Below are 56,268 nucleotides of genomic sequence, written 5' to 3'. Positions count from 1 at the left end.
GACGGTGTCGTCGGTCGATCCTGTGTCGAGCACGATCATCGCGTCGACATAGGGCCGCGCGCTCTCCAGGCATCGCGCGATGCAGCGCGCTTCGTTGCGGGCAATCACGACGAGCGCGAGGCGCGGCATGGGCAATCCTTGACTGAACTTCGGTACGTCCTGACCATTATAGGACGCTTGGTGACTGTGCCGCGCCGCCGGATCGGCTACAGCCGCGCAGCACCTTTCGTCGGAGAGTAGATATCATGGCCTATCCCCAGCCCTGGCACGCCGATGCCGACCGCTATGACGGTCGCATGCCCTATCGCCGCTGCGGCCGCTCGGGGCTCGACCTGCCGGCGATCAGCCTCGGCCTCTGGCAGAATTTCGGCGGCACCGACGTGTTCGAGACCGGCCGTGCGATGCTCCGCCGCGCGTTCGACCGCGGCGTCACCCATTTCGACCTCGCCAACAATTACGGCCCGCCCTACGGCTCGGCCGAGGAGAATTTCGGCCGCGTGATGGCGGCGGACTTCGCGAGCCACCGCGACGAATTGGTGATCTCGACCAAGGCGGGCTGGGACATGTGGCCGGGGCCTTACGGCGACGTCGGCGGCAGCCGGAAATACCTCATCGCCTCGTGCGACCAGAGCCTCAAGCGGATGGGGCTCGATTATGTCGACATCTTCTATTCGCACCGCGTCGACCCCAAGACCCCGCTCGAGGAGACGATGGGCGCGCTCGCGCAGCTCCACCGCCAGGGCAAGGCGCTCTATGTCGGCATCTCGTCCTACTCGCCCGACCTGACCCGCCAGGCCGCGGCGATCCTCGCCGAACACAAGGTGCCGCTGCTCATTCACCAGCCGAGCTATTCGATGCTCAATCGCTGGATCGAAGGCGACCTGCTCGACACGCTCGACGATCTCGGCACCGGCTGCATCGCCTTTTCACCGCTCGCGCAGGGGATGCTGTCGTCCAAATATCTGAACGGCGTGCCCGCCGACGCGCGCGCCGCCAAGGGCGGGTCGCTCGGCGAAGGGCTGTTGTCCGACGAGAATATCGCCCGCATCCGCGCGCTCAATGCGATTGCCGAGAAGCGCGGTCAGACGCTCGCCCAGATGGCGATCGCCTGGGTGCTGCGCGATCCGCGGGTGACCTCGGCACTGGTCGGCGCGCGTACCGTCGAGCAGCTCGACAACTCGCTGGATGCCGTGAAGCGGCTCGATTTCTCGGCGGAGGAACTCGCCGAGATCGATCAGCATGCAACCGAAGGCGCGATCGACCTTTGGAAGGTGTCGTCCACCTTAGAGGATCTGCCGCAACGATGAGCGTCGCCTTCCGCCGCGACAGCGACGAGGAACACAAGGAACCCAAGTTCGAGATCCCGCTCCCCGCCGGTCCCAATCTGGTGACCGCGCGCGGGCGGGCGCTGATCGAGGCGAAAGTCGCCGCGCTCGAAGCGGCGGTCGCCGCCGCGACCGAGGACGAGCCGCGCGAAGTGCTGAAGCGCGAGCTGCGCTATTGGAACACGCGGCGGACTACCGCCGAGATCGCGCCGCCGCCCGAGGATGGCGTTGTCGGGATCGGCTCGCGCGTGCATATCCGCCTGGCCGGCAAGGAGCGGGTGATCGACCTGGTCGGCCATGACGAAGCCGACCCGCATGCCGACCGGCTGGCCTTCTCGGCGCCGCTCGCGCAGGCGCTGCTCGGAGCGGAAGAGGGCGAGCGCGTCGACTTCAACGGCCGCGCCGAGGCGATCGAAATCCTCGAGGTTTCCGCGATCCCCGAGTGATCCGGGCCAGGCCCGGCCCGTCCTCCCGTTCGCCCTGAGCTTGTCTAAGGGCCGTTCTTCTTTGCCCCACACGCGAGAACGGCGCTTCGACAAGCGCAGCACGAACGGAAATGGGGACCCTCGTACCCGCAAACGAAAAGGGCGCCGGTCCGAAGACCGACGCCCTTTCGTCGTTGGAGCGAAGCCCCTCCTTAGAAGGAGAAGCGGGCGCCCACGCGGATGAGGTACAGCGAGCGGCGGACTTCCAGCGTGCTGGCGTTCGGCTCGATATAGCTCGAGTAGCGATACTGTGCGCAAGGCTGGTTCGGCGCAGTGTTGACCACGCCCGCGCCCGGCGTGGCGCCGGTGGCGACTGGCGCCGACAGACACTGCACGCGGACCGCGTCTTCGACGTACGGGAACAGCGCCTGACGGAAACCACCCCAGTTCTTGTTGAGGAGGTTCGGCAGGTTCTCGATGTCACCGAACAAGGCGATGCGCGACTTGCCGATGAAGGTCGGGATTTCCTGCTCGAGGTGGATGTCCATGCGGGTGTAGGCGCGCGAACGGGCGCTGTTACGCGGGGCGATCTTGCCGCGATAATCCTTCAGGTTGGTGTTCGCGACCAAGTTCTCCAGCGCCGCCTGCGTGGTTGCGGTGTCGTAGCTGACCAGCGGATCGCTCGCGCCGGTCGGTACGTAGAGCAGGAAGCGATCGGTGCGGCCGGTGACGCCGAACACCGGGCTACGGCCGCTCGTGATCACGTCGGACATCGTGTAGCTGTACGGACGGCCCGCCTGGGTCTCGCCGAACAGCTGGATGCGAGTCTTGTAGTCGCCGTAGAAGGCATGGTCGAAGCCGACGCCGTACTTGAACGACCAGGCGACCTGATCGTTCGAGGTGCCGTAGGCAGCGCCGCGACCGTCGAGGAACGCGCCGTTGCCGTAGTTCGAACCTGCAGTCGACGAAGTCGCCGGCGCCTGATCCTTCACGTCCTGCTGCGAGTAAGCGAAGTTCAGGTTGAGACCGAAGTCGAAGTCCTTGCTCACCCGGACGACGCCGATATGGCTGCGGCCCTTCGACGAGTTGGTGAGCAGGATGTCGGTGTTGGTGTTGGTGCCGACCAGCGGACCGTAGCGGGTGCGGCCGTCCGGCAGCACACCGATCGGGACCGAGCGGAGGTCGGTGAAGAACACCGAGGCGTTGGTGCGGCTGAAATAATAGTCCGCACCGAAGCGCCAGCCGCCGCCGAGGAAGTTGCGCGGCGTCCAGTCCGCCGACAGCGTCGCCTTCCACACGTTCGGGATCTCGAAGTCGGGATCGAGCGCGTTGATGTTGGCGAGGCCGTTAGCGCCGGTGTTCGGGATCTGCGCCTGGAGGCCGGCCGGGATCGAGGTGCCGGTGACGCCGTTCAGCAGGGGCTGTGCCGCGGCCGCCGCGACATTGGCGCCGTTGATCTGATAGCCGGTGGTGCAGCTCGAGCTGATCGCGCAACGCTGCACGGTCACCGAATTGATCGCCACGCCGCCGACGCCCGCACCCGCGTTCGAATAGCTGTTCGACAGGTAGACGTCCGGCGTACCGCCGCCGAAGATGCCGACGCCGCCGCGGATCTTGAAGTCGTCGATCGGCTTCCAGTCAGCGCCGATGCGCGGCTGGAACAGGCCCTTGCCCGCGACGGTGTGGGTGTTCGAGAACCCATAGCGGCTGGTGAAGCCCGGGTTGAGCGGCACCGGCGTGTCGGCGTCGAACAGGTCGTAGCGCAGGCCGACATTGACGTTCAGGCGATCGGTGACCGCGATGTCGTCCTGGATGCCGAAGGTGTACTGGCGATACTTGAAGTCGGCCGCGGCCTGGTTCTGATCGCCGGTCGCGGTGTTCTGATAGACCACCTGGCTGGCGGTGCGGTTCTGGAAGTCGGCGAGCGAGTCGAAGTAATAATTGCCCAGCGTGTTCTGCAGGAACACGTTGAAGATGCGCGCCTCGTTCATCTCGGCGAGCAGGCGCAGGTCGTGCGAGCCCTGGCTCCAACGGGCCTGGATCGAGCCGCCATAAGTGTCGGTGTAGAACTGGTTGGCCTGGGTCGAGTTCTCGACGCCCAGTGCGTAGACCGTGTTGTTGGGACCGCACGAGGTCGCGTTGTCGGCGGCGATGCCGCCGGGCGAGTCGTTGGTCGGATCGCTGCAGACGCGGAACTGGGCAAAGCCGCCCTCGCCGCCGGGCAGACGACCGCGCTCGTAGCTCTTGTAGAGGAAGCGCGCTTCGGTCGAGAAATTCTCGCTCCACTGCGAGTTCAGCTGGAGGATGCCGGCGCGGAGCAGCTCGGTGTTGCTGTAGCTGTTCGACTGGAGACCGAAGCCCGGCGTGTTGCCGTTGGTGCTGACGTTGCCGAGAACGTCGATCGTGTCATAGGCGTTGATGTACGACACCGACAGGCGATGATCGTCGTTGATCTGCCAGCTCAGCTTGCCGACGATCTTCTCGTCCTTTTCCTGCGACGTCGTCAGGATGCCGCCCGCGTCATAGCCGTAGACGCTGTTGGCGATCGAGGCGACCTGCGCGGCGGTCGCTTCGCTGGCGCCGGGAATCGCCGAGAACGGCTGAAGCGGATTGCCCTGCTTGTTGCGTTCGGCCGAGATCATGAAGAACAATTTGTCCTTGATGATCGGACCCGACAGCGTCGCGCCATAGGTCTCGCTCTTGTAATCGAGCGGGATCGTGGTGCTGCCGATGCGGGTGCCCGAGAGCGAATCGTTGTTCTGCGAATAGAAGCCGGTGCCGTGGAACTCGTTGGTGCCCTGGAGCAGCACTGCGTCGACTGCGCCGCCGAGGAAGTTGCCCTGGCGGATGTCGACCGGCGCGAGCGAGACGGTGAACTGGCTGATCGCGTCGATCGGCACCGGACCGCGGCGGGTCGGGTTGGCATCGGGGTTGAGGCCGAAATTGTCGCTGACGATCACGCCGTCGATCGAGAAGCGGTTGAAGCGCGGGTTGACGCCTGCGAACGAGATCGAGCGGCCGCCCGACGCGGTGTCTTCCATGCGCGCGAAGGGATCGCGGCGCATCAGGTCGCGAATGTCGCGATTGACGGTGGCGACTGCGGCGATCTGCTCGCGGCGCAGCAGCGTCTGCGGGCCGGTCGAGGTCGAGCCGGCGCCGGCGAGCGACGAGGCGGTGACGACGATCTCGCTGCCGGCATCGGCGGACGCGTTCGACGCGAGGTCGATCGGCACGTCATAGGGCTGGCCGACGACGGTGAAGATGTCGGTGACGGTGACGTTGCCCGAGGCGCTCTGGACCTCGACCGTGTAAGGGCCGCCCGGACGCAGGCCGCCGGCGTTGAAGGCGCCGCTCGCGTCGGTGGTTGCCGTGGAACGCTGCCCCGTCGCGGTGTCGGTGATGGTCACGGTCGCGCCGCTGACTGCGGTGCCGCTCGAGACCACGGTGCCGCGGATGTTCGAGGTGGTTTCCTGCGCGCTCGCGGCGGCAGGAATCATCAGCGCGGCTACAGCCACGCCAGCGAAGAGCTTGGTGCGCATTGGTAGAAGTCCCTTTCGGAGTGCCCTGGGTGCACGAATACACGCGCGGTGTCGTTCACCGTCGCGCCGCCCTTGGGATTGAAATATGTCGGCTAGATGACAGTCAATCTGGCAACGCTGGACAAGCCGTTGGTAACAGTTGATTCATTTGTTGCGTTGCAAAAAAGTCACTTGGCCGCGGCGACGATTTCCGCCCATTCGCTCTCGCTGATCACGCGGATTTCGAGTTCGGCCGCCTTTTTGAGCTTCGAGCCCGCGCCCGGCCCGGCGATGACCAGATCGGTCTTGGCCGACACCGATCCCGCGACTCGCGCGCCGAGCGACTCGGCCTGGGCCTTGGCCTCGTCGCGGCTCAGCGTCTCGAGGCTGCCGGTGAAGACCAGCGTCTTGCCCGAGACTTCGGACGCGCGCGTTTCCACCACGAAAGGCGGCGGCGAGACTTCGGCGAGCAGGTCGTCCCACACCGCGCGGTTGTGCGGCTCGTGGAAGAAGTCGGCGAGCGCCTGACCGACCGCGCCGCCGACATTCTCGACGCCGATATGCTCGGCGACCGCCTTGTCGAGCCGGGCGCGGTGCTTGGCCTCGCTCTCGCCGAGGACCGCCGGCAGGGCCTCGCGCAACGCGATCACTTCGTCGGCGAGCTTCTGCAGCGCGTCCAGCGTCGTGTAGCGTTTGAGCAGGTCGCGCGCAGTGATCGCGCCGATGTGGCGGATGCCGAGTCCGAACAGCAGCCGCGCCGCATCGGGCGCGCGCTTGGCCTCGATCGCGGCGAGCAGCGCGTCCACCGACTTGGCCTGCCAGCCCTCGCGGCCGAGCAATTCGTCGCGGTGCGCGGCGAGACGGAAGATGTCGGCGGGTTCCGCGATCCAGCCGAGATCGAGCAGTTCGACCAGGGTCTTCTCGCCCAGCCCCTCGATGTCGAGCGCGGCGCGGCTGACGAAATGCTTCAGCCGCTCGAGCCGTTGTGCCGGACAGATCAGACCGCCGGTGCAGCGGACATCGACTTCGCCTTCCTCGGCGACTGCCTCGGAGTCGCAGATCGGGCAATGGTCGGGGAAGGCGTAGGGCGGGCGGTCCTCGTCGCGGCTGAGATTCTCGACGATCTGCGGAATCACGTCGCCGGCGCGCTGGAGCATCACCCGGTCGCCGGGGCGAACGCCCAGCCGCGCGATCTCGTCGGCATTGTGCAGGGTCGCATTGGTCACCACCACGCCGCCGACGGTGACCGGCTCGAGCCGCGCGACCGGGGTGAGCTTGCCGGTGCGGCCGACCTGGATGTCGATCGCGCGGAGGGTGGTCTGCGCCCGCTCGGCCGGGAATTTGTGCGCGAGCCCCCAGCGCGGCGCCCGCCCGACAAAGCCCAATCGCGCCTGCCAGTCGAGCCGGTCGACCTTGTAGACCACGCCGTCGATGTCGAACGGCAGGTCGGCGCGCTGCGCCTCGATCACGCGATAGTGTGCCAGCGCAGCGTCGATCTCGAACGGCCCGGCGAACAGGTCGGATACCGGAAAGCCCATCGCGCGGATCGCGGCGATTGCTTCCGCCTGGGTCTCGCCGGGCAGCGCGCTGGTCTCGCCCCAGCCCCAGGCGAGGAAGCGCAGCGGCCGCGATGCGGTCACTTCGGCATCCTTCTGCCGCAGCGATCCCGCCGCGGCGTTGCGCGGATTGGCGAACTGCCGCGCTTCCTTGTCGGTCCCCTCGGCTTCGGCGAGCAGGCGGGCGTTGAGCGCCGCGAAATCGTCCTTCGCCATATAGACCTCGCCGCGCACCTCGAAGATCGCGGGCGCGTCGGCGATCGTCTGGGGCACATCCGCGATGGTGCGGACATTGGCGGTGACGTCCTCGCCGATCTGCCCGTCGCCGCGCGTGAGCGCCTGGACCAGCCTGCCCTCCTCGTAGCGCAGCGAGCACGATAGCCCGTCGATCTTCGGCTCGGCGGTGAGCGCGATCGCCGCATCCTCGGCGAGGTTGAGATAGCGCCGCACGCGGCCGAGGAAATCGGCCACGTCGGCATCGCCGAAGCCATTGTCGAGGCTGAACATCGGCCGCGCATGCGCCACCTTGGCGAGCCGCCCAGACGGCGCCGCGCCGACCTTGCGCGACGGCGAGTCGGCGCGGACGAGATCGGGAAACGCCGCCTCGATCGCGCCGTTGCGCCGCATCAGCGCGTCGAATTCGGCATCGCTGATCTCGGGCGCGTCCTCGCCGTGATAGCGCGCATTGTGGTGTGCGATCTCGGCGGCGAGCTTTTCGAGCTCGGCCGAGGCGGCTTCGGGGGTCTGGGGCAGCGCGGCGGTCATGTCTCCCGGGTTAGGGGAGGCGGCCGCCGCCGATCAAGCTTGATTGCGTGCCTCAGCGTGGCGATAGGGGCGAATGCGCCTGCTAAAGCTCGCCCTTGCCGGGCTGTTGTGGACCGTGGTGATCCTCTGCCTCGCGGTCACCACGCTCCCCCATTTCCTCGACCGCATCTATTATCGCGGGCCGGTGAGCGGCCATTTCGACGGCGCGCATTTCTTCAATCCCGACGGCGACGACGATTCGCTGCCCGCCGGCACCAGCCGCACCCGGCTGATCGCGCAGCGGCTGTTCGGCGATCCGACCCAGCCGGCCTGGCCCGACCGTGTCGCCGTCCGCCCGTCCAAGCCGCTCGCGCGCGTTGACGGCGCCGCGATGCGCGTCACCTGGATCGGCCATGCGACGGTGCTGATCCAGACCAGCGGGCTCAACATCCTCACCGACCCGGTATGGAGCGACAGCGCCGGCCCGTTCGGCTTCGGCCCACAGCGCGTCGCCGAGCCCGGCGTGCGCTTCGACGATCTGCCCGAGATCGACCTCGTCGTGGTCAGCCACAACCATTACGACCATATGGACCTCGCCACGCTCAAGCGGCTCTGGGATCGCGATCAGCCGGTGTTCGTCACGAGCCTCGGCAACGACGCGTTGCTGCGCGGCGCGGGCATTCCGGCGCGCAACGCGACGACCGATTGCGGCCGATGCCCGGGCGTGCAGGCGCTCGACTGGGGCGGCGGCACCGAAGTCGCGGGCAATGCGATGGCGCGCTGGTCGCAAAAGTCCGAAGGCGGCGCCCCGCTGGCGCGCGTCGTCGTCGTGCGCAACCACCATTGGGACAGCCGCTGGTTCGCCGACCGCAACCGCGCGCTGTGGTCGGCCTTCGTCATCCAGACGGTCAGCGGCGGCACTATCTTCTTCTCGGGCGACACCGGGCTCGGGGACGGCAAATGGCCCGCCGAGGCCGCCGCGCTCGGCCCGATCCGCTTCGCCGCGATTCCGATCGGCGCGTTCCGCTTCACCGAAGGCCAGATGGCGAGCGGCAGCCATATCGGGCCGCAGGGCGCGCTCAGCGTGTGGGACGGGCTCGGCCGGCCGTTCGCACTACCGATCCATTGGGGCACCTTCCGCCTGTCGCGCGAAGGCTATGCCACCCCGCCGCACATGCTCGACGCGATGCTGCGCTGTGCCGGCAGCGATCCGGCGCGCTTCCATGCCGCCGCGATCGGGGTGCCGTTCGACGTCCCCCCGCTCGGCGCCGCGCCGCCGCGTCCCGATCTGGCCAAGGTCGCGGCCTGTGCCCGCGCCGGCCGCTTCGACACACTCCGCTGACCGGCTTGAGCCCGGTTCCGTGCGCGGGTATCGTGGCCGGCGGGAGAGGGGCTCTGGAACAGGTCAACCGCCGCGCCGCGCGCGTGCCGCGCCGCTACGAGACGACGATCGACCGTACCGGGCTCGCGCTCGGCGCGGGCAGCGCGCTCGCCGGCGGGATCGTCTTCGCATTGCTGCTGCTCGGCGGCCAGCGCGACCCGCTCGCCTTGCTCGCCGGCTGGCTGATCGGCAGCCTGTTCTCGGGGATCGCGATCACCGCGGTGGGTGGCCCGATCTGGCTGGCGCTCCACGTCGCCGGGCACCGCCGCGCCTGGCATGCCGCCGCGGTCGGCGCCGCCACCGCGATGCTGCTCTTCGTCGGCGCGCAGACCTATGGCTTCGGCCTGTTCGACATGCCGGTGATGGACGAACGCACCTGGCTGTTCCGCTGGCTGAGCGCGCTGGCGTCGAGCGCGCTGCTCGCCGGGATCGCCGCGGCGATCGGCGCAGTGATGTGGCGGATCGCCTATCGCCGGGGCAGCGAGGCCTGAGCGGCGCGGCTCAGTCCTGTGCCTTCCCGGGGCACTCGCCGACGCGCGACCCGGCGGTGCGCATCCGCACCAGCGAATAGCCGGGCTGGCCGGCGACGCCGGTCTTGTTCTCGGTGACCACGTCGAAGGCCGTCGCCGCGCTGGTGCCGCTGATCGTGATCGCGGTCGCCGGCGCATTGGGCTTGGTGCACTGGATCTTGGCGTCGACCTTGCCGCCCTTCGCCACGTAGCGAATGAAGGTGCACTGGCCCGCCACCTTTTCGAGCTTGGCGATGTCGAAGGGCTTCAGCTGCTCGGCGGTGCGGCACTCGGTGGCGTCGCGCTCGAGGCTCTTGGCCATATCGAGCTGGCGGGCATTGTCCGCACCCGGCCCGACATCGACCGCCTCGATATGCAGATTCGCCTTCCACAGCCCGGGCTTGGCCGCGGTCTTGGGCGCGGCAGCCTTGATCAGCTTGGCGACCTGGTCGGAGGGGGCGTTGGTCACGTCGATCTCGCCGGTCTCGGCGGCGTGCTTCTCCTCGGCGGACTGGCAGGCGGAGAGCGCGAGGGCGGCGGCGGCTAGGACGAGAGTGGCGCGCATGTACGAGTTTCCTGACGGTTGGGCGCGGACTGAAAGCGGAAATGGAGGCGGTTGGCAATGAGGCTGTGGTGCCCGGGTATTCAGTCAATTAAATCCGGGAGTTCCTGGGCCAGCCTGAAACGATGGTTATCCATGAGGGCGCGGCATCGGCCCCTCTCGATATAAATTGCAGCAAAGCGATGGTTGTTCACCTGCAGAATGCCATTCGGCTCACGTTTGCCAATCATGTGAGAAATTTTCTCTTTGATGATTGGGACGTCGGAATCTGAGATCCCATCTGTTGTAGCAAAAACACGGCGAGCGCTCGTATCTGTCGTAGTCAACATGGCATTGTTTTGATCGAGGAAGCCGTATCCCATGAAAACAAGTGTCTCGGCTTCCCGCATCAGATTCTTGGCATCGGAAATCACGCCTTCGTCAGCGCTTTCTGTAAAGGTTTGGATGCCGTTGGAGATCGTCAGAAAGTCGCAGTCATGTCCACCAAACCGCGCGATTCCGGTTCCACCCTGCCAAGGCAGGTTTCCAACCCGCCCGTAAGGGTGGATGATGGTTAGGCGGGAGACGCAACTAATCGCTTGCTGCGGCGACGCGTCAAAATATGTCATTATAGAATTTACTAAAAAGTGTTCAAGGCATCTGTCATAATTGAACACCACAAATGCTACATTATCGAATAGACTCGCTAGGTCATTTACGGATCTGCCGGCAGTCAACAACCTCATTAGTGGCATATACCAACTTGCCTGAAGTTTGTCTCCGATCAGGTAACGATCAACTCCCGCTACAGGTAATTTCGCATAAATATTCAGAGAGGATGCGCGTTCTTTTTCGAGTATCGCAACTGATATAGCTAATTTTCCAATATCTCTAACTCTAGAATCTTCGCGATGTGCATGGAGATAGTTATCTATTGAGATCGCGAGCGGCAATCCGTATCGAATTTGATTTGCTGCATCAAAATATGCGTCTAGAGCATTCGTATATTCATTGCCCATATCTCGCTGGGCCATCTGGAAGATAGCACGATTTATTGCTGTGTTTCTTAGACCCCTTTCGCCTTCCTTCGGCGTTAGAAGTTCGGTCAAGGCTTCTCTCAATTGATCCCCGGAAGGTAGGCCGAGGTCGCAGCTGGCCCCTGCGCCAAGTACAAAAACCGTTCGTCGCGGAAACATAAATCCCCTCCCGACAGTGACGGTAGCCGACGCTAAAGATAAATGGAACGCGCGCATTGCCGATGCGTGCGGTGAGACGGACAATCTCGCACTAGCAAAATAGGAGTTGATCTGCTTTTGTTCTTGCGATGAACAAGCAGCCTAAAACCAGCGCTCAAATCAGCGACGCGCCAGCGTTGCGAAGGAGGCGCGTGCCTGCGCGTTCCCGAGGCGCCGGCGTCGCGCACCTGTCGCGCCGCTGGCGCCTTCTTGGCGCGTCGATGTGACGCGAGAGGCGCGCTGGTGTAGCGTCGCGGGTGCGAACCCGGCGCGAAGCCGTCGCGTCCTAGGTGCGTTCAGTGCAAAACCGCGCACAACGCGCAACTTTGACAACTTCGCCCCCGCCGAACGGGTTTGCGTCGCACCCTAGAGGACCCATATCCAGGCCATGGTCATCCAGATCCGCACCAATCTCGCCGAGCCCGATACCGGCGACACTTTCATCCCGCATCGCCCCAGCCGCCCCGAGAAGAGCGAGGGCGGCAAGCGCTTCAAGCTGGTCAGCGACTATCAGCCCTCGGGCGATCAGCGTTTCGCGATCCCCGAATTGGTCGAGCAGGCCAGGAACGGCGAGCGCGACCAGGTGCTGCTCGGGGTCACCGGTTCGGGCAAGACCTATACGATGGCCAAGGTCATCGAGGAGCTACAGCGCCCCGCGCTGATCCTCGCGCCGAACAAGATCCTCGCCGCGCAGCTCTATGGCGAGTTCAAGAGCTTCTTCCCCGAGAATGCGGTCGAATATTTCGTCTCTTATTACGATTACTACCAGCCCGAGGCGTACGTCCCCCGCTCGGACACCTACATCGAGAAGGAAAGCTCGGTGAACGAGGCGATCGACCGGATGCGGCATTCCGCGACGCGCTCGCTGCTCGAACGCGACGACGTGATCATCGTCGCCTCGGTGTCGTGCCTCTACGGCATCGGCTCGGTCGAGACCTACAGCGCGATGATCTTCGACCTCAAAAAGGGCCAGGTCGTCGACCAGCGCGAGATCATCCGCAAGCTCGTCGCGCTCCAGTACAAGCGCAACGACCAGGCGTTCGCGCGCGGCAATTTCCGCGTCCGCGGCGACAGCCTCGAAATCTTCCCGTCGCATTATGAGGACACCGCGTGGCGGATTTCCTTCTTCGGCGACGATATCGAATCGATCACCGAATTCGATCCGCTGACCGGCGCCAAGGTGGCGAACCTCGATTATGTCCGCGTCTTCGCCAACTCGCATTATGTGACGCCGGGACCGACGCTCAAGCAGGCGATGGGTGCGATCAAGCATGAGCTCGAGGAGCGGCTCAAGGAGCTGGAGGCCGAGGGCAAGTTGCTCGAGCACCAAAGGCTAGAGCAGCGCACCAATTTCGATCTGGAGATGATCGCCGCGACCGGCAGCTGCGCCGGCATCGAGAATTACAGCCGCTTCCTCACCGGCCGCATGCCCGGCGAGCCGCCGCCCACTCTGTTCGAATATCTGCCCGAGAATGCGTTGCTCTTCGTCGACGAGAGCCACCAGACGATCGGCCAGATCAACGGCATGTCGCGCGGCGACCACAAGCGCAAGATCACCTTGGCGGAGTACGGCTTCCGCCTGCCCTCGGCGATCGACAACCGGCCGCTGCGCTTCAACGAATGGGACGCGATGCGCCCGCAGACCACTTATGTCTCGGCGACCCCGGGCGGGTGGGAGATGGAGCAGTCGGGCGGCGTGTTCGTCGAGCAGGTCATCCGCCCGACCGGGCTGATCGACCCGCCGGTCGAGATCAAGCCGGTCGAGGAACAGGTCCAGGACCTGATCCAGGAGTGCAAGAAGACCACGGCGCTCGGCTATCGCACGCTGGTGACCACCTTGACCAAGCGCATGGCCGAGGACCTGACCGAGTACATGCACGAGGCGGGATTGAAGGTCCGCTACATGCACTCGGACACCGAGACGCTCGAGCGCATCGAGCTGATCCGCGATTTGCGGATGGGCGTGTACGACGTGCTGATCGGGATCAACCTGCTGCGCGAGGGGCTCGACATTCCCGAGTGTGGCCTCGTCGCGATCCTCGACGCCGACAAGGAGGGCTTTCTGCGCTCCGAGACCTCGCTGATCCAGACGATCGGCCGCGCCGCGCGCAACGTCGAGGGGCGCGTGATCCTCTATGCCGACCGGATGACCGGCAGCATGGAGCGCGCGCTCGCCGAGACCGGGCGGCGGCGCGAGAAGCAGCAGCAGTATAATCTCGAGCACGGCATCACGCCGGCAACGGTCAAGAAGAATATCGGCGACATCATCGCGCATGTCGCGTCGAAGGACGGCGTGCTGGTCGAGATCGACGAGGACCGGCCGCACATGGTCGGGCACAATCTCCGCGCCTATATCGAGGAGCTCGAGAAGAAGATGCGCGACGCCGCCGCCAATCTCGAATTCGAGGAGGCTGGACGGCTGCGCGACGAGATCCGCGGGCTCGAAGCAGAGGAGCTCGGGCTGCCGCCGGGCGAGCACAAGGCGCCGATCATGGGGCGCAGCAACGAAGGCAAGCCCGGCACGCGCAAGACGCGCTACGGTAAACAGACCAAGACGCGGTTCGGCGGAGGGCGCGGCCGCTGAGTCATGCAAGGCAAATCATAATATGCGAATGGTGCTCCGTAATCACACGCTATGGGAAGTCCACGGACTGACTGTCCTATGGGCGCCGTGTTTCTGGTGAGGTGCAGATCCAGGAGATGCGTTGGTGATTCGAAGTCTTTGCGCAGAACATCGCGCCCTCGAGGCCCAGGCTGCGCAATTGCTCGCGATCGTCGGCGCGGCGGTGCCCGATACCGCCTCGGTCGCGGCGATGCGCTGGCAGATGGCGCAGGCGCTGCGCGATCACTGCGCCCGCGAGGACCGGCTGATCTACGATCGGCTGCTCGCCTCGGGCGACGCGGTCGCCACCGATCTGGCCTGGCTGTACCGTAAGGAACACGGCCTGCTCGCCGCGGCCTTCGCCAATTACATGGCGGCTTGGCCGGTCGACCGGATCGGGCGGGAGTGGGAGCGTTTCGGCGCCGAGACGCGCGTCCTGCTCGCCGACCTCGCCAATCGGATCGTGCGCGAGGAAGAAGTGCTCTACGTCCATCTCGAGCGAGTCGCCGCGCTCCAGCGGGCGGCCGCCTGATCCGCGGTTGAGGCTGCGGGGGACTTACCCCATAAGGCGCGGCATGCGTCGTTTCACCCTGTTCGCCAGCACAGCTTTGGGCGTCTCGTCGCTCGCCGGCTGCGTCGCCCCCAGCGCACCCCCGCCGCGGCCCGCGCCGCCGGTCGTGGTTCCGGCGCCCACGCCGCCGCCGCCTGCCCCGCCGCCGCGCAGCGCCGATTGGCGCGACTGGCCGCTGACGCCGGGGACGTGGAGCTGGCGGTCCGAAGGGCAGGGCAGCGTCGCCGCCTTCGGCCTGCCCGGCCAGGCGCCCGAATTGTCGCTGCGCTGCGAGCGTGGCCGCGGCATCGTCCTGACCCGGCGCGGCCTCGCCTCCGCCCCCAATGTCGTCGTGCGCACCACCAGCGTGGCGCGGACGCTCGCCCTCACTCCCATGACGACGGGCCCGGCGGCGACGCTCGGCGTGCGCGACGCGCTGGTCGATGCGATGGGGTATAGCCGCGGACGGTTCTTGATCGAAGGCGGCGGCATGCCCACCCTGGTCGTACCCGCCTGGGCCGAGATTCTGCGCGTGGCGGAAGATTGCCGCGGTTGAGTCGCGGCGCGGTGCGCGTGCGGCGAACCACAGAACTCTAAGAATCGCACCATCTTTGCTGCAAAACAAGACTTGTTCTGCGATTCCGAATGATTCAAGATTCGGTCGTGGCGATAAGCCACGCTCGTTTCTTCAACTAGCGAAAGGAGGTGATCCGATGTCTCATGGTTCAGCAATGGGGTCGGTTCAGTTCGTTCGGGAGACGCGCCGCTGAGTTGAAGGCGCGGACGGAAGCCCTCCGTCCGTAGATGCGCGGGAGGTATCCTCCTCCAGTCAACGCGCATCGACCTTCACGCAGCGGCCCGCATGGTCTCCCGGGCTGGAACTCTCCGGCCGCTGACCATGTCGGAGGTCGCCGGGACCCCTGATGGGGCCCGGCGGCCTCTTTCATTTTGAGGGCAGCCCGTTCCGCTCTGATCGCTGGCGGCCCGCTAACGGGCGAAGATGTCGGGCCTAGCCGGATTGCCCCGCAAGCACGGCGGCGGCGGCGCGTTCGGTGAACCGCGGATCGGCGAGCGCGGCCAGGGCTTGTTGACGGGCTTCGGCCTGGTGGCCGAGATCGGCATAGGCTTGCGCGAGGTGCCAGCGCAGCCCGGCGTGGCGGGGCGCGAGCACGACGGCCTTCTGGAGCAATTCGATCGCCGCCTGCGCGTCGCCGCTGCGATACAGCGCCCAGCCATAGGCGTCCGCCACCACCGGGTTCGCCGGCGCAAGGGCGTAGGCCGCTTCGCCGAACTCCAGCGCGGAATCCGTCTCGCCCGCGGCCGAATAGGCGACCGCGAGATCGGCATCGAGGGCGGCGTCGCCATCGCCGATGCGGCTGCGCAGCAGCTCGAGCGTGTTGATCGCGGCGTCGTGATCGCCCGCGGTGAGCTGCCATTCGCCTGACAGACGCAGCGCCACCGCGTTGACCGGGTTCTGCGACAGGAACAATGCGAGGACATTGGCCGCGTCGGCGCGGCGATCGGCGCGATCGAGCGCCTCGACCAGCCGCAGCATCGTCGCTTCGTCGAAGCGAAGATCGGCGGCGCTGCGATAGGCGCTCGCCGCATCGGCGAAGCGGTTCATGAGCATCAGCGTGTCGCCGACGAGCAGGTGCGCGGCGGGAACTCCGGGATAGCGCGCGGCCATGTCCTGCGCCTTGGCAAGTGCGCCGGCGGCGTCGCCCTGGCCGATCAGCGCACGGATCAGCGGGACGGTCGCGCTCGCGTCGCCGGGGCGCTGATCGGCGTCGGCGGCCAGCACCTTGGCGCTATCGTCGGCGGAGAAGGCGTCGGACTTGCCAGACACCGGCCAGCTGGCGCGATCGAGCAACTGCGCAGCGGCGGCGCGGTCGCCGATACGCTCGAGGCCGCGTGCCGCCAGCGTCAGCGCATAGCTGTCGGCATCGCCGCGCTCGATCACCGGGCGGAGCAGGTCGATCGCGTTGCGCGCCGAATCGGTTCGCAGCAGCGCAACCGCGAGCAGCTTGCGCGCCGCGAGGTTCATCGGCTGGTTGGCGACGAGCGGGCGCAATTTGTCCATCGCCTGCTCGTAATCGGCCGCCTGGATGTCGAGCGCGCCGCCGAGCAGCAGCGCGGCAGGGATGGCGCTGATGCCGCCGCCCGCCTGCTCGAGCAGGCCGCGCGCCAGATCGCCGTCACCAGCGCGTGCCGCGATCACTGCCTGCAGATACAGCGCCTGTACACCCGCCGGCCGTACCGCCAGCGCGCGCCGCGTCGCCGCGAGCGAATCGATCGTCCGCCCGACGTCACCCAGGGTCGCGGCATATTCGATTAGCGCGCCATAATCGCTCGGGTCGCGCTGCAGCGCGGCCTCGAACCAGGGCAGCGCAGCAACCAGCCCGAACTGGCTGCGTACCATCTCGCCGCGCAACACCAGCGCATCGAGATTGCCCGGATCGAGCTTCACGGCCTGTTGCGCGGCCTGGATCGCGCCGAGCACGTCGCCGGCGTCCAATTTTATCCGGCCCGCGTCGGCCCAAAGATCGGCGTCGCCGGGGCCAACGCGAAGCGCGTCGTCGATCGTGGCGAAGCTTTCGGGCAGTTTGCCCAGCGCCGCGAGCGCGCGGGCACGGATGCGGAGTGCATAAGCCCGGAATTGCGGATCGGCCTTGGCGGCCGCGGCGAGTGCCTTTTCCTCCTGGCCTTGGAGCAGCAGGGCATGCGCGCGCAGATGCGCGAGCTGCTGTACCTTGTAGCCGGCATCCGCGGCGCGCTGGAGCTCGGCCTCGGCACTGACCCCGTCGTCGAGCGCGAGCATCGTCCGCGCGAGAAGCAGATGCGCCTGGGCATTGTCCGGATCGGCGCGGACGGCGATAAGCGCCTGCGCGCGCGCGGCGGTGGCGTTGTGCGCGCCGAGCAGCCTGTCGCCACTCTCGACGGCTTGCTGCGCCGCCGCCGGATCGAGCCGCGCCGGCGAAAGCGTGAGCCCGGCCACGACCACGAGTACGAAGACGGCGGCCGCGCCGCCGATCACGATCAGGCGGCGGAGCGCCGGCTTGCGCCGAGCGGTGCGGCGGCGTCTACGGCTGGAGGTCATAGGCCTTCATCAGGTCGTATAGAGTGGGACGGCTGATCCCGAGCAGCCGCGCGGTGCCTGAGATATTGCCCTCCGCGCGGGCAAGCGCGTGGCGGATCGCCTTGCGGTCGGCCAGCTCGCGCGCGGCCTTGAGGTTGATCGGGATCGGATCGGCCTTGTCGGCAAGATCGAGATCGGCGGCGGTGACCATCTTGCCCTCGGCCATGATGGTCGCACGCTTCACGCGGTTCTCGAGCTCGCGAACATTGCCCGGCCAGTTCCACGCATCGATCGCTGCGAGCGCGTCGGGCGCGAAGCTCCTGGCGCCGGTGCTCATCTGTGCGGCGTATTTCTGGAGGAAATGGCGCGCGAGCAGTCCGGCATCGCCTGGGCGTTCGGCGAGGGAGGGGATGCGGATCACGATTTCGGCGAGCCGATAATAGAGATCCTCGCGGAAGCGGCCTTCGGCGACCATCGCGTCCAGGTCCTGGTGGGTCGCGCAGACCACGCGGGTGTCGACCGCGATCGGCTTGCGGCTGCCGATCCGCTCGATCACGCGCTCCTGGAGGAAGCGCAGCAATTTGACCTGGAGCGGCAGCGGCACGTCGCCGATCTCGTCGAGGAACAAGGTGCCACCCTGCGCCAGCTCGATCTTGCCCTCGGTGGTCTTGACCGCGCCGGTGAACGCGCCCTTTTCGTGGCCGAACAACTCGCTCTCGAGCAGGGTCTCGGGAATCGCCGCGCAATTGATCGCGACGAACGCGCCCTTCTTGCGCGCCGAAGCCTCGTGCAGCCCGCGCGCGAGCAGTTCCTTGCCCGTGCCGCTCGCGCCGAGCAGCATCACCGACACGTCGGCCCCGGCGACACGCTCGATCGTGCGGGTGACCTTGAGCATCTCGGGCGCGCCGGTGATCATCCCGCCGAGCACCGCACCGGCCTCGGCGCGTTCGGCGAGGCGGCGATTCTCGGCCTCGAGCGCGTGAACATGGAACGCGCGCGCGACGATCAGCCCGAGCGCGTCGATGTCGATCGGTTTCTGGTAGAAGTCCCAGGCGCCCAGCGAGATCGCCTTGAGCATCGATTCATGCGCACCGTGGCCCGAGGCGACGATCACCTTGGTGTCGGGGCGCAGCTTGAGGATCGTCCCCAGCGTCGCGAAGCCTTCGGTGGTGCCGTCGGGGTCGGGCGGCAGGCCGAGATCGAGCGTCACCACCTGCGGCTCCTCGGCGCGGACGACGGCGATCGCCTCCTCGCGATTGGCCGCGGTGTGGATCTCATAGCCTTCATAGGCCCAGCGCAGCTGGCGCTGCAGCCCGGCATCGTCCTCGACGATCAGCAGCTTCTTCATGTCGGTCATGCGGCGCGCTCCCGCGGCAGATCGGCGGCGTGCGCGGCGTTGAGGATCACGCGGAAGCGCGTGCCCTCACCCTCGCGCGAAGTGACTTCGATCCGGCCGCCCATCGCCGCGGCTAGCTGGCGCGCCTCGAATGCGCCGATGCCGAAGCCGCCGGGCTTGGACGAGACGAACGGCTTGAACAATTTGTCGCGCACGAAGGCGGCGGACATCCCACAGCCGCGATCGACCACCTCGATCGCGACATGGACGCCGTCGGCGCTGACCGCCAGGTCGATGGGCGAGTCGGCGGGACTAGCCTCGATCGCGTTCTGGACCAGATGGTTGAGCAATTGCTCGAGCGTCGTCGGATCGGCATGCGCGACGGCGCTGCCGGCGCCGGTGATCGTGATCGGATGGTGACGCTGCCGCGCGGCGGCGACGCGTCGGACCACGTCGAGAACCTCCATCGCATGTGGCGCCTCGCTCCGCCCGCGATGATGCTGCGAGAGGCGCGCGAGCAGGGCGTTCATGCGCTCGGCCGAATCCTGGAGCGTCGCGATCATGTCGGCGCGGAACTCGGGCTTGTCGGCGTGGCGCTCGGCATTGCGCGCGGTTAGGGTCAGCTGGCTCACCAGGTTCTTGATGTCGTGGAGGATGAACGCGAAGCGGCGGTTGAACTCGTCGAAGCGCTGCGCGTCGGCCAGTGCCTCCTGCGCACGCGCCTCCGCCAAATAGCTCGCCACTTGGCGGCCGGCGACCTTGAGCAGGTCGAAATCCTCCCAGTCGAGCGCGCGGTCGAGCGGCGGGCGGGCGAGCAGGATCGCGCCCGCGAGACTGCCGAGATGCGGCAAGGGCACGAGCACCCAGGCGCTCGCGATTTCGAGCATCGAAGGCGGGATGGCGGCGGCGTCCGGGCCGTTGGGCTCTCGACGCACGCGATCGAGCTCGACGATACGGCCGGTGCCGGCCAGATGAGCGGCGAGCGCCGGATCGCCGACGCCGGGCAGCTTGCTGCGGTCCCAGTTCCAGCTGGCACCGGGCTCGAGTCCCGCACCGTCGGGCACCAGCAGCAGGCCGGCGGGGGATTCGGTGAGGTCGGCAATCGCCTTGACGATGCGCTCGTCGAGCGGCGCCGCGCCTTCGGGCGCGCCGAGCGTGTCGGTGAAGCGCATCCATTCGGCGCGATAATCGTAGCGATGCCGGAACAAGTGCTTGGCGAGCTTGACCTTGGTCCAGGCGCGCAGCCAGCCGTTGGAGACCAAGGTGAGGATCGCGGCAGTCGATCCGAGCACGAACGCGGTCTGGAACACGCGCGCATTGCTTCCGCCGACCGTGGCGAGCGCGCTGGTGGCGAGCGCGAGCAATGCGAAATAGGCGCCGATCGCGACCAGCGACAGCGACTGATAGGCGACCGCGCGCGAGACCTGGACGTTGAGCTCGCCCTTGCGCTGCAGCGCGGTGATCATCGCGAGGGCGACTGCGATCATCGCGACGCCGCGCGCCGCGATCGACTGGAGATGCGGCTGCGCGCCGAGATATTCGGTGCAGAACAATGCGAAATCGGCGAACCACAGCCCCGCCAGCGCCGCTACGATCCAGCGCAATGCGCCGCCAGCGGCCGGGTTGAGCGCCGAATGCAGCGCCTGCATCAGCACCAGCGCCGCGACGGCGACGAGCATGCGCAGCAGCAGCACCGCACTCTCGACCGGCTCGGTCGGCGCAAGACCGTCGGCGATCGCGATCATGTGGAGAATCAAGGCGCCGATGGCCACCAATGCAACCACGCCATAGACAGTGCCGAGCGCCAGCGGCGGACGGACATTGGCGTCGCGCCGGTGCAGCGTGACCATGAAGCCGAGCCAGCTCAGGTTGCGCAGCGTCTCGAAGACGCGCGTCACCATCTCGCCTGCGCCGATCCCGGCCACGGCGAGCGCCCAGAGCGCCGTGAGCGCCAGCGCGGCGGCGAGGGGGCGGCGCGGCAGCCCGCTGGTGGGCGCGCGGATCGTCCACAGGGTCAGTCCGCCGAACAGCAACGCCGCAAAGGCGTGGCTCCACAGGATGAGCGTCGCGGTCATCACCGCGCGCCTTCGGGAAACAGCACGACGCGAATCGTCTGGAGCAGGATCAGCAGGTCGAGGAACGGCGAATAGTTCTTGGCGTAGAACAGGTCGTATTCGAGCTTCTGGCGGCTGTCCTCGATCGAAGCGCCATAGGGATAGTTGATCTGCGCCCAGCCGGTGATGCCGGGCTTCACCATGTGGCGCTCGGCATAATAAGGCAGCTTCTGCTCGAGATCCTCGACGAATTGCGGGCGCTCGGGGCGCGGCCCGACAAAGCTCATCTCGCCCTTGAGCACGCTCCAGCATTGCGGCAGCTCGTCGACGCGGATTTTCCGAATGATCCGGCCGATCCGGGTGATGCGCGGATCGTCCTTCTCCGCCCAGATCGCCTGGCCCCCCACTTCGGCGTCCTGGCGCATCGAGCGCAACTTGATGACGTCGAAGCCGACGCCGTAGAGGCCGACGCGGCGCTGGCGGTAGAATGCCGGGCCCTTGCTCTCGAGCTTGATGGCGATCGCAGTGACCAGCACCAGCGGGAGCGTCAGGACCAGCAGGACGAGGCTGGCGGCGATGTCGAACAGCCGCTTGAACGCGCTGGAGACCATCCGTCCCGACGAGAAGCCGTCGGAAAAGATCAGCCAGCTGGGATTGACGCTGTCGAGGTCGACGCGACCGGTCTCGCGTTCGAGGAAGGTCGAAGTGTCGTTGACATGGACGCCGGTGGTCTTGATCCGCAGCAGGTCCTTGAGCGGCAGCGCATTGCGGCGCTCTTCCAGCGCGAGCACAACTTCGCTGGCGTTGAGCAGTTCGACATGGTCGGCGAGATTGTAGATGGCGTCACGCGCGATCGCCTCGGGAATGACGCGATTGGCTTCGCTCATCGCGACATAGCCGACCACTGCGAAGCCGGCGCCCGGCGCCTTGGCCAGAGCCTTGAGGCGCGCGGCGCGCGGGCCGGCACCGAGCACGACGATGCGTCGCTTGAATGCCTGGCTGCCGAGCGTCTTGCCGAGGAGGATGCGCAGGAAGATCAGCAGCACCACCGACATGCCCATCGCGTAGAGCAGGTTCGAGCGCCAGAAGCTGATCTCGGGGATCAGGAAATAGAGCACGCTGAGGCAAAGCACGCCGAGCGAGATTGCCACGATCAATCGCGCCGTAGCATAGCGCAGCGACTGAAGCGCATCGGCGCCATAGACTCCGACCGAGATCATCGAGACCTCGACGAAGGCCATGTAGCTGAGCAATTGCGGCAGCCGATCGGTCATCGGCGTGGTGGCCATGTCGAGCTGCTGCGCGCGCAAGATCCAGCCGAGCTCGCCGGCCGCGAGCAGCAGGACGAGATCGAGCAGGCCGAGCAGCAGCACGGCATTGGGCACGTAATGCTTGAACAGGCGGATCATGACCCCGCCAGGATTAAGGGCTAAGTGTAAACAAACCCGACACGCATCGATCGGCATCGAGAATTCGCCGGATCGGCTTGGGCCGACGCAACCGTTTCGCTTCCACATCGTTTCAACAGGCGGGGCAACTACCTATATCCACGGCCTAAACCAGGGAACCAATCGTCATGCCGGAAGCGAAGCCGATCATCCCCGTCATCCTCTCCGGAGGATCGGGTACCCGGCTGTGGCCGATGTCGCGCGCCGAGATGCCCAAGCAGCTGCTGTCGCTCACCGCCGAGGAGACGATGCTTCAGCTTACCGCGCGCCGCGCCGCGGGCGAGAAGTTCGATGCGCCGATCGTCGTCGCCAATGCCTTCCATGCCGACATGGTCGAGGAACAGCTCGCCGCCGCGAATAGCGAGGCCAAGGCGCTGGTGCTCGAGCCGGTCGGCCGCAACACCGCGCCGGCGATCGCGCTCGCCGCCATCGCTGCGGGCGGCGGCGCCGAACCGCTGCTGGTGATGCCGTCGGATCACGTCATCGGCGACGTCGACGCGTTCCACGCCGCGATCCACGCCGCGCTGCCACTGGTCGAGCAGGGCTGGCTGGTAACGTTCGGGATCACCGCCGACGCGGCGGAGACCGGCTATGGCTGGATCAAGGTCGGCGAAGCGGTTGGCGAGGGCGTGCACCGGGTCGAGCGCTTCGTCGAAAAGCCGCCGCGCGACAAGGCGGAGGCGATGCTCGCCGAAGGCGGGCATACCTGGAACGGCGGCATCTTCTTGTTCCGCGCCGACGTCTATCTGGGCGCGCTGGCGAGCTATGCCCCCGAGATGCTGCACGCGGCGCAGCAGGCGATGGACAAGGGCCGCCGCGAGGGCACGCGGATCTGGCCCGATGCCGACGCCTTCGCGGCAAGCCCGTCGGATTCGATCGACTATGCGGTGATGGAGAAAGCGCCGCAGGTGGCGGTGGTGCCGGTGACGATGGGCTGGAGCGACGTCGGCAGCTGGGATGCGCTGCACGCGATCAGCCATGCCGATGAGGGCGGCAACGTCGTCCGCGGCGACGCGGTGGTGATCGAATCGAAGAATTGCCTCGTCCGCGCCGAGAATGGCCGGCGCGTGGCGCTGGTCGGTGTCGAGGACCTGATCGTGGTCGCGGCGGGCGACGACATCCTGGTGCTGCCGCGCGGCCGCAGCCAGGAAGTCAAAAAGATTATCGAGGCGATGAAGCACTGATGGGCGGGCGAGTGCGGCGCAAGGCCGCGCTCGCGGCGGTGGCGGCAAGAGCCGTTGCTGCACCTCCGGTCTGTGCCTTGTGCGATCGGCCGCTCGGCGCACGGACCGAATGGCACCATGTCGTGCCCAAGAGCGAGGGCGGGCGCGATACGGTGCCGCTGCATCCGATCTGCCATCGGATCATCCACGCCACCGCGTCGAATGCCGAGCTGGCGCGGCTCTATCCGACGCTCGACGCCCTGCGCGCGCGCGACGACATCCGCCGCTTCGTCACGTGGATCGCGGACAAGCCGCCCGATTTCCACGCGCCGACGCGGCGGAAGTTAGACTAAGCGAGCAGCGCCTCGGCCTGATCCAGCGTGTCCTTCATCGCCGCGACCAGCGCCTGATATGGTGCGGGCGAGGCCATATCGAGACCGGCGCGCTTGAGGATGTCGACCGGATAGTCGGACCCGCCAGCCTTGAGCACCGACAGGTAATTGTCGCGCTCCTTCGGCCCGCCCTTGAGGATCGCCTGCGCGAACCACGTCGCCGCCGAGATGCAGGTGGCGTACTGGTAGACGTAGAAGCTGTTGTAGAAGTGCGGAATGAACGCCCATTCGTTGCCATAGGCGGGTTCGAGCTTCATGTTCGGGCCGTGATAGCGCTTGAGCAGGTCGAAATAGACGCTGGTGAACTTGGCGCCCGACAGGCCTTCGCCCGCCTCGGCCATATCGTGCGCCTTCAATTCGAACTCGGCGAACATCGTCTGGCGATAGAAGGTGCCGCGGAAATTCTCCATCTGCTGGCCGAGATAGAAGAGCTTCTCTACCTTTGTCTTGGCGTTCTTGAGCATGTGCGCGACGAGCAATTGCTCGTTCAGCGTCGAGGCGATCTCGGCGAGGAAGATCGGATAGTCCGCCTTCTCATAGGGCTGGCTGGCATTGGCGATCAGCGAGTGGAGTGCGTGGCCCCATTCGTGGGCATAAGTGCTCAGTCCGTCATATTTATCGCTGAGATTGAGCAGCAGATAGGGGTGCACTTCATAGGCGCCGGGGTTCATGTACGCGCCGGGGCTCTTGCCCGGGCGCGGCCACGGATCCATCCATTTCGCCGCGGTCGCCTTGGCGATGCGTCCCTGATAGTCGGGGCCGAGCGGCTTCACCGCCTCGAGCGTCGTCGCGCGCATCTGGTCGAGCGTGAACGGGCGATCGAGCGACACCAGAGGCGGGTAGATGTCCCAATAGCCGAGATCGGGCAGCTTGAGCATCCGCCGGCGCAGCTCAAAATAGCGATGGAGCTGGGGCAGCCCCTTGTTCGCCTCGGCCACCAGGGTGCGGTATACGGCCTCCGGGATGTTCGAGCCCGACAGCGCGCTGGCGAGCGCGGTGGGGTATTTACGCGCCTTGGCGTAGAAGATGTCGCTCTTGACCTTGGCATTGTAGGTCGCGCCGAACGAGTTCTGGAACTTGCCGTGCGCGGCCCAGAAGGCGTCGAACACTGCCTTGCGGTCGGCGCGGTCGGGGGCGTCGCGATTGAGGGTGTAGCCCTGGCTGTCGAGCCGGACTTCCTTGCCGGTCGACAGCCGAATCGTCGGCCAGGGGATGTCCGACGAGCGGAGCTGTCCGGCGATCTCGCCCGGCGCCTGGAGCGGCGCGCCGGCGCTGGCAAGAATCCCCTCGCTCTCCGGCGTCAGCGTGTGCTCGGCGTGGCGGACGATGTTGGCGAGATAATAATCGAACCGGGTCTTGAGCCGGGGGTCGGCGGCGACGAAGCCGTCGATCCTGGGCTTGCCGACCGCGAGGATCTCTGGGGCGAACCAGGCCGTGGCCTCGCCGAACGCGGTGTAGAGGTCGACCGCCTGCGCCTGCTTCTCCTGATAGGCGGCGACGCGGACGTCCTCGTCGCCCTTGAGGCCGACATAGGTGTAGATGCGCGCGATCGTCTTGCCGAGATCGGACTGGAGCACGAGCGCGTCGGCCAGCACCGCGGCGCTCTCGCCGAGGCGGCCCTTATATTTGGCGAGGCCCGGGAGCGCCGCCAGCGCGCTCTTACGCGCTTCGTCCCACGCGGCGTCGCTCGGATAGATTTCGGTCAGGTCCCATGCGGCACCGGCGTTGGCCTGCGCGGCGCCCTGCGCCCAGGCGGGCAGGGCGGTGGCGAGAGTCGCGAAGGCGCCGGCGCTCAGCGCTTCGCGGCGGGACAATTCGGTCATTCAGGCTTCCCCGGAAGGCGCGCCGCGGCGCGGCGCAAGGTTGGAAGCCGCCAATCTGTCGCGCTTTTCCAAGCAAGGAAAGCGCTTTGTCGCCTCAGGAAGCCAGCGCGTCCTTGCGCGCATCGCGATATTCGGCGCGCGAAATCACCACCCAGTCGCGCTTGGCACGGCGCCGCATCGGCGTTCCACAGAAACGGCACTTGCTGACGAAGCGCTCTTCGGCACCGGAACGCTCGATATGCTTTTCGGAACGCTCGTGCTTGCCGCTGAAGCAGCGCAACCGGCCCGGAATCCAAGTGAACACTCTATTCGATCCCCCTCAACTTCACCGGCCAAGTTCCTGATCGGGATCGGAAGGTCAAGGCGCGGACGTCGTATCGGTCGCAACATTCATCGCAAAAAGCAGAAGGGCCGGGGTTGCCCCGGCCCTTCGCATTGGTTCGATCAGGGCGCGCGGGCAAAGTCCGCGCTGGACGTCGACGGGTTCGACGGCGCTGCCGCCGACCCGCCGTCCGGATCGAAAACGAGTCCCGAACCAGCGCGGCTGGTTCAGGCCGTTCCCGATCAGAAGTCCATGCCGCCCATGCCGCCCATGCCGCCGCCCATTGCGGGCATTGCAGGCTTGTCTTCCGGAAGCTCGCTCACCGCCGCTTCGGTGGTGATGAGCAGGCCGGCGACCGAGGCTGCGTTCTGGAGCGCGGTGCGGACGACCTTGGTCGGGTCGATCACGCCGGCCGAGACCAGGTTCTCATAGGTGTCGGTCGAGGCGTTGAAGCCGAACGAGGTGTCCGACTGATCGAGCAGCTTGCCCGACACGACGGCGCCGTCATGGCCGGCGTTCGAGGCGATCTGGCGGACCAGCGCAGTCAGCGAGCGGCGAACGATGTCGACGCCGCGGGTCTGGTCCTCATTGGCGCCCTCGACGCCGTCGAGCACCTTGGTCGCGTAGAGAAGCGCCGTGCCGCCACCGGGAACGATGCCCTCTTCGACCGCAGCCCGGGTCGCGTGCAGCGCGTCGTCGACGCGGTCCTTGCGCTCCTTGACCTCGACTTCCGAAGCGCCGCCGACCTTGATCACGGCAACGCCGCCGGCGAGCTTGGCGAGACGCTCCTGGAGCTTCTCACGGTCGTAATCGCTGGTGGTGTTCTCGATCTGCTGACGGATCGCGTCGGTGCGGCCCTTGATCGCATCGGCTTCACCCGCACCGTCGACGATGGTGGTGTTGTCCTTGTCGATCGAGACGCGCTTGGCGGTGCCGAGCATGCCCAGGGTAACCGACTCGAGCTTGATGCCGAGATCTTCCGAGATCACTTCACCCTTGGTGAGGACGGCGATGTCCTCGAGCATCGCCTTGCGGCGATCGCCGAAGCCCGGCGCCTTGACCGCTGCGACCTTGAGGCCGCCGCGCAGCTTGTTGACGACGAGCGTGGCCAGGGCCTCGCCCTCGATGTCCTCGGCGATGATCAGCAGCGGACGGCCCGACTGGACGACCGCTTCGAGGATCGGCAGCATCGCCTGCAGGTTGCTGAGCTTCTTCTCGTGGATCAGGATGTAGGGGTCGTTGAGCTCGACCGTCATCTTGTCCGGGTTGGTGATGAAGTAGGGCGAGAGATAGCCACGGTCGAACTGCATGCCCTCGACGACGTCGAGCTCGAATTCGAGACCCTTCGCCTCTTCAACGGTGATCACGCCTTCCTTGCCGACCTTCTCCATCGCCTCGGCGATCTTCTCGCCGACTTCCTTGTCGCCATTGGCCGAGATGATGCCGACCTGGGCGACTTCCGACGAGCCCGAGACGGGCTTCGAGCGGGCCTTCACGTCCTCGACGACCTTGGCGACCGCGAGATCGATGCCGCGCTTGAGGTCCATCGGATTCATGCCGGCGGCGACCGACTTCATGCCCTCGCGGACGATTGCTTGCGCCAGAACGGTGGCGGTGGTGGTGCCGTCACCGGCGACGTCGTTGGTCTTCGACGCGACTTCGCGGACCATCTGCGCGCCCATGTTCTCGAACTTGTCCTTGAGTTCGATTTCCTTGGCGACGGTGACGCCGTCCTTGGTGATGCGCGGAGCGCCGAACGACTTGTCGATCACGACGTTGCGGCCCTTCGGCCCCAGCGTGACCTTGACTGCGTCGGCGAGGATGTCGACGCCGCGCAGGATGCGCTCACGCGCGTCGCGGCTGAATTTCACGTCCTTGGCTGCCATGTTGGCTACCCTTTCAAAATTGGAAGTTTAGAAAGTTGCGGTCTTGGCGAGGTTCAGCCGACGATCCCGAGGATGTCGGATTCCTTCATGATGAGGAGGTCCTCACCGCCCACCTTGACCTCGGTGCCCGACCACTTGCCGAACAGGATGCGGTCGCCGGCCTTGACGTCGAGCGGAGTCACCTTGCCGTCCTCGGCCTTGGTGCCGGTGCCGACGGCGACGACTTCGCCTTCCTGCGGCTTTTCCTTGGCTGTGTCGGGGATGATGATCCCGCCGGCGGTCTTTTCCTCGGCTTCGACACGACGGACGAGCACGCGGTCATGCAACGGACGAAAGCTCATTGCGCTGCGATCCTCTACTTGGGTTGAACAGGGTTTAGCACTCACTTTGGATGAGTGCTAACGCTCGGGGATATGCGTAGGGCGGCCGCTTTCGTCAACGGGGTTGCGGTGGAATCTTTGACGGTCGGATTCGAGCGCTTTGCGATGATGCGTTCGGCCGGCCAGCTCTCCTGCGAAAGCAGGAGGTGCTGCATCGCGAGCAATGATAGATCCGTTGTCGTGCAGCTGGAACAGGCGTACAATATCGCCGCCGGGGATATCGAGGGAGCGCGTCATGACTGTCGCTCGTATCGACGCTGCCGAACGGCCTGCCGAGGCATTCGAAGTCCGCACCATTGCCGTTGCCGATCTCCGCGACTCGTTGCGCGAAGGTTGGGCCGACTTCCTAGAGCATCGCGGCGACCTGCTGTTCGTCGGGATCCTCTATCCGCTCGTCGGCTTCGCCGCTGCCGCATTCGCGCTGCAGGACTCGCTGGTGCCACTGTTCTTCCCGCTCGCCGCGGGCGTCGGCCTGATGGGCCCCGCGGTGGCGGGCGGATTCTACGAACTGGCGCGCCGCCGCGAACTGGGATTGGAATCGGGCTGGTCGCATTTCCTCGATGTCGTCCGTCGGCCGTCCTTCGACGCCTTCCTGGCCGTGGCGGCGGTCCTGCTGGTGCTGTTCTTCGCGTGGCTGGCGGTCGCCGCCGGGCTCTATGTCGCGCTGATGGGCGTGGCAGCGCCGGCGAACCTCGCGGCGTTCCTGACCCGGCTGTTCACCACGCCCGAGGGCTGGGCGCTGGTCGTGCTCGGCAATCTCGCCGGGCTGGCCTTTTCGGCGGCGGTGCTGACGATCAGCGTGGTGGCGATGCCGATGCTCGTCGACAAGGACGTCGACGCGCGCACCGCGATCCACGTCTCGCGCCTCGCGGTCATGGCCAACAAGGGCGTGATGCTGCGCTGGGGACTCCTGGTCGCGGCGCTGCTGGTGATCGGGTCGATCCCGTTCTTCGTCGGGCTCGCGGTGGTGCTGCCGGTGCTCGGCTATGCCACCTGGCACCTTTATACCAAGCTCGTCCGCCGCTGATTTCACGCTCCTGTATTGGCGAAATAACACACGGCCGTTTACTCGACCTGCGCCATCCGGTAGCAGAAGCGCGCAATCGAGGAGCGGTGCCAAGTGAAACTGGTTCGGGGCGCGTGGAAAATTCTGGTCGGGATCAAGGACTTCCTCGTCCTTGCTCTGCTACTCATGTTCTTCGCGGGGCTGTTCGCCTTGCTGTCGTTCAAGCCGAACCGGGCCGTGGTGAGCGACGGCGCGCTGGTCGTCGCGCTCGACGGGACACTGGTCGAGCAGGCCGAGGAGGCGGATCCGCTCGCCGGTGTCGGCGGCGGGCAGGTGACCAAGCAGCACCGCCTGCGCGACGTGCTGCGCGCGCTGGAGACCGCGCGCAGCGATCCGCGCGTCAAGGCAGTAGTGCTCGATCTCGACCGGTTCATGGGCGGCTATCCCGCGGCGGTGAGCGAAGTCGCGGCCGCCGTGGGCAAGGTCCGCGCGAGCGGCAAGCCGGTGCTCGCTTACGCCACCGGCTATACCGACAAGAGCTATACGCTGGCCGCCAATGCCAGCGAGATCTGGGTGAATCCGCTGGGCGGCACCTTGTTTGCCGGGCCGGGCGGGACGCAGCTTTATTACAAGGGGCTGATGGACAAGCTCGGCGTCAATGCGCACGTCTACAAGGTCGGCAAGTTCAAGTCCGCGGTCGAGCCCTATATCCGCACCGACATGTCGCCCGAGGCGCGCGCGGCCAATGACGCGCTGTATGGCGCGCTGTTCACCCAGTGGCGCGAGGCGGTGGCCAAGGCGCGGCCCAAGGCGCGGATCGCCGACTATATGGCGCAGCCTGATGCCGTGGTGGTCGGCGCGCGCGGCGACATCGCCGCGGCGAACCTGTCCTACGGGCTGGTCGACAAGGTCGGCGACCGGCTGGCGTTCGGCAAGCGCGTCGCCGAGATCGCGGGCACGCCGGCGGGCAAGCCCGCGGGCAATTTCAAGACGATCAAGCTCGCCGACTGGATCGCGGCCAACCCGGCACCGGCGGGCGGCGACGCGATCGGGGTGATCACCGTCGCCGGCGAGATCGTCGACGGCAAGGCTGGGCCGGGAATGGCCGGCGGCGACACGGTGAGCGGGCTGCTGCTCAAGGGGCTCGCCGAGAAAAAATTGAAGGCCTTAGTGGTCCGCGTCGACTCGCCCGGCGGTTCGGCGATGGCGTCGGAGCAGATCCGCCAGGCGATCCTGCAGGCCAAGGCGCAGGGGCTGCCGGTGGTGGTGTCGATGGGCAGCCTGGCGGCGAGCGGGGGCTATTGGGTGTCGACCGCGGGCGACACGATCTTCGCCGAACCCGACACGATCACCGGATCGATCGGCATCTTCGGCATCCTGCCGTCGTTCGAGAACAGCCTCGCCAAGATCGGCGTGACCACCGATGGCGTGCGGACCACGCCGCTGAGCGGCCAGCCCGACGTGATGGGCGGGATCAACCCGGTGACCGACCGGATCCTGCAGGCCGCGATCGAGGCGGGCTATGGCCGCTTCGTCAACCTCGTCGCGCAGGCGCGCAAGCTGCCGCCGCAGCGCGTCGACGAGATCGGGCAGGGCCGGGTGTGGATCGGCGGGGTGGCGCACCAGTTGCGGCTGGTCGATCGCTTCGGCGGGATCGACGCGGCGATCGCCGAGGCGGCGCGGCGCGCGAAGCTCGATCCGGGCAAGGTCCACGCGGAATATCTCGAAAAGGCGCCGAGCGCGTGGATGCAGCTGGTCGCTTCGGTGATCGGCGGCAGCGGCGACGAGGAGGACGGCGATTGGGCGGACCAGCCCGGCGGCGCCGACCTCTATGCGCGGATCGCGGGCGAGCGGCGCGCACTGCTCGGCCAGGCGCTCGGCGATGCGCGGCGGCTGGCGCTCGGCGGCTCGGTGCAGGCGCGGTGCCTCGAATGCATGGCGATGGGGCCGGCGGTGGTGCGGGCCGAGGACAAGAGCCTGCTCGACCTGATGATCGCGAGGATCGGCCTGTGATCGCGATCCGCGCAGCGACGCCCGAGGATGCGGGCGCGATCGCGGCGATCTATGCGCCGCACGTGCTGACCGGCACCGCATCGTTCGAGATCGACCCGCCCGACGCCCGCGCGATGCGGACGCGGATGGCGGCGAGCGACGGGCTCTATCCGTGGATGGTTGCGACCACCGGGGGCGAGACCGACGGCGGCGTCATCGGCTATGCCTATGCCAGCAAGTTCCGCGATCGGCCGGCCTATCGCTATGTCTGCGAGACCTCGATCTATTTGACCGAGACCTCGAGCGGGTCGGGCGTCGGGCGGCTGCTCTATGCCGCGCTGATCGATACGCTGCGCGCGCAGGGCTTCGTCCATGCGATCGGCGCGATCACGCTGCCCAACGACCGCTCGATCCGGCTGCACGAGGCGGTCGGGTTCCGCCGCGCGGGCGTGTACCGCGAAGTCGGGTTCAAGCACGGCCAGTGGATCGATGTCGGCTTCTGGCAATGCGAGCTCAACGAACCGAGCGTGCCGCCCGTCGAGCCGCGCCCGTTCAGCGCGATCGGCGTGGTGCGTAGCTGAGCCGGACGTTAGGGGGATATTGACTCGCTTCGGCTAGCCCCGCCGCTCCATGGGAATCCGGGGGGATGATATGCGGCGCATGCAACTGGCCCTGTCTTGCTGGATCGGGCTGTTCCTGACCGGCTGCGGCGAGCAGCATGCGGTCGACGTGAAGCAGCCGAGCGCTGCCGAGCTCGACGCCGCGCTCAAGCGGTTCGTCGAGATCACCCCGAAGATGCGCACCGGGCGCTGGGACGTGGCAGTCTCGGTGCCGGGCGTGAAGCTCGAGGGCGTCGACAACGCAACCGCCGAGGAACTGCGCGCCGAGGGCAAGGCGCTGAATACCACCGCGCGCTGTCGCAAGACCGATGCGGCGCTCGACCCGAACGCCGAGACCGAGATCAAGGTGAGCCTGCGTCCCGGGTGCGCGATCGAGCGGCTGACCGCCGATCCGGGCGCCCTGGCGTGGACGGCGCGCTGCACGATCGGGGATACCATCCTCAAGGACGATACGCGCATCCAGACGACACCCGAGAGCTTCGTCACGCTGCGGACCAGCATGACCGGCTATAACGGCAATGAGGACGGCGAGAAGCGGACGCTGCAATATGACGGGCGCCATGCCGGCGGATGCCGGGGCGACGAGGTCAACCAGTCGACCTTCTGGTCCGATCCGCGCTGAGGCTTATCGCAGCCGCGGTCAGCGATGGCCGCGATAGGCCGGCAAATGCAGCTTCCAGACGATCGCGGCGGCGCGCAGCGCGAAGCCGGCAGTGGCGGCGATGAGCCCGGCGGCGAGCGGGGTGAGCCCGGCGAGGCTCAGCCCGACATAGACGGAAGAGGCGAGCGCCGCGGCGGTGACGTAGAGCTCGGGGCGCATCAGGATCGACGGCTCGCCCGCCAGCACGTCGCGGATGATCCCGCCGACGCAGGCGGTCATCACCCCCATCAGTGCCGCGGGGATCGGCGGTATGCCATAGCCGAGCGACTTGGCCGCGCCGAACGCGGCATAAGCGGCGAGGCCGAGCGCATCGAGCCAGTCGAAGGTGCGGTCGCTCCACCAGCGCTGCGGCGTGACCCAGATCGTCGCGGCGACGAATAGGATCAGGCCGGCAAAGGCGGCGTCGTGGACCCAGAAGACCGGCGCGCCGATCAGTAGGTCGCGCACCGTCCCGCCGCCCACGCCGGTGACCAGCGCGAAGAATACCACGGTGACGAAGGTCAGCGCGCGGCGCGTCGCGGAAAGCGCGCCGGTCGCGGCGAACACCGCGATCCCGAACAGGTCGAGCACGGGGAGGATCGGGCCGATCTGCGCGGCGACCTGGGCTTGCATGATCGTCTTTTCCCTCGTCGGCGCGGCGAGGTCAAACGCGGGCTGGCGGCGGGCGCTGCGCTGCGGCATTAGGGCGGGCATGGAACGGACTGAATCGCCGTTGATCGCCGTCGCCGTGTGCCTTGCGGCGCTGGCCGGCTTTGTCGACGCGCTTGCCTTCACCAGCCTCGGCGGCTTCTTCGCCTCGTTCATGAGCGGCAATTCGACGCGGCTCGGGGTCGGGCTGGGGCAAGGCGTGGGCGGCGACGCGGCGATGGCAGGCGGGCTGATCCTGAGCTTCGTCGGTGGCGTGATCGTGGCGAGCGTACTCGTCCGCGCCGCCGGGCATCGCCACAAGGCCGCGGTGATGGCGACGGTGACCGCGCTGCTGACCCTCGCGGCGATCCTCGCGACGGTGGCGCCCGGGCCGCCGGTGCTGCTGCTGCTCGCCGCGGCGATGGGCACCGAGAACGGCGTGTTCAATCGCGACGGGGAAGTGACGATCGGGCTGACCTATATGACCGGATCGCTGGTGCGGATCGGCCAGAAGCTCGCTGGCGCGCTGATGGGCGACCGCGACCGCTGGGGCTGGGTTCCCTATCTCGCATTGTGGCTCGGCTTCCTCGCCGGCGCGGTCTCGGGCGCGGCGAGCCAGATGCGCTGGGGCTGGGAGGCACTGTGGCTCGCGGCGCTGATCGCCGGCTTGCTGACCCTGGCGATCGCGCGGCTGACTGGCCGGGGCGCTCCGTCCTCCGAGAGGTTGCGCAGTCCTAACGCTTAGGGTGGCTGTACGAGCGCTGCATTCGGCCATCGAGCCCGTGGATGGTCAGCTCGGTATGCTGATGCTGGCTGATCGGCAGGCCGAACCCGACCGCCTCGACCTTGGTGGTGGTGACATGGCTGGCACGCTGGCCGTGGTCGCGCTTGACCTGCCAGCCATCGGGATGTGGCATCACGCGGTGATTGTCTCGGGACATGATACGTCTCCTTTATCCGTCCGATATCAACGCCCTGCGGACCGGATGGATTCACGTTTTGCAGACGAGCGGTGCGCACGGCCGGTCGAGCCGGGCGTTTCGCAATGGCGATGCTTTCGTTAAGCTGACGGAATGGACGGATCCTTTGAGGGGCGATGCAGCTGTAGCGCGGTCCGCTATCGCCTGACCTGCGCGCCGATGATCGTGCATTGCTGCCATTGCAGTTGGTGCCAGCGCGAAACCGGCAGTGCCTTCGTGATCAACGCGCTCATCGAGCGCGACCGCATCGAACTTGCCGGCGAGGCGCCGGAATTGCTGATGACGCCAAGCGCGAGCGGCAAGGGCCAGGAGATTGCCCGCTGCCCGCAATGTCGCGTGGCGCTGTGGAGCCATTATCCGACCGCGGGGCGACGCGCGGCGTTCGTGCGCGTCGGCACCCTCGCGACGCCCGATGCGCTGCCGCCCGACGTGCACATCTTCACCTCGACCCGCCAGCACTGGTTGCCCTTGCCGGAAGGCGCGCCCGTCTTCGACGGATTCTACGATCCCGCGACGCTGTGGTCGTCGGAGCAACGCGCGCGTTGGCAGGCGCTGATGGCCGGCTGACTTACCAGCCGAACCGGTCGAGCATCGCACGTGCCTCGCTCGACGGCATCCGCGCGATCAGCACGCGCATCGTCGCGCCGCCGACCAAGGTTCCGGCGTGCCAATAGGCCCAGTCGATCACTTGCCGATCGCGGACGCTGACCTGCTGGCCCTGCGCGAAGCCCGCCGAGAGGGGCTTGTTGAGCAGACGTGCGGTCGTGACGTCGCCCTGGTGCGAAATCACTTCGGCCCAGATGAACTCGGACGACGCGCCGGGGAGCAGGTCGTACTTGATCATGTAGCCGCCCTCGTCGGGGCCGGGCGCGGTGGCATGGCCGAAGAAGACCGGGAGCCCGGCGCGAGCCTTCGCCATAGCCGCGACCATTTCGGGATCGCCTGCGGGAATCGCGATGGTCGCATCCTGCGCAATCGCCGGTGGCGAAACGAGCAGAAACAGAATGGCGACGACGCGGCTAAGCCGGGGGGGGGCGCTTTGGCGCCGCCGGCCGGCCGGGCCTAGTGCGCTCGCGATTAGCTCCGCTAATCCCGTCGCCGGCCCGGCGCATCAGATGTGGATCGGCTTGCCGAGTACGCCCATCGCGGCTTCCTTGATCGCTTCGCTGTGCGTCGGATGGGCGTGGCAGGTATAGGCGATGTCCTCGGAGGTGGCGCCGAACTCCATCGCCTGGGCGACCTGCGCGATCATCGTGCCGGCGACGCTGGTGATGATCCAGGCGCCGAGCACGCGATCGCTCTTGGCGTCGGCGATGACCTTCACCCAGCCGGTGGTGTCGTCGATCGCCTTGGCGCGGCTGTTGCCCGCCATCGGAAACTTGCCGATCTTGACCTCGCCCTTCTCGCGCGCCTGCTCCTCGGTGAGGCCGACGCCGGCGATCTCGGGGTGGGTGTAGACCACCGAGGGGATGACGTCGTGATTCACGATGCCGGTGAGGCCGGCGATGTTCTCGGCCACCGCGATGCCTTCGTCCTCGGCCTTGTGCGCGAGCATCGGGCCGGGGATGACGTCGCCGATCGCCCACACGCCGTCGACCGCGGTGCGGAAGTCGTGACCGGTCTCGATCTGGCCGCGCTGGTTGGTGGCGAGGCCGATCTTGTCGAGGCCGAGGCCCTCGGTGTTGGGACGGCGGCCGATCGAGACGAGCACGACATCGGCTTCGATCGTCTCGGCGGCGCCGCCGGCGGCGGGCTCGACCGTCACGCTCGCCTTGTCGCTGTTGACCGCCACGCCGGTGACCTTGGTGCCGAGCTTGATCTCCATGCCCTGCTTCTTGAAGATCTTGGCGGCTTCCTTGCGCACTTCGCCGTCCATGCCGGGGAGGAGCTGGTCGAGGAATTCGACCACGGTGACCTTGGCGCCGAGGCGCTTCCACACCGAGCCGAGCTCGAGCCCGATCACGCCGCCGCCGATCACGACGAGATGCTCAGGCACCTTTTCGAGCGCGATCGCGCCGGTCGAGTCGACGATGGTCTTCTGATCGATCTCGACGCCGGGGAGCGGGGTGACCGACGAGCCGGTGGCGATGACCACGTTCTTGGCGGTGACGGTACGCTCGCCGACTTGCACGGTGTGCGCATCGACGAAGGTGCCGAGGCCCTTGACCCACTCGACCTTGTTCTTCTTGAACAGGAACTCGATGCCGCCGGTGAGGCCGGTGACGGCCTTGTCCTTGTCGGCCATCATCGCCGGCAGGTCGAGCTCGACGCTGCCGAGCTTGACGCCGTGCTTGGCAAGCACGCCGCTGACTGCCTCGTCGAACTTCTCCGACGCGTTGAGCAGTGCCTTGGACGGGATGCAGCCGACATTGAGGCAGGTGCCGCCCAAAGTCTCACGGCTCTCGACGCAGCCGGTGCGCAGGCCGAGCTGCGCGGCGCGGATCGCGGCGACATAGCCGCCGGGGCCGGAGCCGATCACGAGGACGTCGAAGTCGTATTCAGCCATTTTCTTCTCTTCCTTGTTCCCCGGCGAAGGCCGGGGCCCAGTTTCGAGACGGATTTGGTGAGCGTCTCGCGTCGTTGCAAATTTCGCGGCAACTGGGCCCCGGCCTTCGCCGGGGACCAGTGCAGGCCATCATTCTTACAGGTCGATCAGCAGCCGGGTCGGATCCTCGATCGCGTTCTTGAGGGCGACGAGGAACGTCACTGCCTCGCGGCCGTCGATCAGGCGGTGATCGTAGCTGAGCGCGAGGTACATCATCGGGCGGACCACCACCTGGCCATCGCGGACGACCGGGCGGTCCTCGATGCGATGCAGGCCGAGCACTGCCGACTGGGGCGGGTTGATGATCGGCGTGGACATCAGCGAACCGAACACGCCGCCGTTCGAGATGGTGAAGGTGCCGCCCTTCATCTCGTCCATCTTGAGCGTGCCTTCCTTGGCGCGCTTGCCGAAGTCGCCGATCGTCTTCTCGATGCCGGCGACCGACAGGTCCTGCGCGTCACGGATCACGGGGACGACGAGGCCCTGCGGCGCGGAGACCGCGACCGAGATGTCGGCATAGTCGTGATAGACGATCTCTTCGCCTTCGATCGACGCGTTGACCGACGGGATGTCGCGCAGCGCCTGGACCGCGGCCTTCACGAAGAAGCCCATGAAGCCCAAGCGGACGCCGTGCTTCTTCTCGAACAGATCCTTGTACTTGGTCCGCGCGGCGATGACTTCGGTCATGTCGACGTCGTTGAACGTCGTCAGCATCGCGGCGGTGTTCTGCGCTTCCTTGAGGCGCTTGGCGACGGTCTGGCGCAGACGCGTCATGCGGACGCGCTCTTCCTTGCGGCCGCCCGACGATGCGGGGGCGGCGGTGGGGGCTGGGGTCGCAGCCGGCGCAGCGGCGGGCTTGTTGGCCGCGGCGGCGACGACGTCATCCTTGGTCAGGCGGCCGTCACGGCCGGTGCCCTGGACGGTCGAGGGATCGACGCCGGTCTCGAGCACCGCGCGGCGGACCGAGGGCGAGAGCGCGGCTGCGGCGTCGGGGTTACGCTCGCGGACCTGCTCGCCCGGGCCGGGCTGTGCGGCGGTGGCGGCAGCAGGGGCGGGCGATACCGCGGGAGCCGGCGCCGGGCTCGGCGACGCGCCTGCGCCGCCTTCGGTGATCGTGGCGATCACTGCGTCGACCGCGACGGTGTCGCCGACCTTGGCGAGCTGCTCGCCCATCACGCCCGCGACCGGGCTGGGAACCTCGACCGAGACCTTGTCGGTCTCGAGGCTGGCGATCGGCTCGTCGAGCTTGACCGGATCGCCCGGGTTCTTGAGCCACTCGCCGAGCGTCGCTTCGGTGATCGATTCGCCGAGGACCGGGACCTTAACGTCTGCCATCTTCGTTCCTTCTTGTTCCCCGGCGAAGGCCGGGGCCCAGTTACGCAACGTTCGTTGGAGAGCGCTGCGCGTAGTTACATCGTTCGTCGCAACTGGGCCCCGGCTTTCGCCGGGGTGCAGTTAGGTAGTTCAATTCTTGCGCGTGCGGCGAATTTCTTCGCGGACGCTGTGACCAAGTGCTTCGGCGACCAGCGCGCCCTGCTCGGCGGTGTGGCGCTTCATCAGGCCGGTGGCGGGCGACGCCGCCGCGGCGCGGCCGGCATAGCGCGGGCGCTGCGGCTTGACGCCGGCTTCGACCAGGCACGCCTCGATGAAGGGCTCGACGAAGAACCAATAGCCGTTGTTCTTCGGTTCTTCCTGCGCCCAGATGACCTCCTCGAGGTTGGTCATCCGCTTGAGCCGCGCGACGAGCGGCTCGCCCGGGAAGGGATAGAGCTGCTCGACGCGGACGATCGCGGTGTTTTTGTCGCCCGCCGCGTCGCGCGCCTCGATCAGGTCATATGCGACCTTGCCGGTGCACAGGACGAGGCGCTTGACGTCGAGATCCGCCGGGGCCGACGGATCGGAGAGCAGGCGCTTGAAGTGGCTGTCGCCGAGGAAGTCCTCGGTCTTCGACACCGCGAGTTTGTGGCGGAGCAGCGACTTGGGGGTCATCTGCACCAGCGGCTTGCGGAAGTTGCGGTGCATCTGGCGGCGCAGCAGGTGGAAATAGTTCGCGGGGGTGGTGATGTTGACCACCTGCATATTGTCCTGCGCGCAGAGCTGGAGGAAGCGCTCGGGACGCGCCGAGCTGTGCTCGGGACCCTGGCCTTCATAGCCGTGCGGGAGCAGCATCACCAGGCCGTTGGCGCGCAGCCACTTGGCCTCGCCCGCGGCGATGAACTGGTCGATCATGATCTGCGCGCCGTTGACGAAATCGCCGAACTGCGCCTCCCACATCACCAGCGCCTTGGGGTCGGCCGAGGCATAGCCGTATTCGAAGCCGAGCACGCCATATTCGGAGAGCGGGCTGTCGAGCACTTCGAAGCTGCCGTGCGGGATCGTCGAGAGCGGGATATATTTGGCCTCGGTCTTCTGATCGACCCAGACGGCGTGGCGCTGGCTGAACGTGCCGCGGCCCGAATCCTGGCCCGACAGGCGAACGGCGAAGCCTTCGGAGAGCAAGGCACCGAACGCCAGCGCCTCGCCGGTGGCCCAATCGAAATTGGCGCCGGACTTGAACATCTCGCGCTTGGCGTCGAGCACGCGGCCGAGGGTCTTGTGGATCTCGAGATCGGCGGGGACCTCGGTCAAGGTGCGGCCGAGGCTGTCGAACAGCTTCTTCTCGATGCCGGTATCGACGCTGCGGCGCGCGGTCTCGGCGTCGGCTGGGGCGCCGAGCCCCGACCAGCGGCCGGCGAACCAGTCGGCCTTGTTGGGCAGATACGACTTGCCCGCCTCGAACTCGCCTTCGAGCAAGGTGGTGAACTGGTGCGTTTTCTCGTCGACAAAGCCCTGATCAGCGACGCCCTCGGCGGCGAGGCGCTTGGCGTAGATCTCGCTGACCGGCGGGTGCTGGCGGATCTTGGCGTACATCAGCGGCTGAGTGAACGAGGGCTCGTCGCCTTCATTGTGGCCGAAGCGGCGGTAGCACCACATGTCGATCACGACGTCGCGCTTGAACTGCTGGCGGAACTCGATCGCGACCTTGGTCGCGAAGGTCACCGCCTCGGGATCGTCGCCGTTGACGTGGAGGATCGGCGCCTGGACGCCCTTGGCGACGTCCGACGGGTAGGGCGAGGAGCGCGCGAATTGCGGGCTCGTCGTGAAGCCGACCTGGTTGTTGATGATGAAGTGGACGCAGCCGCCGGTATTGTAGCCGCGGATGCCCGAGAAGCCGAGGCACTCCCAGACGATGCCCTGGCCCGCGAACGCCGCGTCGCCATGGATCAGCACTGGCAGGACTTGCTCGTGCTCGGCGAGGTCGCCGCGCAGCGTCTGCAGCGCGCGCGACTTGCCGAGGACGACCGGGTTGACCGCCTCGAGGTGCGAGGGGTTGGCGACCAGCGACATGTGGACGCTGATCCCGTCGAACTCGCGATCGGTGCTGGTGCCGAGATGGTATTTCACGTCGCCCGAGCCGGCGACGTCGTCCGGGTTGGCGCTGCCGCCGCCGAATTCGTGGAAGATCACCCGGAACGGCTTCGACATCACGTTGGCGAGCATGTTGAGCCGGCCGCGATGCGCCATGCCGTAGACGATCTCGCGCACGCCGAGCTGTCCACCATATTTGATGATCGATTCCATCGCCGGGATCATCGACTCGCCGCCGTCCAGGCCGAAGCGCTTGGTGCCGACATACTTCTTGCCGAGGAACTTCTCCCACTGCTCGGCTTCGATCACCTTGGACAGGATCGCCTTCTTGCCGTCGGGCGTGAAGGTGATCGCCTTGTCCTTGCCCTCCATCCGCTCCTGGAGGAAGCGGCGCTCCTCGACATCGGCGAGGTGCATATATTCGAGGCCGACATTGCCGCAATAATTGGCCTGGAGGATCGCGACGATCTCGTTGACCGTCGCCTTTTCGAGTCCGAGCACGCCGCCGAGATAGACCGGGCGATCGAGATCGGCGGCAGTGAAGCCGTGATATTCGGGGGTCATGTCGGCAGGCAAATTCTGCCGGGCGAGGCCGAGCGGGTCGAGATTGGCGGCGAGATGGCCACGGACGCGATAGGTGCGGATCAGCAGCATCGCACGGATCGAATCGCCGGCGGCCTTGACGATGTCGTCCTGCGAGGCGGCGGGAGCGGCGGGCTTGGGCGCGGCGCCGGGCTTTGCCGGCTTGGGCGCGGGCTCCATCTGGGTCGGGTCGAGCCCGGCGGTGAGCGCGTCGGTGTCGGTCAGCGGCCAGCGCGGATTGGCCCAGCTCGGGCCCGAGGCGGCGCCCTCGAGCCCCTCGAAGAACTGGCGCCAGCCGGGCTCGACGGCGTTCGCGTCGGTCTGGTAGCGGCGATACAGCGTCTCGATGAAGGCGGGGCTGACCCCGCCGGCGATCTGCTCGAAATCCAGGCCTTCGTAGCCCATCGTCATCCGTCCTTCTTACCCCTCTCCATCGGGAGAGGGAGGGGCCCGCTCGGCGAAGCCGAGTGGGAGGGTGAGGGTGACGGATGATCCGGCCGATCACCCTCACCCTTCCGGCGCTGCGCGCCTCCCTCTCCCGATGGGAGAGGGAGAGTTAAATCAGCCCTTCAACACTTCCACCAACGTCTCGCCGAGCAGCGAGGGGCTGGCCGAGACGCGGATGCCGGCTTCTTCCATCGCCGCGATCTTGCTCTCGGCATCGCCCTTGCCGCCCGAGACGATCGCGCCGGCATGGCCCATGCGGCGGCCCGGAGGCGCGGTGCGGCCCGCAATGAAGCCGGCCATCGGCTTCTTGCGGCCGCGCTTGGCCTCGTCGATCAGGAACTGCGCGGCCTGCTCCTCGGCGTCGCCGCCGATCTCGCCGATCATGATGATCGACTTGGTCGCCTCGTCGGCGAGGAAGAGTTCGAGCACGTCGATGAAGTTGGTGCCGTTGACCGGATCGCCGCCGATGCCGACCGCGGTGGTCTGGCCCAAGCCCGCATTGGTGGTCTGGAACACGGCTTCATAGGTAAGCGTGCCCGAGCGGCTTACAACGCCGACCGAACCCTTGGAGAAGATGCTGCCGGGCATGATGCCGATCTTGCACTCGCCGGGGGTGAGCACGCCGGGGCAGTTCGGGCCGATCAGGCGCGACTTCGAGCCCGACAGCGCGCGCTTGACCTTGACCATGTCGAGCACCGGAATGCCCTCGGTGATCGCCACGATCAGCGGGATCTCGGCGTCGATCGCCTCGAGGATCGAGTCCGCCGCGAAGGGGGGCGGAACGTAAATCACCGACGCATCGGCGCCGGTCTTCGACTTGGCCTCGGCTACGGTGTTGTACACCGGCAGGCCGAGATGCTCGGTGCCGCCCTTGCCGGGGGTGACGCCGCCGACCATCTGCGTGCCGTATTCCAGCGCCGCCTTGGTGTGGAAGCTGCCGGTCTCCCCCGTCATGCCCTGGGTGATAACCTTGGTGTTCTTGTCGACGAGGATGCTCATCTAAGTCCCTACTCCTTGTTCCCCGGCGAAGGCCGGGGCCCAGTTGGGAAAGCGCTCATGGTCGCGCGATACGCTCGTAGAGATCTTCCCATTCCGGGTTGAGCCCTTCGATCTCGCGCACTTTCCAGGCTCGCTTCCATTCCTTCATCTGCAGCTCGCGCTGCCTTGCAAATTCGAGGCTGTCGAAGGCCTGGTACCAGACCAGGAGCTTGCAGCCGTATTTCTTCGTGAAGCCTTCGACGACGCCATTGCGATGTTCCCAAACACGCTTGGGGAGGTCGCTGGTCACGCCGGTATAGAGGGTTCCGTTTCGCTGGCTCGCCATGATGTAAACGTAGCCTCGGTCCTCCATCTCCAGCTCCTTGCAACTGGGCCCCGGCCTTCGCCGGGGAACAGTCAGGTTTACTTCATCCGATCAGTTCAGCGAGCTATCGATCCCTTTGCAGGCGACGAGCAATTCCTTGACCGCGTCGACCGAGACCTGGAGGTTGGCCTTGGCCTCGTCCGACAGCTTGACCTCGACGACCTTCTCGACGCCGCCGGCGCCGATCACCACCGGCACGCCGACATAGAGATCGTCCACGCCGTACTGGCCGGTCAAATGCGCCGCTGCCGGCAGGACGCGCTTCTGGTCGTAGAGATAGGCCTCGGCCATCGCGATGCCGCTGGTCGCGGGGGCGTAATAAGCCGAGCCGGTCTTGAGCAATGCGACGATCTCGCCGCCGCCGCCGCGCGTGCGCTTGACGATCTCGTCGACCTTCTCCTGGGTCGAGAAGCCCATCGCGATCAGGTCGCTGACCGGGATGCCGGAAACGGTCGAATATTCGAGGACGGGGACCATGGTGTCGCCATGGCCGCCGAGCACGAAGGTGTTCACGTCCTTGACCGACACCTGGAATTCCTCGGCAAGGAAGTGGCTGAAGCGCGCGCTGTCCAGCACGCCGGCCATGCCGACGACCTTCTGGTGCGGCAGCCCCGAGAACTCGCGCAGCGCCCAGACCATCGCGTCGAGCGGGTTGGTGATGCAGATCACGAAGGCGTCGGGGGCGTTGGCGGCGATGCCCTCGCCAACGGCCTTCATCACCTTGAGGTTGATGCCGAGCAGGTCGTCGCGGCTCATGCCGGGCTTGCGGGCGACGCCGGCGGTGACGATGATCACGTCGGCGCCGGCGATGTCGGCATAATCGTTGGTGCCGGTGATCTTGGCGTCGAAGCCCTCGACCGGACCGCATTGCGAGAGGTCGAGCGCCTTGCCCTGCGGCACGCCCTCGACCACGTCGAACAGGACGATGTCGCCGAGACCCTTGAGCGCTGCGAGGTGCGCGAGCGTACCGCCGATATTGCCGGCGCCGATCAGCGCGATCTTCTTGCGAGCCATGGGATCTCCTTAGCTTTGGTCAAGCAACCGCGGGGCGCAGCTGGGGCACCCCAGAACGCGGGCGGCTTAGGCCCATAATAGGAGGGTCGCAACCCGGGAAACGCTAGCGCCCAAGATTATCTTTGCAACTAATTCGCAACTGCAATAAGGTTGGGCGCAGGCCTATGCGGGTCAGCGGTGTGACCCGGCGCGGCGGCGATATTCGTCCGCAAGCACGAAGAACGCTTGTTTGCGCGCTCCGGTTTCCGAGATCAGCCCCTTGCGATTCCAGCCTTGCTGGAAGACCGGATGCTGGCGGCGCGGCGAGCGGAAATCCTTGAGCAGCCACGGACTCATGCCGGCGAGACCCGGCACCTTGGCGGCCATGGCGAGCGTCTGGCGGAAATATTCGGCCTGGAACTCCTCGCTGAACTTGTGCGGGTTCGTCGCCGCATCGTGATAGCCGGCCTGGGCATCGGCACCGAATTCGGAAAAGATCAGCGGCTTGCCGGGCGGCACGCGCCATTCGAAGCTCGGCAGGTCGGCGAGCGCATCCTCCGAATACCAGCCATTATAGGTGTTGATCGACATGACATCGAGATCGGCGACGAGCGGGTCGTCGGTGCTCATGACCTTGCCTTCGCGCTTGCTGAGCAAGGCTGCGGTGACCAGCCGGCTGTCGTCGAGCGCGCGGACTTCGCCGATCAGATTGCGCAAAAAGGCGTTGCGCGCGTCGCTGATCGGGGTTTCGTTGGCGACGCTCCACAAGGCGATCGAGGCGCGGTTGCGGTCGCGAAGGATGTTCTCGCGGAGCTGCTGGCGGGCGTCGGCGAGTGTCTGGGGATTGCTCCAGTTTACCCGCCAATAGACCGGCACTTCGCTCCACACGAGCAGGCCGAGTTCGTCGGCGGTGCGCGTCATCACTTCGTTGTGCGGATAATGCGCCAGGCGGACGAAATTGCCGTTGAGCCCCTGCTTGATCTCGCTGAGCAGGGCGCGCGCCGCGGCCGGGGTGACCGCCCGCACGGGATTATTGCCGAGCTCCTCCTCGTGCATCGAGATGCCGCGCAGGAAGATCGGCTTGCCGTTGAGCAGGATCTGGCTGCCGCGCGTCTCGATCGTGCGGAAGCCGACGCGGTCGACCAGGACATCGCTGCCCGATTCGACGCGGACGTCGTAAAGGGTGGGCGATTCAGGCGACCAGCGCTTGAGCCGTTTCGAGGCGGTGACGCTCGCGCTCCAGCGGCCCTCGGCGTCGGTCCGCCCGGAAAGGACCGGACCAAGCGCGGGAATGCGGACGGTGACATCGCGGTTCGCCGCCTGGCTGCCCGAGAGGCGGACGTCGACATGGATCATGCCGTCGCGGCCGAGCCGAATCCACGCATCGTCGATGAAAGTCTCGGGGACGGTGATCAGGTTGATCGAGCGCGTGATGCCGCCATAGGTCTCCCAGTCGGTGACCGGCGGGGGCACGTCATTGTCGGTGCGGGCCGAGTCGACGCCAACGGTGATCTGATTGCTGCCGTCGCGCAGGATTTCGGTCACGTCGAAAACGAAAGGCGTGAAGCCGCCCTTGTGGCTGCCGAGCGGCTTGCCGTTGACGAAGACATCGGCGGTATAGTCGGCGGCACCGAAGCGCAGGAAGACGCGCGTGCCGGGGGCGGGTTTGCGTGCATCGAAAGTGCGCTGGTACCAGACCAGACCCTGATAATAGCGCATCTCGGCGGCATGGCCGATCCAGCTGCCGGGGAGGTGGACCACCGGCGAGCGCTGCATGTCGAATTCGAACAGCGCGCGCGGGTTCTTCTCTGCAGCCTCGGCCTGGACGACATCGCCCCAGCGCCGGGTGCTGTCGCTAGGCGGGCCGCCGTGGAAACCGGCCTTGCCGTCGCGGAACGGATCGACCGACCAGTGCCAGGCACCGTCGAGGCTCTGCGACGGGCGCATGTCGGCGGCGGTAAGGACGGGCTGGGCGAGAGCAGGGGTGGCGAGGATGCCAATGAGCATCATCATCATGCTAGCGAGCCACCGCATCAGTCTCTCCCCGCTCGCGCTGAGCTTGTCGAAGCGCCGTCCTGTTCTTGCGCAGGTTAGAGAGAAGAACGGTGCTTCGACAAGCTCAGCACGAACGGAAGGTGAAAATTAGCGGTGGCGCGGTGCCTCACCGCTCGCCGTGGCCTTCGGCCAGATACTCGTCGGACGCCATTTCGTGGAGCCGCGAAGCGGTGCGCTCGAACTCGAAGGCGCCGTCACCCGCGATATAGAGGTCGTCGGGTGCGGCGTCGGCTGCCGCGAGCAGTTTGACGCGGTTCTCGTAGAGGGCGTCGACCAGAGTCACGAACCGCGCCGCCTCGTTGCGGTTTTCCGGACCGAGGCGCGGAATGCCGACGAGGATGACGGTGTGGAAACGGTGCGCGATCGCCAGGTAATCGGGTGCGCCGCGCGCCTCGCCGCACAGTCGCTTGAACGAGAAGACCGCGACACCTTTCAGTGCCTTTGGGACGTGGATCGAGCGGCCACCTGGTACGGGCAGGTCGCAGGCGGGGACCTTGGCGCGATCCTCGACGGAAAAGTCGGTGAGGCGGAAGAAGGCGGCGGAGAGTTCTGCGGTCGCCTCTGGCCCGTTGGGGACGAGCCAGGTGCGCATGCTGCCCAGGCGATCGAGGCGGTAGTCGACCGGGCCGTTCAGCGTCCGCACGTCCATCCGCGATTCGATCAGCGCGATGAAGGGGAGGAACAGCTCGCGGTTGAGGCCGTCCTTGTAGAGCGCATTCGGCGCGCGGTTCGAGGTGGCGACGACGGTGAGGCCGTGGCCCATCATCTCGGTGAACAGCCGCGACAGGATCATCGCGTCGGCGGGGTTGTTGACCACCATCTCGTCGAAGGCGAGCAGGCGGATGTCCTCGGCGAGCGCGTCTGCGACCGCGACGACGGGGTCGGCCGTCTCCTTCTGACGCTCGGCATTGAGGCGGGCATGCACCTCGAGCATGAATTCGTGGAAATGGACGCGGCGCTTGCGGCGAATGTCGACGCTGTCGAACAGCAGGTCCATCAGCATCGACTTGCCGCGGCCGACCCCGCCCCAGAGATAGACGCCGCGGGGCGGCTCGGGGCGGCGGCCGAGCGCACGCCACAGGAGGCTGCCCTTCCTGGGGACGGACTCGAGCTGCTCGGCAAGCTGGTCTAGGCGCTCGGCAGCGGCTTCCTGCTCGGAATCGGCACGGAGTTCGCCGGCGGCGACGAGTTCGCGGTAGCGGGCAAGGACCTTGGTCATGCCATCCCACCCCGGCGAAGGCCGGGGCCTAGCTGCAACGACGCTAATGCGGACGGCTCACAAGCGATCGAGAGCATCCCGAAACTGGGCCCCGGCCTTCGCCGGGGTGGGAGCAGAAGCAACGCGGAGCGCATCGCTCAGAGCGCGCGCTCGGCTTCCATCTTCTTGATCTCGGCGATCGCCTTGGCGGGGTTGAGGCCCTTGGGGCAGACGTTCGCGCAGTTCATGATCGTGTGGCAGCGATAGAGGCGGAACGGATCTTCGAGCTGGTCGAGCCGCTCGCCGGTCATCTCGTCGCGGCTGTCGGCGAGCCAGCGATAGGCCTGGAGCAGGATCGCCGGACCCAGGAACTTGTCGCTGTTCCACCAATAGCTCGGGCAACTGGTCGAGCAGCAGGCGCAGAGGATGCACTCGTACAGGCCGTCGAGCTTGTCGCGCTGCTCGGGGCTCTGGAGGCGTTCCTTGCCCGAAGGCGTGGTGCTGACCGTCTGCAGCCACGGCTTGATCGAGCTGTACTGCGCGTAGAAATGGGTGAAATCGGGGACGAGGTCCTTGATCACGTCCATGTGCGGCAAGGGGGTGATGCGAATGTCGCCCTTGATGTCCTCGATCGCGGTGGTGCAGGCGAGGCCGTTGCGGCCGTCCATGTTCATCGAGCACGAGCCGCAAATGCCCTCGCGGCACGAGCGGCGGAAGGTCAGGCTGCTGTCCTGCTCGGACTTGATCTTGATCAGCGCGTCGAGGACCATCGGGCCGCATTCGTCGAGATCGACTTCGAACTGGTCGTAGCGCGGATTCTCGCCGCTATCGGGATCGTAGCGGTAGATCTTGAACTTCTTGACGCGCTTGGCGGACGCGTCGGCCTTGTGGTCCTTGCCCTTGGTGATGCGGCTGTTCTTGGGCAGGCGGAAATCGGCCATTCCTGGAGTCCTTAGCGACACGGAGGTTTGCGGGGCGGGCTATGCCTTTCGCAAGCGCAGCGCAACCCCGTAGGATGCGCGAAGGTCAGGCTTTGTTGGCGAGCACCGAGGCGAGCAGGCCAGGGAAGCGCGCATCGAAATCCACGCAGCGCAGGCTGTTGATCCGCTCGCGGCCCTCGATTTTCGTTTCGATCAGCCCCGCGGCGCGGAGCACGTTGAGGTGGTTGGAGATCGTGCTCTTCGGCGTGCCCTGCGCGCAGGCGGTGCTCGCATTGAGGCAGGGGCACTCGACCAGATTGGCGATGATGTCGAGCCGCACCGGGTCGGCGAGCGCGTGCAGCGCCGCGGCGAGGCTGACGTCCTTCAAATCGGGGTGCACGAGGCGATCCATTGCGCCGATATAGGAATTATTCTTCATTTCCATAGTTCGGAAATCTTGAACTATCTGCAAAGGCTCCCAGATCAGCGTCCGTCCCGGCAGCCGGCGAAGCGATCGGCTGGGGACCGGAGATTGATATGTCGAAGAAACTCGCAGGCAAGCGCGCTTTGGTCACCGGCGGATCGCGCGGAATCGGCGCGGCGATCGCCAAGCGGCTGGCGGAGGACGGCGCCCATGTCGTGATCACCTATGCCGGCAATGTCGAGGGCGCCAATGCCAGCGTCGCCGCGATCGAGGCGCAGGGCGTCAAGGGCGAGGCGATCCAGGCCGATGCCGCCAATGCCGATGCGGTGAAGGCCGCGGTCGACGAGGCCGCGGCGGTGCTGGGCGGGATCGACATCCTCGTCCACAATGCCGGCGTCGCGGAAATCGCGCCGCTCAGCGACGAATCGCTCGAAAGCTATCGCCGCGTGTTCGGCGTCAATGTCGAGGGCGTGCTGGCCGGCACGATCGCGGCGCTGCCCCATCTGAGCGACGGCGCGCGTGTGATCCTGGTGAGTTCGGTGAGCGGCTTCACCGCAGGCTTTGCCGGCAACAGCGTGTACGGCGCGAGCAAGGCCGCTGCGTCGATGTTCGCCAAGGCCTGGGCGCACGATCTCGCGCCGCGCGGCATCCTGGTCAACGCGATCCAGCCGGGGCCGGTCGGCACCGACATGAACCCCGAGGAAGGGGAGTTCGCCGACCAGATCCGCGCGCTGACCGTGCTCAAGCGCTACGGCCGGCCCGAGGAGATCGCCGGCGTCGCCTCGTTCCTGGCGAGCGACGACGCCTCCTACATCACCGGCGCGACCATCGACGTCGGGGGCGGCATCTTCGTCTAATGCTTGATCCTCCCCGCCAGGGGGAGGTGTCAGCGCAGCTGACGGAGGGGGAGGAAGCACTGAGCGCAGTGAGTCCGCCCCCTCCGTCGCCTTCGGCGCCACCTCCCCCTGGCGGGGGAGGATTTTCTAGATCAAGTCTAGCACCAATCCGAGGTCGCGCGCCTCCTCGGCCTCGATATACCAATTGGCCGGGGCGCGCTGCTGGACCTCCTCGAAGGTGACGTGCGAGCCCGCGATGATGTCGCGGAAGCCCTCTTCCTCGATGCGGACCGATTCCTCGATCTCGTGCAGCTTGGCCTTGAGGTTGGCGACCTGCATCTTGAGCGGGCCGGCCAGCTCGACCGACGCGGTCATCTGGCGCTCGTGGATCATGAGCCGGGTGCCGCGGGTGAGGAAGCGCTTGTCGACCGGGAAGGTCGCCATGAAGGTTGCGCCGGCCGAATAGACCGCTACCTTGCCGAGGAACAGCGTCTCGCGCCCGGTATAGTCGCGCAGCAGGCGAAGCTCGTCGCCCATCAGTCGGGCGACTTCCGGATCGCCGCCGAGCGTAGAAATGGCTACGACCAGCGGGCCGTCGGCCGGAGCATTGGTCAGCTGCTGGCGGAAGCTTGCATACATGTCGTGATCGACCGTGCCGTGGAGCACGATGTGCGGCTGGCTGAGCAGCGGGTAGCGCGTTGCGCGATTTTCTGCGGTGTCGGTCATCGCGTGCGCAAACCTTTGCCGGCGCGCGCGGTTCCCTACTCCTTGAGCGCGTCGGTCGCCGGTGCGCCGACCGGGGCGGTCGCGACCTTGGGCGTGCGCGCCTCGAGCGAGTCGAGCCACGCCGCGACGCCGTCGCCGATCGTCGCCTGCGGGTTCGACGAGGGCAGGCGGTTCGCCATTTCCCAGCCGCTGATCATGTCGCGCGCTTCGACCAGCGCGTCGCCGAGCGGCTGGGGTTTGCGAAGCGCGTGGTTGATCAGCGCGTCGCCGAAAAAGGTCCAGTCGTTCTCGGCGCGGCAGCCGAACGAGGTGCGGTCGGACGCGGCGGCGGTGAGGAGCGCGGTGGTGTCGTTCGACAGCACCGGCACGAAAGTCCCCGAATAGCAGGCCGACAGAATCAGCAGCCGGTTGCGGATGCCGAGTTCGTCGAGGATCGTCGCGAGGCGCGCGGGCGACAGGATGCCATAGCCCTCGTCGCCGTCATGATAGGCGATGCCGACCTGCGCGCCGTGGCTGGTGAGGTAGAGTACGAGCACGTCCTGCTGCCTGTCCATCAACTCGGCGACGCGGGCGAGGCCGAGCGTGAGCGATTCGAGGCTGCCGGCAGGGGTGTCGGCGTCGCGGCCGAGCAGGAGGGTGTGCCCCGTCGCCTCGTAGCGCCGGGCGAGTACCTTGGCCGCCTCGCGCGCCTCGCGGCCAAATACCGGGTCGCTGTCCAGCGCCGCCGAAACGACATAAGCGTCGACCTGGCCCGGCCGCTGCGGCTGGAGCGCCTCGACGGCGCGAGTGAGCTTGCGGCGATCGGCGAGCAGCCATTTCGCCGAGCGCCCGCGCTCGAGCTGCGGTCCCTGCGCCAGCGCATCCGCCATCTCGCGCTGCGTCGCGCCGCCGAGAATCTGCGGCCATTCCTTGGTGTGCTGGACCTGCGCCGATGCGGAGGAGGCTACGAGCAATGCGGTCGCCAGCGCCAGAACCCGCACGAACGTGGAACGCATACCCTTGCCCCCGATTGTCCCGGACAATCTCGGGTGCATCAGCGGGAAGTCAAGCGGAGCGCGGCCCGCTTGGCGTCAGTACACCCGCTTCTTCGGCTTGATATACTCGATCTCGTCGGTCAGCGTGTAGTCGTGCACCGGGCGATAGTCGATCGCGACGCCGCCGCTCTTGCCGCCCCAGCCTTCGAAGGTCGCGACGGTGTGCTTCATCCAGTTCGCGTCGTCGCGGTTGGGGAAGTCCTCGTGCATGTGCGCGCCGCGGCTTTCCTTGCGGTTGGCGGCGCACTGGATCGTCACCACGGCCTGGCCGATCAGATTGTCGAGCTCGAGCGTCTCGACCAGATCGGTGTTCCAGATCAGCGAGCGGTCCTGGATGCCGACATCCTGGAACGACTTGTACACTTCGTCCATGTGGCCGACGCCCTCGGCGAGCAGCTGGCTGTCGCGGAACACGGCGCAGTGGCGCTGCATCGTCTTCTGCATTTCGCGGCGCACCTCGGCGGTCGGGCGGGCGCCCTTGGCGTTGCGGAAATGGTCGAGCCGGGTGAGTGCGAACTCTTCCGAATTGGCGGGAAGCGCGGCGTGGGCGGTGCCGGGCTTGATGATTTCCTTGAGCCGCAGGCCCGTGGCGCGACCGAACACGACCAGGTCGATCAGGCTGTTCGAGCCCAGGCGGTTGGCGCCGTGGACCGATACGCACGCGGCCTCGCCGACCGCGAACAGGCCGGGGACGACGCTGTCGGGGTTGCCGTCCTGGTTGCGCACGACTTCGCCGTGATAATTGGTTGGGACGCCGCCCATATTGTAGTGGACGGTCGGCACCACCGGCAGCGGCTGGCGCGTCAGATCGACATTCGCAAAGATCTTGCCGGTTTCGGTGATGCCCGGAAGCCGCTCGTGGAGGATCTTCGGATCGATGTGATTGAGGTGAAGGAAGATATGGTCCTTCTCCTTGCCGACGCCGCGACCTTCGCGGATCTCCATCGCCATCGAGCGGGCGACGACGTCGCGGCTGGCGAGGTCCTTCGCGCTCGGCGCATAGCGCTCCATGAAGCGCTCGCCCTCTGAGTTGGTCAGGTAGCCGCCTTCGCCGCGGGCGCCCTCGGTGATCAGCACGCCGGCGCCGTAGATGCCGGTCGGGTGGAACTGGACGAACTCCATGTCCTGGAGCGCGATGCCCGCGCGCAGCGCCATGCCATTGCCGTCGCCGGTGCAGGTGTGCGCCGAGGTCGCCGACTGGTAGACGCGCCCGCCGCCACCGGTGGCGAGCACCACGGCGTGGCTGCGGAAGCGGTGGATGCTGCCGTCTTCCATGCAAAGTGCAATGACGCCGCGGCAGGCGCCGTTCTCCATGATCAGGTCGAGCGCGAAATATTCGACGTAGAAGTCGGCGTCGTACTTCAGGCTCTGCTGGTAGAGCGCGTGGAGCATCGCGTGGCCCGTGCGGTCGGCGGCGGCGCAGGTGCGCTGCACGGGCGGGCCTTCGCCCATATTCTGCATGTGGCCGCCGAACGGCCGCTGGTAGATCGTGCCGTTGTCGTTGCGGCTGAACGGCACGCCGGCATGCTCGAGCTCATAGACCGCCTGGGGCGCCTCGCGGACCATATACTCGATCGCGTCCTGGTCGCCGAGCCAGTCCGAACCCTTGACGGTGTCGAACATATGCCACGACCAGTGGTCGGGGCTGTTGTTGCCGAGGCTCGCGGCGATGCCGCCCTGTGCGGCCACGGTGTGACTGCGGGTCGGGAACACTTTGGTGATGCATGCGGTCTTGAGGCCGGCCTCGGCGCAGCCCATCGTCGCGCGAAGGCCCGAGCCCCCGGCGCCGACGACGACGGCATCATAAGTGTGATCGATGATCTTGTAGGCGGCGGGCATCAGAGCGGCGCTCCGGCAGTGAAGGCGATCTTGAGGATCGAGAAGATCGCCAGCGTGGCTGTGGCGATGGTGAAATACTTGAGCAGCACAAGCAGCACGAAGCGGGTGTGATCGTGCTGATAATCCTCGATCACTACGGTGAGGCCGTGGTGGAAGTGATAGAAGACGCTGACGACGAGCAGGATCAGCGGCACCGCTGCGATCGGCTGGGCCAGCCAGGCGCTGACCGTCGCATAGTCATAGGCCGGCAGAAGCGCGATCGACAGCATGAACCACAGCACCAGGACGAGGTTCGATCCCGCGCTGATCTTGTGATGCCACCAGTCGTGCGCGCCTTCGTGCGCCGAGCCGAGCCCGCGGACGCGACCGAGTTCGGTGCCGTTACCCATTGCTCTTCTCCAGCAGGAATGCCCAGAAACCGGCGGTGAGGACAATCGCGACGACGAAGGTCGCCAGCGCAGTGCGCTTGTTGCCGCCGAGCTCGAAATTCGCGCCGGCATCGAGGAACAGGTGCCGCACGCCCGATGCCATGTGCTGGAAGAAGGACAGGGTCAGGCCGACGCCGACGATATAGCCGGCAATGTTGAGCTTGCCCGAGCTCAGCGTGAACAGGTCGACGAACGCGGCATAGGCTGCCGGCCCGGATGCCAGCGCGCTCAGCCACCAGACGAACAGGATCGTGCCCACGGTCGCCATGCCCGAGCCGGTGACGCGATGGACGATCGAGACCGCCATCGAGGGTCCCCATTTCCAGATCGAGAGATGCGGCGAGAGCGGTCGCGCGGGGTTGCGGACGTTGGCCAAATGGCATTCCTTTCGGGTCGACGCCGCTTCCTTAGTCCGCAGTGCAGGGGATGCAAGTCGCGATGGGGTCCTAACCCGCTCTTAACCAGTGCCGCCGCATAGCAGGAAGACCAGCGGCCGATCGTATCTGCGGTCGCTCCCAGGGGGATTGTTTACTGTGGCATCGACCAAGGACCTGCCTGCACCCGGCACGATGAGCGCCCGGATCGACATCCGGACGCGGCTGCGCGTGTTCGACTTCGAGGGATCGCTGGTTCGGTCGAGCCGCGAAGCGTGGGAAGCGCTGGAGCCCGAGATTCATTCGGTCTCCGAAGCCTATTGGCAGCAATGGCTGCGCTGCTTCGCCGACGAGCGCAGTTGGGCTACCGACGACACCGCCAAGATGATCAATCTCGGCGTGGTGTTCCTGCGCAACCGCTTCCTCGATACGCAGGGAAGCGCGTGGATCGAATCGATCGAGCGCTCGGTCGCCGCAGCCTATGACGCCGACGTGCCGCCGATGGCGCTCCTGTCGATGATCAGCGCGAGCGACCGCGCCGCGCTGCAGGTGCTGACGCGCCGGCTCGCGGACGATTCGCGCCTCGTCGGGATGATCGACACGCTGATGCGCCTCTCGGCGCTCGAAGGCGACATCACCGTCGAGCTCTACAACATGTATCGCGAGCACAGCTCGCAGAGCGCGCGCGACCGGCTTGCCGCCGAGTTCCGCGATTCGATCGGGCTGACCGTCGAGAGCGCATCGCGTGAGGGCGACCAGCTCCGCGTCCAGGCTGTGCACACCTCGGCCTCGGCGCGCGGGATGCTAGGCAAGGCCAGCGAAGTCGCTGCCGCGGCCGAGCAGTCGGCGGTGGCGATGCGCGAGGCTGCGCAGACCGCTGCCGGGCTGATCCGCGCGATCGAGGACGCGCGGATGGAAGTGGAGGCTGCCGCCGAGATCGCGACGCGCGCCTCGGGCCAGGCCGGCGCTGCGGTGGGCATGTCGGAGATGCTGTCGGACCACGCCAAGTCGATCGAATCGATCCTCGGGCTGATCCGCGACATCGCGGGGCAGACCAATCTGCTCGCGCTCAACGCGACGATCGAGGCGGCGCGCGCCGGCGATGCCGGCCGCGGCTTCGCAGTGGTTGCCCAAGAGGTGAAGAGCCTTGCCAATCAGACCGCCCGGGCGACCGACGACATCGCCGCCAAGATCGCCGCGATCCAGTCGGCGACGCGCGGCACGGTCGAGACCAATGCCTCGATCCGCGAGACCGTAGCGGAGGTCCAGGAAAGCGCGAACCGCATCCGCAGCGCGATGGAAGTGCAGGCGCAGACGGTGACCGCGATCACCGCCGCGGTCGACGAGACCGCGCTCGCCGCCGATTCGATGTCGGCGACGATCGGCGCGATCCGCGAGGATACCGAGACGGTGGCATCCGAAATCGACCGGGTCGGCCAGGGCTTCGCCGCCCTCGACGGCCAGCTCGGCACCCTCAAGTTCAGCGCCAGCGACTTCGTGTCGAAAGTCGCGGCCTAGGAGAGACGCATATGGTGGGACGGCGCGAACCGGGACGTTGGAGCGGGGGCACCCGCTCGGTCGACGAGCATCGGCGAGTCTATGACTGGGACGCGGCGATCCTGCCGGTCTGCGCCGAGATCGGCGCGCTGCTCGACGGCCAGCACGAAGCGATCGCGCGCGCCTTCTGGAAGCATTTCCTCACCATGCCGGCGAGCGCGCCGATGCGCGCGGCGCTGCAGGACGAGCGTGCCTTCGAGGAGCAGGTCCAGCTCGGCGCACGCTATTCGCGGCTGAAGTTCGAGGGGCCGTTCACCGAGGAATGGGTCGAGATGGCGTGCGGCTACGCCTCCGACACCTATAAGGGCGGCGTGCCGCTGCCCGCCGTGCTCGCTTCCTTCGCTTATGCGCACAGCGCGACGATGGCGGTGCTGCGCGAGAAGGTGAGCGAGGCCGACCGGCTCGGCCGCTATTGCGACATCGTCCAGCGGCTGGCGATGGCCGAGGCCGATCTGATGGCCGGGCATCTCGGCGCCACCGATGCGGCGCATGTCAGCGAAGAACGCCGCGACAGCTCGGCGCGCTTCCGCGCGAGCATCAGCGAATCGATCGAAGGCGCGACCGCGCTGGGCAACCGCATCCGCATCCAAGCGCAGGGCGCGTCCAGCTCGGCCCGCGGGATGCTGGGCAAGGCCAGCGAAGTCGCCGCGGCGGCCGAGCAGTCGGCGGTGGCGATGCGCGAGGCTGCGCAGACCGCTGCCGGTCTGATCCGCGCCATCGAGGACGCCCGCATGGAAGTCGAATCGGCGGCGGACATCGCGACACGCGCATCGAGCCAGGCGGGGGCCGCGGTCGGCATGTCCGAAATGCTTTCGGACCACGCCAAGTCGATCGAATCGATCCTCGGGCTGATCCGCGACATTGCCGGGCAGACCAATCTGCTCGCGCTCAATGCCACGATCGAGGCGGCCCGCGCCGGCGATGCTGGCCGCGGCTTCGCAGTGGTCGCGCAGGAGGTGAAGAGCCTCGCCAACCAGACCGCGCGCGCGACCGACGACATCGCTGCCAAGATCGCGTCGATCCAGTCGGCGACCAAGTCGACGGTCGAGACCAATGCGTCGATCCGTTCGACGGTCAGCGAGGTCCAGGAAAGCGCCAACCGCATCCGCGTGGCGATGGAGGTCCAGGCGCAGACGGTGACGGCGATCACCGCCGCGGTCGACGAGACCGCGCTCGCCGCCGATTCGATGTCGGCAACGATCGGCGCGATCCGTGAGGACACCAAGACGGTGACCAGCGAGATCGACACGCTCCAGCACGACGTCGCCGAAGTCGACGACCGGCTCAACCAGCTGCGCGCGGCTGCGGAGACCTTTTCGACCTCGGTCGCGGCCTAGATCTGTCCCGCCTTTAATCCCCCTCCCGCTTGCGGGAGGGGTTAGGGGAG

Annotated in this window: 50 protein-coding genes (1 of these 50 only partly in view); 18 read left to right on the top strand and 32 right to left on the bottom strand. The window is 66.8% G+C overall.

What is annotated here, in order from left to right; genetic code table 11:
• Window positions 1-129, bottom strand: the beginning of a protein-coding gene (locus AC3WJI_RS11315) for a glycosyltransferase (protein ID WP_492757372.1). 936 nt of this gene lie to the left of the window's left edge; only the first 129 of its 1,065 coding nucleotides appear in the window; its start codon is at window positions 127-129; its stop codon lies off the left edge, out of view.
• Window positions 130-245: 116 nt separating this feature from the next.
• On the opposite strand from AC3WJI_RS11315, the gene mgrA reads away from it, so the two are divergent.
• Window positions 246-1,307 (top strand): L-glyceraldehyde 3-phosphate reductase, encoded by a 1,062-nt coding sequence (mgrA, locus tag AC3WJI_RS11310; RefSeq protein WP_492757371.1) that lies wholly within the window; start codon window positions 246-248, stop codon window positions 1,305-1,307.
• Window positions 1,304-1,771, top strand: a complete 468-nt coding sequence (locus AC3WJI_RS11305) for a GreA/GreB family elongation factor (RefSeq protein ID WP_492757370.1) — start codon at window positions 1,304-1,306, stop codon at window positions 1,769-1,771. Before mgrA ends, AC3WJI_RS11305 begins: the two co-directional genes overlap by 4 nt.
• Before the next feature lie 191 nt (window positions 1,772-1,962).
• Here AC3WJI_RS11305 and AC3WJI_RS11300 read toward each other — a convergent pair whose 3' ends face one another.
• Window positions 1,963-5,289 carry a TonB-dependent receptor gene (locus tag AC3WJI_RS11300; protein ID WP_492757369.1) on the bottom strand — a complete coding sequence of 1,109 codons (3,327 nt, stop codon included), beginning with the start codon at window positions 5,287-5,289 and terminating at the stop codon, window positions 1,963-1,965.
• A gap of 167 nt (window positions 5,290-5,456) precedes the next feature.
• Complete coding sequence (ligA, locus tag AC3WJI_RS11295; RefSeq protein WP_492757368.1) at window positions 5,457-7,589, bottom strand: NAD-dependent DNA ligase LigA; 2,133 nt, start codon at window positions 7,587-7,589, stop codon at window positions 5,457-5,459.
• Window positions 7,590-7,662: 73 nt separating this feature from the next.
• Between ligA and AC3WJI_RS11290 the strand changes: the two genes are divergently transcribed.
• Window positions 7,663-8,910 (top strand): MBL fold metallo-hydrolase, encoded by a 1,248-nt coding sequence (locus AC3WJI_RS11290; RefSeq protein ID WP_492757367.1) that lies wholly within the window; start codon window positions 7,663-7,665, stop codon window positions 8,908-8,910.
• A 32-nt stretch (window positions 8,911-8,942) separates the two neighbouring features.
• Window positions 8,943-9,440: a hypothetical protein gene (locus tag AC3WJI_RS11285; RefSeq protein ID WP_492757366.1), complete on the top strand. Its 498-nt coding sequence runs from the start codon at window positions 8,943-8,945 to the stop codon at window positions 9,438-9,440.
• A gap of 10 nt (window positions 9,441-9,450) precedes the next feature.
• Here AC3WJI_RS11285 and AC3WJI_RS11280 read toward each other — a convergent pair whose 3' ends face one another.
• Window positions 9,451-10,023, bottom strand: coding sequence for a DUF3617 domain-containing protein (locus AC3WJI_RS11280; RefSeq protein ID WP_492757365.1), 573 nt, complete (start codon window positions 10,021-10,023; stop codon window positions 9,451-9,453).
• A gap of 80 nt (window positions 10,024-10,103) precedes the next feature.
• Window positions 10,104-11,108 carry a hypothetical protein gene (locus AC3WJI_RS11275; RefSeq protein WP_492757364.1) on the bottom strand — a complete coding sequence of 335 codons (1,005 nt, stop codon included), beginning with the start codon at window positions 11,106-11,108 and terminating at the stop codon, window positions 10,104-10,106.
• Between the two features lie 514 nt (window positions 11,109-11,622).
• Here AC3WJI_RS11275 and uvrB point away from each other — a divergent pair.
• The 3 genes from uvrB (at window position 11,623) to AC3WJI_RS11260 (ending at window position 14,942) form a co-directional block, all read left to right on the top strand.
• The gene (uvrB, locus tag AC3WJI_RS11270) at window positions 11,623-13,818 is read left to right on the top strand and encodes an excinuclease ABC subunit UvrB (RefSeq protein WP_492757363.1); all 2,196 of its coding nucleotides are present in this window, start codon (window positions 11,623-11,625) and stop codon (window positions 13,816-13,818) included.
• A gap of 124 nt (window positions 13,819-13,942) precedes the next feature.
• A complete protein-coding gene (locus tag AC3WJI_RS11265; RefSeq protein ID WP_492757362.1) occupies window positions 13,943-14,368 on the top strand; it encodes a hemerythrin domain-containing protein in 426 nt (141 codons plus the stop codon).
• A gap of 43 nt (window positions 14,369-14,411) precedes the next feature.
• Window positions 14,412-14,942 carry a hypothetical protein gene (locus AC3WJI_RS11260; protein WP_492757361.1) on the top strand — a complete coding sequence of 177 codons (531 nt, stop codon included), beginning with the start codon at window positions 14,412-14,414 and terminating at the stop codon, window positions 14,940-14,942.
• A 453-nt stretch (window positions 14,943-15,395) separates the two neighbouring features.
• On the opposite strand, the gene AC3WJI_RS11255 is transcribed toward AC3WJI_RS11260, so the two are convergent.
• From AC3WJI_RS11255 to AC3WJI_RS11240, 4 genes are read right to left on the bottom strand one after another with little or no spacing between them, the layout of a single operon-like run.
• On the bottom strand, window positions 15,396-17,483 hold the full coding sequence (locus AC3WJI_RS11255; protein ID WP_492757360.1) for a tetratricopeptide repeat protein: 2,088 nt from the start codon (window positions 17,481-17,483) through the stop codon (window positions 15,396-15,398).
• Complete coding sequence (gene prsR / locus AC3WJI_RS11250) at window positions 17,467-18,819, bottom strand: PEP-CTERM-box response regulator transcription factor (RefSeq protein ID WP_492757359.1); 1,353 nt, start codon at window positions 18,817-18,819, stop codon at window positions 17,467-17,469. The genes AC3WJI_RS11255 and prsR overlap by 17 nt, the downstream gene beginning before the upstream one ends.
• Complete coding sequence (prsK, locus tag AC3WJI_RS11245) at window positions 18,816-20,873, bottom strand: XrtA/PEP-CTERM system histidine kinase PrsK (RefSeq protein WP_492757358.1); 2,058 nt, start codon at window positions 20,871-20,873, stop codon at window positions 18,816-18,818. Before prsK ends, prsR begins: the two co-directional genes overlap by 4 nt.
• On the bottom strand, window positions 20,873-22,261 hold the full coding sequence (locus tag AC3WJI_RS11240; RefSeq protein ID WP_492757357.1) for a TIGR03013 family XrtA/PEP-CTERM system glycosyltransferase: 1,389 nt from the start codon (window positions 22,259-22,261) through the stop codon (window positions 20,873-20,875). Before AC3WJI_RS11240 ends, prsK begins: the two co-directional genes overlap by 1 nt.
• A gap of 167 nt (window positions 22,262-22,428) precedes the next feature.
• Here AC3WJI_RS11240 and AC3WJI_RS11235 point away from each other — a divergent pair, with 167 nt between their 5' ends.
• Complete coding sequence (locus tag AC3WJI_RS11235; protein ID WP_492757356.1) at window positions 22,429-23,484, top strand: mannose-1-phosphate guanylyltransferase/mannose-6-phosphate isomerase; 1,056 nt, start codon at window positions 22,429-22,431, stop codon at window positions 23,482-23,484.
• On the top strand, window positions 23,484-23,816 hold the full coding sequence (locus AC3WJI_RS11230; RefSeq protein ID WP_492757355.1) for an HNH endonuclease: 333 nt from the start codon (window positions 23,484-23,486) through the stop codon (window positions 23,814-23,816). Before AC3WJI_RS11235 ends, AC3WJI_RS11230 begins: the two co-directional genes overlap by 1 nt.
• On the opposite strand, the gene pepF is transcribed toward AC3WJI_RS11230, so the two are convergent.
• The 5 genes from pepF to AC3WJI_RS11205 form a co-directional block, all read right to left on the bottom strand.
• Window positions 23,813-25,678 carry an oligoendopeptidase F gene (gene pepF / locus AC3WJI_RS11225; RefSeq protein ID WP_492757354.1) on the bottom strand — a complete coding sequence of 622 codons (1,866 nt, stop codon included), beginning with the start codon at window positions 25,676-25,678 and terminating at the stop codon, window positions 23,813-23,815. The genes AC3WJI_RS11230 and pepF overlap by 4 nt on opposite strands.
• Before the next feature lie 94 nt (window positions 25,679-25,772).
• Window positions 25,773-25,982 (bottom strand): hypothetical protein, encoded by a 210-nt coding sequence (locus AC3WJI_RS11220; RefSeq protein ID WP_492757353.1) that lies wholly within the window; start codon window positions 25,980-25,982, stop codon window positions 25,773-25,775.
• Between the two features lie 260 nt (window positions 25,983-26,242).
• A complete protein-coding gene (gene groL / locus AC3WJI_RS11215; RefSeq protein ID WP_492757352.1) occupies window positions 26,243-27,886 on the bottom strand; it encodes a chaperonin GroEL in 1,644 nt (547 codons plus the stop codon).
• A gap of 53 nt (window positions 27,887-27,939) precedes the next feature.
• Window positions 27,940-28,227 carry a co-chaperone GroES gene (gene groES, locus AC3WJI_RS11210; RefSeq protein WP_492757351.1) on the bottom strand — a complete coding sequence of 96 codons (288 nt, stop codon included), beginning with the start codon at window positions 28,225-28,227 and terminating at the stop codon, window positions 27,940-27,942.
• A 57-nt stretch (window positions 28,228-28,284) separates the two neighbouring features.
• Window positions 28,285-28,503 carry a hypothetical protein gene (locus tag AC3WJI_RS11205; RefSeq protein WP_492757350.1) on the bottom strand — a complete coding sequence of 73 codons (219 nt, stop codon included), beginning with the start codon at window positions 28,501-28,503 and terminating at the stop codon, window positions 28,285-28,287.
• Here AC3WJI_RS11205 and AC3WJI_RS11200 point away from each other — a divergent pair.
• From AC3WJI_RS11200 to AC3WJI_RS11185, 4 genes are all read left to right on the top strand, one after another.
• Window positions 28,502-29,293: a DUF2189 domain-containing protein gene (locus AC3WJI_RS11200; RefSeq protein ID WP_492757349.1), complete on the top strand. Its 792-nt coding sequence runs from the start codon at window positions 28,502-28,504 to the stop codon at window positions 29,291-29,293. The two genes, AC3WJI_RS11205 and AC3WJI_RS11200, sit on opposite strands and share 2 nt — an antisense overlap.
• Before the next feature lie 93 nt (window positions 29,294-29,386).
• Window positions 29,387-31,285, top strand: coding sequence for a signal peptide peptidase SppA (gene sppA, locus AC3WJI_RS11195; protein ID WP_492757348.1), 1,899 nt, complete (start codon window positions 29,387-29,389; stop codon window positions 31,283-31,285).
• Window positions 31,282-31,845, top strand: a complete 564-nt coding sequence (locus AC3WJI_RS11190; RefSeq protein WP_492757347.1) for a GNAT family N-acetyltransferase — start codon at window positions 31,282-31,284, stop codon at window positions 31,843-31,845. The genes sppA and AC3WJI_RS11190 overlap by 4 nt, the downstream gene beginning before the upstream one ends.
• 70 nt (window positions 31,846-31,915) lie before the next feature.
• Entirely contained in the window at window positions 31,916-32,506 is a 591-nt protein-coding gene (locus AC3WJI_RS11185) for a hypothetical protein (protein ID WP_492757346.1), read from the top strand.
• An 18-nt stretch (window positions 32,507-32,524) separates the two neighbouring features.
• Here AC3WJI_RS11185 and AC3WJI_RS11180 read toward each other — a convergent pair whose 3' ends face one another.
• Window positions 32,525-33,157, bottom strand: coding sequence for a trimeric intracellular cation channel family protein (locus AC3WJI_RS11180; RefSeq protein ID WP_492757345.1), 633 nt, complete (start codon window positions 33,155-33,157; stop codon window positions 32,525-32,527).
• Window positions 33,158-33,236: 79 nt separating this feature from the next.
• Here AC3WJI_RS11180 and AC3WJI_RS11175 point away from each other — a divergent pair, with 79 nt between their 5' ends.
• Window positions 33,237-33,917, top strand: coding sequence for a YoaK family protein (locus AC3WJI_RS11175; RefSeq protein ID WP_492757344.1), 681 nt, complete (start codon window positions 33,237-33,239; stop codon window positions 33,915-33,917).
• Here AC3WJI_RS11175 and AC3WJI_RS11170 read toward each other — a convergent pair.
• Window positions 33,907-34,113, bottom strand: a complete 207-nt coding sequence (locus tag AC3WJI_RS11170; protein WP_492757343.1) for a DUF2188 domain-containing protein — start codon at window positions 34,111-34,113, stop codon at window positions 33,907-33,909. The two genes, AC3WJI_RS11175 and AC3WJI_RS11170, sit on opposite strands and share 11 nt — an antisense overlap.
• Window positions 34,114-34,245: 132 nt before the next feature.
• On the opposite strand from AC3WJI_RS11170, the gene AC3WJI_RS11165 reads away from it, so the two are divergent.
• Window positions 34,246-34,719, top strand: a complete 474-nt coding sequence (locus tag AC3WJI_RS11165) for a GFA family protein (RefSeq protein ID WP_492757342.1) — start codon at window positions 34,246-34,248, stop codon at window positions 34,717-34,719.
• Between the two features lies 1 nt (window position 34,720).
• Here AC3WJI_RS11165 and AC3WJI_RS11160 read toward each other — a convergent pair whose 3' ends face one another.
• The 11 genes from AC3WJI_RS11160 to AC3WJI_RS11110 all read right to left on the bottom strand — a co-directional run bounded on the left by AC3WJI_RS11160 (window position 34,721) and on the right by AC3WJI_RS11110 (window position 48,102).
• A complete protein-coding gene (locus tag AC3WJI_RS11160) occupies window positions 34,721-35,083 on the bottom strand; it encodes a DUF2314 domain-containing protein (RefSeq protein ID WP_492757341.1) in 363 nt (120 codons plus the stop codon).
• 180 nt (window positions 35,084-35,263) lie between these two features.
• On the bottom strand, window positions 35,264-36,658 hold the full coding sequence (gene lpdA / locus AC3WJI_RS11155; protein ID WP_492757340.1) for a dihydrolipoyl dehydrogenase: 1,395 nt from the start codon (window positions 36,656-36,658) through the stop codon (window positions 35,264-35,266).
• A gap of 135 nt (window positions 36,659-36,793) precedes the next feature.
• Entirely contained in the window at window positions 36,794-38,032 is a 1,239-nt protein-coding gene (gene odhB, locus AC3WJI_RS11150) for a 2-oxoglutarate dehydrogenase complex dihydrolipoyllysine-residue succinyltransferase (protein WP_492757339.1), read from the bottom strand.
• 129 nt (window positions 38,033-38,161) lie between these two features.
• Window positions 38,162-41,092: a 2-oxoglutarate dehydrogenase E1 component gene (locus AC3WJI_RS11145; protein ID WP_492757338.1), complete on the bottom strand. Its 2,931-nt coding sequence runs from the start codon at window positions 41,090-41,092 to the stop codon at window positions 38,162-38,164.
• Between the two features lie 156 nt (window positions 41,093-41,248).
• Window positions 41,249-42,133: a succinate--CoA ligase subunit alpha gene (gene sucD, locus AC3WJI_RS11140; protein WP_492757337.1), complete on the bottom strand. Its 885-nt coding sequence runs from the start codon at window positions 42,131-42,133 to the stop codon at window positions 41,249-41,251.
• Between the two features lie 55 nt (window positions 42,134-42,188).
• Window positions 42,189-42,485 (bottom strand): GIY-YIG nuclease family protein, encoded by a 297-nt coding sequence (locus tag AC3WJI_RS11135; RefSeq protein ID WP_492757336.1) that lies wholly within the window; start codon window positions 42,483-42,485, stop codon window positions 42,189-42,191.
• Between the two features lie 63 nt (window positions 42,486-42,548).
• Window positions 42,549-43,511, bottom strand: coding sequence for a malate dehydrogenase (gene mdh, locus AC3WJI_RS11130; RefSeq protein ID WP_492757335.1), 963 nt, complete (start codon window positions 43,509-43,511; stop codon window positions 42,549-42,551).
• Window positions 43,512-43,682: 171 nt separating this feature from the next.
• Window positions 43,683-45,524: a glycoside hydrolase family 2 protein gene (locus tag AC3WJI_RS11125; protein ID WP_492757334.1), complete on the bottom strand. Its 1,842-nt coding sequence runs from the start codon at window positions 45,522-45,524 to the stop codon at window positions 43,683-43,685.
• 127 nt (window positions 45,525-45,651) lie between these two features.
• Window positions 45,652-46,764 (bottom strand): cell division protein ZapE, encoded by a 1,113-nt coding sequence (gene zapE / locus AC3WJI_RS11120; protein ID WP_492757333.1) that lies wholly within the window; start codon window positions 46,762-46,764, stop codon window positions 45,652-45,654.
• A 137-nt stretch (window positions 46,765-46,901) separates the two neighbouring features.
• Window positions 46,902-47,684, bottom strand: coding sequence for a succinate dehydrogenase iron-sulfur subunit (locus tag AC3WJI_RS11115; protein WP_492757332.1), 783 nt, complete (start codon window positions 47,682-47,684; stop codon window positions 46,902-46,904).
• An 85-nt stretch (window positions 47,685-47,769) separates the two neighbouring features.
• Window positions 47,770-48,102 carry an ArsR/SmtB family transcription factor gene (locus AC3WJI_RS11110; RefSeq protein WP_492757331.1) on the bottom strand — a complete coding sequence of 111 codons (333 nt, stop codon included), beginning with the start codon at window positions 48,100-48,102 and terminating at the stop codon, window positions 47,770-47,772.
• A gap of 98 nt (window positions 48,103-48,200) precedes the next feature.
• On the opposite strand from AC3WJI_RS11110, the gene AC3WJI_RS11105 reads away from it, so the two are divergent.
• Complete coding sequence (locus AC3WJI_RS11105) at window positions 48,201-48,944, top strand: SDR family NAD(P)-dependent oxidoreductase (RefSeq protein ID WP_492757330.1); 744 nt, start codon at window positions 48,201-48,203, stop codon at window positions 48,942-48,944.
• A gap of 126 nt (window positions 48,945-49,070) precedes the next feature.
• Here the strand turns inward: AC3WJI_RS11105 and AC3WJI_RS11100 are convergent, their stop codons facing one another.
• The 5 genes from AC3WJI_RS11100 to sdhC form a co-directional block, all read right to left on the bottom strand.
• Window positions 49,071-49,649 carry an ATP-dependent Clp protease proteolytic subunit gene (locus tag AC3WJI_RS11100; protein WP_492757329.1) on the bottom strand — a complete coding sequence of 193 codons (579 nt, stop codon included), beginning with the start codon at window positions 49,647-49,649 and terminating at the stop codon, window positions 49,071-49,073.
• 35 nt (window positions 49,650-49,684) lie between these two features.
• Window positions 49,685-50,644, bottom strand: a complete 960-nt coding sequence (locus AC3WJI_RS11095; RefSeq protein ID WP_492757328.1) for a C13 family peptidase — start codon at window positions 50,642-50,644, stop codon at window positions 49,685-49,687.
• 75 nt (window positions 50,645-50,719) lie between these two features.
• Window positions 50,720-52,522: a succinate dehydrogenase flavoprotein subunit gene (sdhA, locus tag AC3WJI_RS11090; protein ID WP_492757327.1), complete on the bottom strand. Its 1,803-nt coding sequence runs from the start codon at window positions 52,520-52,522 to the stop codon at window positions 50,720-50,722.
• Window positions 52,522-52,911 carry a succinate dehydrogenase, hydrophobic membrane anchor protein gene (gene sdhD, locus AC3WJI_RS11085; protein ID WP_492757326.1) on the bottom strand — a complete coding sequence of 130 codons (390 nt, stop codon included), beginning with the start codon at window positions 52,909-52,911 and terminating at the stop codon, window positions 52,522-52,524. Before sdhD ends, sdhA begins: the two co-directional genes overlap by 1 nt.
• Window positions 52,904-53,326 carry a succinate dehydrogenase, cytochrome b556 subunit gene (gene sdhC / locus AC3WJI_RS11080; RefSeq protein WP_492757325.1) on the bottom strand — a complete coding sequence of 141 codons (423 nt, stop codon included), beginning with the start codon at window positions 53,324-53,326 and terminating at the stop codon, window positions 52,904-52,906. Before sdhC ends, sdhD begins: the two co-directional genes overlap by 8 nt.
• Before the next feature lie 193 nt (window positions 53,327-53,519).
• On the opposite strand from sdhC, the gene AC3WJI_RS11075 reads away from it, so the two are divergent.
• Window positions 53,520-54,842 carry a methyl-accepting chemotaxis protein gene (locus tag AC3WJI_RS11075; RefSeq protein WP_492757376.1) on the top strand — a complete coding sequence of 441 codons (1,323 nt, stop codon included), beginning with the start codon at window positions 53,520-53,522 and terminating at the stop codon, window positions 54,840-54,842.
• Window positions 54,843-54,853: 11 nt separating this feature from the next.
• On the top strand, window positions 54,854-56,218 hold the full coding sequence (locus tag AC3WJI_RS11070) for a methyl-accepting chemotaxis protein (RefSeq protein WP_492757324.1): 1,365 nt from the start codon (window positions 54,854-54,856) through the stop codon (window positions 56,216-56,218).
• Window positions 56,219-56,268: the final 50 nt, after the last annotated feature.

The organism is Sphingomonas sp. FW306-1B-B10E (assembly GCF_058782005.1).
Note: the sequence above shows the minus strand (reverse complement) of the source record. Positions and strands in the feature narration are given on the sequence as shown.

Excerpts from the sequence above, each read along its gene's own strand:
- mgrA (WP_492757371.1), top strand. The coding sequence starts at position 246 with ATGGCCTATCCCCAGCCCTGGCACGCCGATGCCGACCGCTATGACGGT.
- AC3WJI_RS11305 (WP_492757370.1), top strand. The coding sequence starts at position 1,304 with ATGAGCGTCGCCTTCCGCCGCGACAGCGACGAGGAACACAAGGAACCC.
- AC3WJI_RS11300 (WP_492757369.1), bottom strand. The coding sequence starts at position 5,289 with ATGCGCACCAAGCTCTTCGCTGGCGTGGCTGTAGCCGCGCTGATGATT.
- ligA (WP_492757368.1), bottom strand. The coding sequence starts at position 7,589 with ATGACCGCCGCGCTGCCCCAGACCCCCGAAGCCGCCTCGGCCGAGCTC.
- AC3WJI_RS11290 (WP_492757367.1), top strand. The coding sequence starts at position 7,663 with ATGCGCCTGCTAAAGCTCGCCCTTGCCGGGCTGTTGTGGACCGTGGTG.
- AC3WJI_RS11280 (WP_492757365.1), bottom strand. The coding sequence starts at position 10,023 with ATGCGCGCCACTCTCGTCCTAGCCGCCGCCGCCCTCGCGCTCTCCGCC.
- uvrB (WP_492757363.1), top strand. The coding sequence starts at position 11,623 with ATGGTCATCCAGATCCGCACCAATCTCGCCGAGCCCGATACCGGCGAC.
- AC3WJI_RS11260 (WP_492757361.1), top strand. The coding sequence starts at position 14,412 with ATGCGTCGTTTCACCCTGTTCGCCAGCACAGCTTTGGGCGTCTCGTCG.
- AC3WJI_RS11255 (WP_492757360.1), bottom strand. The coding sequence starts at position 17,483 with ATGACCTCCAGCCGTAGACGCCGCCGCACCGCTCGGCGCAAGCCGGCG.
- prsR (WP_492757359.1), bottom strand. The coding sequence starts at position 18,819 with ATGACCGACATGAAGAAGCTGCTGATCGTCGAGGACGATGCCGGGCTG.
- prsK (WP_492757358.1), bottom strand. The coding sequence starts at position 20,873 with ATGACCGCGACGCTCATCCTGTGGAGCCACGCCTTTGCGGCGTTGCTG.
- AC3WJI_RS11240 (WP_492757357.1), bottom strand. The coding sequence starts at position 22,261 with ATGATCCGCCTGTTCAAGCATTACGTGCCCAATGCCGTGCTGCTGCTC.
- AC3WJI_RS11235 (WP_492757356.1), top strand. The coding sequence starts at position 22,429 with ATGCCGGAAGCGAAGCCGATCATCCCCGTCATCCTCTCCGGAGGATCG.
- AC3WJI_RS11230 (WP_492757355.1), top strand. The coding sequence starts at position 23,484 with ATGGGCGGGCGAGTGCGGCGCAAGGCCGCGCTCGCGGCGGTGGCGGCA.
- pepF (WP_492757354.1), bottom strand. The coding sequence starts at position 25,678 with ATGACCGAATTGTCCCGCCGCGAAGCGCTGAGCGCCGGCGCCTTCGCG.
- groL (WP_492757352.1), bottom strand. The coding sequence starts at position 27,886 with ATGGCAGCCAAGGACGTGAAATTCAGCCGCGACGCGCGTGAGCGCATC.
- groES (WP_492757351.1), bottom strand. The coding sequence starts at position 28,227 with ATGAGCTTTCGTCCGTTGCATGACCGCGTGCTCGTCCGTCGTGTCGAA.
- AC3WJI_RS11200 (WP_492757349.1), top strand. The coding sequence starts at position 28,502 with ATGACTGTCGCTCGTATCGACGCTGCCGAACGGCCTGCCGAGGCATTC.
- AC3WJI_RS11205 (WP_492757350.1), bottom strand. The coding sequence starts at position 28,503 with ATGACGCGCTCCCTCGATATCCCCGGCGGCGATATTGTACGCCTGTTC.
- AC3WJI_RS11185 (WP_492757346.1), top strand. The coding sequence starts at position 31,916 with ATGCGGCGCATGCAACTGGCCCTGTCTTGCTGGATCGGGCTGTTCCTG.
- AC3WJI_RS11180 (WP_492757345.1), bottom strand. The coding sequence starts at position 33,157 with ATGCAAGCCCAGGTCGCCGCGCAGATCGGCCCGATCCTCCCCGTGCTC.
- AC3WJI_RS11175 (WP_492757344.1), top strand. The coding sequence starts at position 33,237 with ATGGAACGGACTGAATCGCCGTTGATCGCCGTCGCCGTGTGCCTTGCG.
- AC3WJI_RS11170 (WP_492757343.1), bottom strand. The coding sequence starts at position 34,113 with ATGTCCCGAGACAATCACCGCGTGATGCCACATCCCGATGGCTGGCAG.
- AC3WJI_RS11165 (WP_492757342.1), top strand. The coding sequence starts at position 34,246 with ATGGACGGATCCTTTGAGGGGCGATGCAGCTGTAGCGCGGTCCGCTAT.
- AC3WJI_RS11160 (WP_492757341.1), bottom strand. The coding sequence starts at position 35,083 with ATGGTCGCGGCTATGGCGAAGGCTCGCGCCGGGCTCCCGGTCTTCTTC.
- lpdA (WP_492757340.1), bottom strand. The coding sequence starts at position 36,658 with ATGGCTGAATACGACTTCGACGTCCTCGTGATCGGCTCCGGCCCCGGC.
- odhB (WP_492757339.1), bottom strand. The coding sequence starts at position 38,032 with ATGGCAGACGTTAAGGTCCCGGTCCTCGGCGAATCGATCACCGAAGCG.
- AC3WJI_RS11145 (WP_492757338.1), bottom strand. The coding sequence starts at position 41,092 with ATGGGCTACGAAGGCCTGGATTTCGAGCAGATCGCCGGCGGGGTCAGC.
- sucD (WP_492757337.1), bottom strand. The coding sequence starts at position 42,133 with ATGAGCATCCTCGTCGACAAGAACACCAAGGTTATCACCCAGGGCATG.
- AC3WJI_RS11135 (WP_492757336.1), bottom strand. The coding sequence starts at position 42,485 with ATGGAGGACCGAGGCTACGTTTACATCATGGCGAGCCAGCGAAACGGA.
- mdh (WP_492757335.1), bottom strand. The coding sequence starts at position 43,511 with ATGGCTCGCAAGAAGATCGCGCTGATCGGCGCCGGCAATATCGGCGGT.
- AC3WJI_RS11125 (WP_492757334.1), bottom strand. The coding sequence starts at position 45,524 with ATGCGGTGGCTCGCTAGCATGATGATGATGCTCATTGGCATCCTCGCC.
- zapE (WP_492757333.1), bottom strand. The coding sequence starts at position 46,764 with ATGACCAAGGTCCTTGCCCGCTACCGCGAACTCGTCGCCGCCGGCGAA.
- AC3WJI_RS11115 (WP_492757332.1), bottom strand. The coding sequence starts at position 47,684 with ATGGCCGATTTCCGCCTGCCCAAGAACAGCCGCATCACCAAGGGCAAG.
- AC3WJI_RS11110 (WP_492757331.1), bottom strand. The coding sequence starts at position 48,102 with ATGAAGAATAATTCCTATATCGGCGCAATGGATCGCCTCGTGCACCCC.
- AC3WJI_RS11105 (WP_492757330.1), top strand. The coding sequence starts at position 48,201 with ATGTCGAAGAAACTCGCAGGCAAGCGCGCTTTGGTCACCGGCGGATCG.
- AC3WJI_RS11100 (WP_492757329.1), bottom strand. The coding sequence starts at position 49,649 with ATGACCGACACCGCAGAAAATCGCGCAACGCGCTACCCGCTGCTCAGC.
- AC3WJI_RS11095 (WP_492757328.1), bottom strand. The coding sequence starts at position 50,644 with ATGCGTTCCACGTTCGTGCGGGTTCTGGCGCTGGCGACCGCATTGCTC.
- sdhA (WP_492757327.1), bottom strand. The coding sequence starts at position 52,522 with ATGCCCGCCGCCTACAAGATCATCGATCACACTTATGATGCCGTCGTC.
- sdhD (WP_492757326.1), bottom strand. The coding sequence starts at position 52,911 with ATGGGTAACGGCACCGAACTCGGTCGCGTCCGCGGGCTCGGCTCGGCG.
- AC3WJI_RS11075 (WP_492757376.1), top strand. The coding sequence starts at position 53,520 with ATGAGCGCCCGGATCGACATCCGGACGCGGCTGCGCGTGTTCGACTTC.
- AC3WJI_RS11070 (WP_492757324.1), top strand. The coding sequence starts at position 54,854 with ATGGTGGGACGGCGCGAACCGGGACGTTGGAGCGGGGGCACCCGCTCG.